56 protein-coding genes (2 of these 56 cut by a window edge) are annotated in these 55,019 nt (G+C 68.6%); 29 read left to right on the top strand and 27 right to left on the bottom strand.

Features of this window, described 5'->3' with window-relative positions; all coding sequences use genetic code 11:
* The 3 genes in view from NKJ07_RS10245 to NKJ07_RS10235 are tightly spaced (at most 45 nt apart) and all read right to left on the bottom strand, a layout consistent with a single transcriptional unit that may run on beyond the window.
* Positions 1-404 carry the 5' portion of a GtrA family protein gene (locus NKJ07_RS10245; RefSeq protein WP_318566730.1) on the bottom strand. 40 nt of this gene lie to the left of the window's left edge, so only the first 404 of its 444 coding nucleotides appear in the window; its start codon is at positions 402-404; its stop codon lies beyond the left edge, outside the window.
* A gap of 4 nt (positions 405-408) precedes the next feature.
* Positions 409-1,203 (bottom strand): glycosyltransferase, encoded by a 795-nt coding sequence (locus tag NKJ07_RS10240; protein ID WP_318566729.1) that lies wholly within the window; start codon positions 1,201-1,203, stop codon positions 409-411.
* Positions 1,204-1,248: 45 nt separating this feature from the next.
* The gene (locus NKJ07_RS10235) at positions 1,249-1,500 is read right to left on the bottom strand and encodes a hypothetical protein (protein WP_318566728.1); all 252 of its coding nucleotides are present in this window, start codon (positions 1,498-1,500) and stop codon (positions 1,249-1,251) included.
* A gap of 177 nt (positions 1,501-1,677) precedes the next feature.
* Here NKJ07_RS10235 and NKJ07_RS10230 point away from each other — a divergent pair, with 177 nt between their 5' ends.
* Positions 1,678-4,152, top strand: a complete 2,475-nt coding sequence (locus tag NKJ07_RS10230; protein WP_318566727.1) for a DUF2298 domain-containing protein — start codon at positions 1,678-1,680, stop codon at positions 4,150-4,152.
* Positions 4,153-4,199: 47 nt separating this feature from the next.
* On the opposite strand, the gene NKJ07_RS10225 is transcribed toward NKJ07_RS10230, so the two are convergent.
* Both NKJ07_RS10225 and NKJ07_RS10220 read right to left on the bottom strand, forming a co-directional pair.
* Entirely contained in the window at positions 4,200-4,457 is a 258-nt protein-coding gene (locus tag NKJ07_RS10225; protein WP_318566726.1) for an HAH_0734 family protein, read from the bottom strand.
* A 74-nt stretch (positions 4,458-4,531) separates the two neighbouring features.
* Entirely contained in the window at positions 4,532-4,792 is a 261-nt protein-coding gene (locus NKJ07_RS10220) for a hypothetical protein (RefSeq protein ID WP_318566725.1), read from the bottom strand.
* A 255-nt stretch (positions 4,793-5,047) separates the two neighbouring features.
* Between NKJ07_RS10220 and NKJ07_RS10215 the strand changes: the two genes are divergently transcribed.
* The 4 genes from NKJ07_RS10215 to NKJ07_RS10200 are packed head-to-tail and all read left to right on the top strand — an operon-like array spanning position 5,048 to position 6,509.
* Positions 5,048-5,329: a 50S ribosomal protein L44e gene (locus NKJ07_RS10215; protein WP_318566724.1), complete on the top strand. Its 282-nt coding sequence runs from the start codon at positions 5,048-5,050 to the stop codon at positions 5,327-5,329.
* Between the two features lie 2 nt (positions 5,330-5,331).
* On the top strand, positions 5,332-5,505 hold the full coding sequence (locus NKJ07_RS10210) for a 30S ribosomal protein S27e (protein WP_318566723.1): 174 nt from the start codon (positions 5,332-5,334) through the stop codon (positions 5,503-5,505).
* Positions 5,506-5,518: 13 nt separating this feature from the next.
* Positions 5,519-6,319, top strand: a complete 801-nt coding sequence (locus tag NKJ07_RS10205) for a translation initiation factor IF-2 subunit alpha (RefSeq protein ID WP_318566722.1) — start codon at positions 5,519-5,521, stop codon at positions 6,317-6,319.
* Positions 6,320-6,323: 4 nt separating this feature from the next.
* Positions 6,324-6,509 (top strand): RNA-protein complex protein Nop10, encoded by a 186-nt coding sequence (locus NKJ07_RS10200; RefSeq protein WP_318566721.1) that lies wholly within the window; start codon positions 6,324-6,326, stop codon positions 6,507-6,509.
* 27 nt (positions 6,510-6,536) lie between these two features.
* On the opposite strand, the gene NKJ07_RS10195 is transcribed toward NKJ07_RS10200, so the two are convergent.
* Positions 6,537-7,946, bottom strand: coding sequence for a PAS domain-containing sensor histidine kinase (locus NKJ07_RS10195; RefSeq protein WP_318566720.1), 1,410 nt, complete (start codon positions 7,944-7,946; stop codon positions 6,537-6,539).
* Between the two features lie 147 nt (positions 7,947-8,093).
* Between NKJ07_RS10195 and NKJ07_RS10190 the strand changes: the two genes are divergently transcribed.
* A complete protein-coding gene (locus NKJ07_RS10190) occupies positions 8,094-8,864 on the top strand; it encodes a proteasome assembly chaperone family protein (RefSeq protein WP_318566719.1) in 771 nt (256 codons plus the stop codon).
* Positions 8,865-8,882: 18 nt separating this feature from the next.
* Here the strand turns inward: NKJ07_RS10190 and NKJ07_RS10185 are convergent, their stop codons facing one another.
* The 3 genes from NKJ07_RS10185 to NKJ07_RS10175 all read right to left on the bottom strand — a co-directional run bounded on the left by NKJ07_RS10185 (position 8,883) and on the right by NKJ07_RS10175 (position 13,218).
* Entirely contained in the window at positions 8,883-11,837 is a 2,955-nt protein-coding gene (locus NKJ07_RS10185) for a PAS domain-containing protein (RefSeq protein WP_318566718.1), read from the bottom strand.
* 77 nt (positions 11,838-11,914) lie between these two features.
* Positions 11,915-12,874, bottom strand: a complete 960-nt coding sequence (locus NKJ07_RS10180) for a PhzF family phenazine biosynthesis protein (RefSeq protein WP_318566717.1) — start codon at positions 12,872-12,874, stop codon at positions 11,915-11,917.
* A 179-nt stretch (positions 12,875-13,053) separates the two neighbouring features.
* On the bottom strand, positions 13,054-13,218 hold the full coding sequence (locus NKJ07_RS10175) for a DUF7563 family protein (RefSeq protein ID WP_318566716.1): 165 nt from the start codon (positions 13,216-13,218) through the stop codon (positions 13,054-13,056).
* A gap of 125 nt (positions 13,219-13,343) precedes the next feature.
* On the opposite strand from NKJ07_RS10175, the gene NKJ07_RS10170 reads away from it, so the two are divergent.
* Positions 13,344-14,045: a phosphoribosyltransferase gene (locus NKJ07_RS10170; RefSeq protein ID WP_318566715.1), complete on the top strand. Its 702-nt coding sequence runs from the start codon at positions 13,344-13,346 to the stop codon at positions 14,043-14,045.
* Positions 14,042-14,752 carry an HD domain-containing protein gene (locus tag NKJ07_RS10165; protein WP_425504637.1) on the top strand — a complete coding sequence of 237 codons (711 nt, stop codon included), beginning with the start codon at positions 14,042-14,044 and terminating at the stop codon, positions 14,750-14,752. The genes NKJ07_RS10170 and NKJ07_RS10165 overlap by 4 nt, the downstream gene beginning before the upstream one ends.
* Before the next feature lie 3 nt (positions 14,753-14,755).
* Here NKJ07_RS10165 and NKJ07_RS10160 read toward each other — a convergent pair whose 3' ends face one another.
* Positions 14,756-15,298, bottom strand: coding sequence for an archaellin/type IV pilin N-terminal domain-containing protein (locus NKJ07_RS10160; RefSeq protein ID WP_318566714.1), 543 nt, complete (start codon positions 15,296-15,298; stop codon positions 14,756-14,758).
* A 112-nt stretch (positions 15,299-15,410) separates the two neighbouring features.
* Here NKJ07_RS10160 and NKJ07_RS10155 point away from each other — a divergent pair, with 112 nt between their 5' ends.
* From NKJ07_RS10155 to NKJ07_RS10145, 3 genes are all read left to right on the top strand, one after another.
* On the top strand, positions 15,411-16,364 hold the full coding sequence (locus NKJ07_RS10155) for an AEC family transporter (RefSeq protein WP_318566713.1): 954 nt from the start codon (positions 15,411-15,413) through the stop codon (positions 16,362-16,364).
* A gap of 150 nt (positions 16,365-16,514) precedes the next feature.
* Positions 16,515-17,366, top strand: a complete 852-nt coding sequence (gene mtnP, locus NKJ07_RS10150; protein ID WP_318566712.1) for an S-methyl-5'-thioadenosine phosphorylase — start codon at positions 16,515-16,517, stop codon at positions 17,364-17,366.
* 141 nt (positions 17,367-17,507) lie between these two features.
* Positions 17,508-17,786: a DUF7344 domain-containing protein gene (locus NKJ07_RS10145; RefSeq protein ID WP_318566711.1), complete on the top strand. Its 279-nt coding sequence runs from the start codon at positions 17,508-17,510 to the stop codon at positions 17,784-17,786.
* 9 nt (positions 17,787-17,795) lie between these two features.
* Here NKJ07_RS10145 and NKJ07_RS10140 read toward each other — a convergent pair whose 3' ends face one another.
* Genes NKJ07_RS10140 through NKJ07_RS10130 form a run of 3 tightly spaced genes read right to left on the bottom strand, consistent with a single transcriptional unit; the run spans position 17,796 to position 22,788 of the window.
* On the bottom strand, positions 17,796-18,773 hold the full coding sequence (locus NKJ07_RS10140) for a ScpA family protein (protein WP_318566710.1): 978 nt from the start codon (positions 18,771-18,773) through the stop codon (positions 17,796-17,798).
* On the bottom strand, positions 18,766-22,347 hold the full coding sequence (smc, locus tag NKJ07_RS10135) for a chromosome segregation protein SMC (RefSeq protein ID WP_318566709.1): 3,582 nt from the start codon (positions 22,345-22,347) through the stop codon (positions 18,766-18,768). The genes NKJ07_RS10140 and smc overlap by 8 nt, the downstream gene beginning before the upstream one ends.
* Before the next feature lie 27 nt (positions 22,348-22,374).
* The gene (locus NKJ07_RS10130) at positions 22,375-22,788 is read right to left on the bottom strand and encodes a DUF7518 family protein (protein WP_318566708.1); all 414 of its coding nucleotides are present in this window, start codon (positions 22,786-22,788) and stop codon (positions 22,375-22,377) included.
* 214 nt (positions 22,789-23,002) lie between these two features.
* On the opposite strand from NKJ07_RS10130, the gene gatB reads away from it, so the two are divergent.
* On the top strand, positions 23,003-24,523 hold the full coding sequence (gene gatB / locus NKJ07_RS10125) for an Asp-tRNA(Asn)/Glu-tRNA(Gln) amidotransferase subunit GatB (protein ID WP_318566707.1): 1,521 nt from the start codon (positions 23,003-23,005) through the stop codon (positions 24,521-24,523).
* A 212-nt stretch (positions 24,524-24,735) separates the two neighbouring features.
* A complete protein-coding gene (locus NKJ07_RS10120) occupies positions 24,736-25,221 on the top strand; it encodes a hypothetical protein (RefSeq protein ID WP_318566706.1) in 486 nt (161 codons plus the stop codon).
* Between the two features lie 111 nt (positions 25,222-25,332).
* Here NKJ07_RS10120 and NKJ07_RS10115 read toward each other — a convergent pair whose 3' ends face one another.
* Positions 25,333-25,497, bottom strand: coding sequence for a hypothetical protein (locus NKJ07_RS10115; RefSeq protein ID WP_318566705.1), 165 nt, complete (start codon positions 25,495-25,497; stop codon positions 25,333-25,335).
* 4 nt (positions 25,498-25,501) lie between these two features.
* Between NKJ07_RS10115 and NKJ07_RS10110 the strand changes: the two genes are divergently transcribed.
* Positions 25,502-30,409 (top strand): PKD domain-containing protein, encoded by a 4,908-nt coding sequence (locus NKJ07_RS10110; protein WP_318566704.1) that lies wholly within the window; start codon positions 25,502-25,504, stop codon positions 30,407-30,409.
* Positions 30,410-30,435: 26 nt separating this feature from the next.
* Here the strand turns inward: NKJ07_RS10110 and NKJ07_RS10105 are convergent, their stop codons facing one another.
* The gene (locus NKJ07_RS10105) at positions 30,436-30,630 is read right to left on the bottom strand and encodes a hypothetical protein (RefSeq protein WP_318566703.1); all 195 of its coding nucleotides are present in this window, start codon (positions 30,628-30,630) and stop codon (positions 30,436-30,438) included.
* A 91-nt stretch (positions 30,631-30,721) separates the two neighbouring features.
* Positions 30,722-31,471, bottom strand: a complete 750-nt coding sequence (locus NKJ07_RS10100) for a minichromosome maintenance protein MCM (protein ID WP_318566702.1) — start codon at positions 31,469-31,471, stop codon at positions 30,722-30,724.
* A 203-nt stretch (positions 31,472-31,674) separates the two neighbouring features.
* Between NKJ07_RS10100 and NKJ07_RS10095 the strand changes: the two genes are divergently transcribed.
* Positions 31,675-34,188 (top strand): DNA topoisomerase I, encoded by a 2,514-nt coding sequence (locus tag NKJ07_RS10095; protein ID WP_318566701.1) that lies wholly within the window; start codon positions 31,675-31,677, stop codon positions 34,186-34,188.
* A gap of 35 nt (positions 34,189-34,223) precedes the next feature.
* On the opposite strand, the gene NKJ07_RS10090 is transcribed toward NKJ07_RS10095, so the two are convergent.
* Positions 34,224-35,414, bottom strand: a complete 1,191-nt coding sequence (locus tag NKJ07_RS10090; RefSeq protein WP_318566700.1) for a PQQ-binding-like beta-propeller repeat protein — start codon at positions 35,412-35,414, stop codon at positions 34,224-34,226.
* 173 nt (positions 35,415-35,587) lie between these two features.
* On the opposite strand from NKJ07_RS10090, the gene NKJ07_RS10085 reads away from it, so the two are divergent.
* Together NKJ07_RS10085 and NKJ07_RS10080 are read left to right on the top strand one after the other, a co-directional pair.
* The gene (locus NKJ07_RS10085) at positions 35,588-36,313 is read left to right on the top strand and encodes a phosphoglycerol geranylgeranyltransferase (protein WP_318566699.1); all 726 of its coding nucleotides are present in this window, start codon (positions 35,588-35,590) and stop codon (positions 36,311-36,313) included.
* Between the two features lie 86 nt (positions 36,314-36,399).
* The gene (locus NKJ07_RS10080) at positions 36,400-36,885 is read left to right on the top strand and encodes a DUF7522 family protein (RefSeq protein WP_318566698.1); all 486 of its coding nucleotides are present in this window, start codon (positions 36,400-36,402) and stop codon (positions 36,883-36,885) included.
* A 9-nt stretch (positions 36,886-36,894) separates the two neighbouring features.
* Here NKJ07_RS10080 and NKJ07_RS10075 read toward each other — a convergent pair whose 3' ends face one another.
* Entirely contained in the window at positions 36,895-37,677 is a 783-nt protein-coding gene (locus NKJ07_RS10075) for a DUF4013 domain-containing protein (RefSeq protein ID WP_318566697.1), read from the bottom strand.
* A gap of 124 nt (positions 37,678-37,801) precedes the next feature.
* Here NKJ07_RS10075 and aspS point away from each other — a divergent pair, with 124 nt between their 5' ends.
* Positions 37,802-39,106 carry an aspartate--tRNA(Asn) ligase gene (gene aspS, locus NKJ07_RS10070; RefSeq protein WP_318566696.1) on the top strand — a complete coding sequence of 435 codons (1,305 nt, stop codon included), beginning with the start codon at positions 37,802-37,804 and terminating at the stop codon, positions 39,104-39,106.
* Positions 39,107-39,262: 156 nt separating this feature from the next.
* Here aspS and NKJ07_RS10065 read toward each other — a convergent pair whose 3' ends face one another.
* On the bottom strand, positions 39,263-39,724 hold the full coding sequence (locus NKJ07_RS10065) for a PIN domain-containing protein (protein WP_318566695.1): 462 nt from the start codon (positions 39,722-39,724) through the stop codon (positions 39,263-39,265).
* Positions 39,724-40,026, bottom strand: a complete 303-nt coding sequence (locus NKJ07_RS10060) for a UPF0175 family protein (RefSeq protein ID WP_318566694.1) — start codon at positions 40,024-40,026, stop codon at positions 39,724-39,726. The genes NKJ07_RS10065 and NKJ07_RS10060 overlap by 1 nt, the downstream gene beginning before the upstream one ends.
* 87 nt (positions 40,027-40,113) lie before the next feature.
* Between NKJ07_RS10060 and NKJ07_RS10055 the strand changes: the two genes are divergently transcribed.
* From NKJ07_RS10055 to NKJ07_RS10045, 3 genes are all read left to right on the top strand, one after another.
* Positions 40,114-41,106 (top strand): transposase, encoded by a 993-nt coding sequence (locus tag NKJ07_RS10055; RefSeq protein WP_318566693.1) that lies wholly within the window; start codon positions 40,114-40,116, stop codon positions 41,104-41,106.
* A gap of 316 nt (positions 41,107-41,422) precedes the next feature.
* On the top strand, positions 41,423-42,259 hold the full coding sequence (locus NKJ07_RS10050; protein WP_318566692.1) for a pantoate kinase: 837 nt from the start codon (positions 41,423-41,425) through the stop codon (positions 42,257-42,259).
* A gap of 45 nt (positions 42,260-42,304) precedes the next feature.
* Positions 42,305-43,090, top strand: coding sequence for a 4-phosphopantoate--beta-alanine ligase (locus tag NKJ07_RS10045; protein WP_318566691.1), 786 nt, complete (start codon positions 42,305-42,307; stop codon positions 43,088-43,090).
* Between the two features lie 37 nt (positions 43,091-43,127).
* Here the strand turns inward: NKJ07_RS10045 and NKJ07_RS10040 are convergent, their stop codons facing one another.
* Positions 43,128-44,192: a molybdopterin-dependent oxidoreductase gene (locus tag NKJ07_RS10040; protein WP_318566690.1), complete on the bottom strand. Its 1,065-nt coding sequence runs from the start codon at positions 44,190-44,192 to the stop codon at positions 43,128-43,130.
* A gap of 85 nt (positions 44,193-44,277) precedes the next feature.
* Between NKJ07_RS10040 and NKJ07_RS10035 the strand changes: the two genes are divergently transcribed.
* Positions 44,278-45,006 (top strand): SDR family NAD(P)-dependent oxidoreductase, encoded by a 729-nt coding sequence (locus NKJ07_RS10035; RefSeq protein ID WP_318566689.1) that lies wholly within the window; start codon positions 44,278-44,280, stop codon positions 45,004-45,006.
* Positions 45,007-45,042: 36 nt separating this feature from the next.
* Here the strand turns inward: NKJ07_RS10035 and NKJ07_RS10030 are convergent, their stop codons facing one another.
* Positions 45,043-46,197, bottom strand: coding sequence for a pyridoxal phosphate-dependent aminotransferase (locus NKJ07_RS10030; RefSeq protein WP_318566688.1), 1,155 nt, complete (start codon positions 46,195-46,197; stop codon positions 45,043-45,045).
* A 232-nt stretch (positions 46,198-46,429) separates the two neighbouring features.
* Here NKJ07_RS10030 and NKJ07_RS10025 point away from each other — a divergent pair, with 232 nt between their 5' ends.
* Positions 46,430-47,161, top strand: coding sequence for a DUF2103 domain-containing protein (locus NKJ07_RS10025; protein WP_318566687.1), 732 nt, complete (start codon positions 46,430-46,432; stop codon positions 47,159-47,161).
* On the opposite strand, the gene NKJ07_RS10020 is transcribed toward NKJ07_RS10025, so the two are convergent.
* Positions 47,158-48,108, bottom strand: a complete 951-nt coding sequence (locus NKJ07_RS10020; RefSeq protein WP_318566686.1) for an NAD-dependent epimerase/dehydratase family protein — start codon at positions 48,106-48,108, stop codon at positions 47,158-47,160. The two genes, NKJ07_RS10025 and NKJ07_RS10020, sit on opposite strands and share 4 nt — an antisense overlap.
* A 146-nt stretch (positions 48,109-48,254) precedes the next feature.
* On the opposite strand from NKJ07_RS10020, the gene NKJ07_RS10015 reads away from it, so the two are divergent.
* From NKJ07_RS10015 to NKJ07_RS09990, 6 genes are all read left to right on the top strand, one after another.
* On the top strand, positions 48,255-48,527 hold the full coding sequence (locus NKJ07_RS10015) for an eL43 family ribosomal protein (RefSeq protein ID WP_318566685.1): 273 nt from the start codon (positions 48,255-48,257) through the stop codon (positions 48,525-48,527).
* A gap of 1 nt (position 48,528) precedes the next feature.
* On the top strand, positions 48,529-48,663 hold the full coding sequence (locus NKJ07_RS10010; RefSeq protein ID WP_318566684.1) for a DNA-directed RNA polymerase subunit P: 135 nt from the start codon (positions 48,529-48,531) through the stop codon (positions 48,661-48,663).
* Positions 48,664-48,675: 12 nt separating this feature from the next.
* On the top strand, positions 48,676-48,939 hold the full coding sequence (locus NKJ07_RS10005) for a KEOPS complex subunit Pcc1 (protein WP_318566683.1): 264 nt from the start codon (positions 48,676-48,678) through the stop codon (positions 48,937-48,939).
* Between the two features lie 112 nt (positions 48,940-49,051).
* The gene (locus NKJ07_RS10000) at positions 49,052-49,441 is read left to right on the top strand and encodes a prefoldin subunit beta (protein WP_318566682.1); all 390 of its coding nucleotides are present in this window, start codon (positions 49,052-49,054) and stop codon (positions 49,439-49,441) included.
* Between the two features lie 6 nt (positions 49,442-49,447).
* Entirely contained in the window at positions 49,448-49,705 is a 258-nt protein-coding gene (locus NKJ07_RS09995) for a DUF3194 domain-containing protein (RefSeq protein ID WP_318566681.1), read from the top strand.
* A 71-nt stretch (positions 49,706-49,776) separates the two neighbouring features.
* Positions 49,777-49,980 carry an HVO_0649 family zinc finger protein gene (locus NKJ07_RS09990; RefSeq protein WP_425504636.1) on the top strand — a complete coding sequence of 68 codons (204 nt, stop codon included), beginning with the start codon at positions 49,777-49,779 and terminating at the stop codon, positions 49,978-49,980.
* A gap of 161 nt (positions 49,981-50,141) precedes the next feature.
* On the opposite strand, the gene NKJ07_RS09985 is transcribed toward NKJ07_RS09990, so the two are convergent.
* From NKJ07_RS09985 to NKJ07_RS09970, 4 genes are all read right to left on the bottom strand, one after another.
* A complete protein-coding gene (locus NKJ07_RS09985; RefSeq protein ID WP_318566680.1) occupies positions 50,142-52,043 on the bottom strand; it encodes a DUF2070 family protein in 1,902 nt (633 codons plus the stop codon).
* Positions 52,044-52,163: 120 nt separating this feature from the next.
* Positions 52,164-52,733 (bottom strand): GMP synthase subunit A, encoded by a 570-nt coding sequence (locus tag NKJ07_RS09980; RefSeq protein WP_318566679.1) that lies wholly within the window; start codon positions 52,731-52,733, stop codon positions 52,164-52,166.
* Between the two features lie 149 nt (positions 52,734-52,882).
* Entirely contained in the window at positions 52,883-54,718 is a 1,836-nt protein-coding gene (locus NKJ07_RS09975; protein WP_318566678.1) for a hybrid sensor histidine kinase/response regulator, read from the bottom strand.
* A 100-nt stretch (positions 54,719-54,818) separates the two neighbouring features.
* On the bottom strand, positions 54,819-55,019 hold the 3' portion of the coding sequence (locus tag NKJ07_RS09970; protein WP_318566677.1) for a DUF7097 family protein. 333 nt of this gene lie beyond the right edge of the window; 201 of the gene's 534 nt are visible here — the last part of the coding sequence; the start codon falls outside the window, past its right edge; it ends in the stop codon at positions 54,819-54,821.

Genomic DNA, 55,019 nt, shown 5'->3' with positions numbered 1-55,019 from the left:
ACGTAGTTGACGAGCATCCCGGTGCCGATGCCGGCGATCTTCGAGAAGACGAACCAGCCGTCGATACCGGCCACCGTCAGTTCGAGCGCGACGACGCGGTAGAACAGCCGGAACGTCGCGAGCTGGACGAGGATGCCGCCGGCCCGGACGAGGTTCGACCGCAGGAGCCGCCGGAGCGCCGCGCCGACGCCCGCGGCCCCCTGCTCGGCGAACGTCCAGTTGTCGTTGAGCAGGAACATGACGACGACGGCCACCTCGATCCCGACGAACACCGCGAGTTCGGGGTAGACGCCGAGTTCGCGGAGCACGGTCGCGGTGGTCACGTCGAAGACGGCACCGACGACGCCGACGGAGGCGAACTTGCCGAAGCGGGTACCCGACAGCAGGGCGTCGACGACCGACATGGACTCACTCGTCCACCGGGTCGGCACCGAGCCGCTCGATCAGCGACGGTCCCGACTCCCGTGAGCGGTCGATGAGCGCGTGGAGCCGGTCCTCCCGGAGCGACCGCGCGCGGTGGCGCGAGCGGACGAGCGCCCGCCCGAGGTCGAGGGTCGTCCCGAGCGTGGAGACGGTCGACTGTGGGTGATCCTCCCAGACGACCGGCACCTCGACCACGGTGCGGTCGAGCGCGTCGGCGACCGAGACGAGTTCGATGTCCCACGCGAAGCCGGGCTCGTAGAGGTGCTCGCGGACCGCCGCCCACGTCTCCGCCGAGAGCGCCTTCGCGCCGCACTGGTAGTCGTACAGCGCCACGTCGAGGAGCCGACGGGCGAGCCAGGCGAAGCCATCGCCGAGGCGGCGACGGGCGAGCGTCTGGTGGGAGACGATCTCCGCGTCGGGGTGCCGCCGAGAGCCGACGGCCAGATCCGCCCGCCCCGCGCTGACGGGTCGGACGACGTCGGCGAGCGAGTCGGCGGGGGTCGACCCGTCGGCGTCGGCGAAGGCGAGGACGTCGACGCGGGGGGCGAGCGCCTCGAAGCCGGCCGTGATGGCGGCGCCCTTCCCGCGGCGCGCGGCGACGGCGTTGACCTCGACGGGGAACGGGAGGTCGTGGAGGGCGTCGACCGTCCCGGGACGCGGGTCGTCGAGTTCGACGCGGACGACGGCCGGTGACAGGAGGTCGGCGACGGCGGAGAGGTACGCCGTGAACAGGTCCATGTCGGGGTGGTAGGCGGGGTAGACGACACCGACAGTGCTCATTGGGTGTGGGTTGCGGAGAGGAGATAAAAAACCGACCGAATAGCGTCAGCCGCGCACGACGGCGGAGACGAGCAGGACGAACCCGACGACGCCGACGAGGCCGAAGGCAGGAAGCGCCACGAGCACCCACTCGTCGGGGAGGACGGCCCCCTCGACGATCGCCTGCACGATCGTAAAGCCCAAGACGGCGACGAGCAGTGCGACGCCCCCGGCAACGGCGCGTCGCTGGTCGACGCCGCCGGTCGCCTCGCGCGGTCGGGGCTCGTTCCCAGCCGTCTCTCCCTGCTGTCTGTCCATCGCTCGTGGGAACGTCCGTGTGCTGTTCCCTTGACCTTTATCCCCGCCCTGGCGACGTGGCCTCGACGTTTACATCCGCCCCGGCGGCGCGGCGTGCTCTCGCGGACGCGGCGGCGGGGTCCCGAACCGGCCCGAGACGGAAAACGTATAGCCCACGGCGTGTTGTCGTTTCTACAGATGGAGTACGCCCTGGTCGTTCGCTGGCTCCTCCTGTTCGCGCTCGTCGCCGTGGCCGGGGTGCCGATCGCCGCCCGGCTCTTCCGTGTCCCCGGCCGTGGTGCGGGCTTCGCACTCCCGGTCGCGCTCGTGGTTCTCGCGCTCCCGGCGTACTGGGTCGGCCACTTCTCGCTCGCCGCGGGCCCCCTCGTCGGCGTCGTCGTCCTCTTCGTCGCCGCCGCCGTCGCGGGGCTGGACCTCGCGGCGCTCCGCGAGGGCGAACTCCGGGGCGCCCCCGACCTCACGATCGACCGGCGGGCGCTCGCCGACGTCGCCGCGGTGTTCGTCGTCGCCTTCTGTTTCCTCGTCGCCGTTCGCGCGGTCGACCCGGCGGTCCACGCGATCGGCGGCGAGAAGTTCCTCGACTTCGGCCTGCTGAAGTCGCTCGCCCGGGCCGAGGCGCTCCCCCCCGAGGACATGTGGTTCGCCGGCGAACCCATCCGCTACTACTACGGCGGTCACCTGATCGCCTCACTCCTCGCCCGCCTGTCGGCGACGCCCCCGCGCTTCGCGTACAACCTTGCGCTCGCGGGCTTTTACGCGATGCTCGTGACCGCGGCGTACGACCTCGCGGCGGCGATCTCGGCTTCGCGACGCGCGGAGCCGGCGTCGGCGCGGGACCGAGCCGACGCCCCGCGCGAGGGCTCCGCACGGCTCGCGGGACTCCTGAGCGCCTTCTTCGTCGGCTTCGCCGCCAACCTCCACACGGCCGCCGACGTCGCCCTGGGGGTCCTCCCCGGCGGCCTCAGAACCGTCGTAGCCGCCTGGATCGCCGCCGGCAACGACGCCGACCCCGCCGAGGTGCTCGCCGACGCGTCGGACTTCTTCTACTTCGATGCCTCGCGGGTTATCCCCGGGACGATCAACGAGTTCCCGCTGTTCGCGTGGCTCAACGGGGACCTCCACGCGCACATGATGGGGCTTCCGTTCCTCCTCCTCGTGGCGGGGCTCGCGTTCGCGTACTCCGAGACGCCCGCGGTCGACGTCCGGCGTCGGCGACTCCTGGTGTTCGGTGCCGTCCCCGTCGTCGCGGGGCTCCAGTCGGTCGTCGACACGTGGAGCTTTCCGACGGTGTTCGGGCTGTTGTTCCTCGGGCTGGCGTTCGCCCCGGCACACCCCCTGTCGCTCCTCCCCGGCGGATCGCGGTTCGCCGCGACCGCTGGCGACACGACCGACGGCGGCGCGGAGGGCAAGGGGGCCGATGACGGGGGGGCGCGTCTCGGTCGAGAGCTCGGACGGCTGGCCGGCGCGCTCGGGATCGCGGTGATCGCGGGGATCGTCGGCCTCGTGCTCTCCGCGCCGTTCGTCACCCTCGCGGCGGGCGGCGGGAGCAGTCGCTCGCTCGAACTCCTGGCCGCGGCCGATCGAAGCTCGCTCCAGGGGCTCCTCGTCGTCCACGGCGCGTTCGTCCTCGCGTTCGGCGCGTACCTGCTCTCGCGGGTCGGCCGCGCGACGCCCGTGCTCGTCGGCGTGGTGGCCGTCGCGGTTGCCGCGAGCGCCGTCGACCTGCCAGTGCTCGTCCTGACGGCCCCGCTCTTGGTGCTCGGCTTCGTCGCCCTCCGGTTCGACCGTCCGGTCGGGTTCGAGACGGTGCTCGTCGTCGGCGGAGCGGGGCTGGTGACGATGGTGGAGATCGTCTACCTCACCGAGCAGGCCGGCCCGCTCCGGATGAACACGGTGTTCAAGTTCTACATTCAGACGTGGGTGCTCTGGGGCGTCGCCGCCGGGGCCACGCTCGCCGGACTCCTCCGCCAGGGGACGGAGACGGCGACACGGGCGGCGGCGACGCGAGCGAGGGCCACGACCGACGGCGGAGGAGAGGACCAACTGGACGGGACCGACTTCCCGGTCCGCCGCGTGCTCGCTGCCTGTTTCGTCCTCCTGCTCGTGGTCTCGACGAGCACGTACGGCGCGTTCGCGCTCGGAAACCACTTCGGGAACGCCCCCGAACCGACGCTGGACGCGACCGCGTTCGTCGAGCGGGACCACCCCGAGGAGGCACCAGCGATCCGGTGGCTCGACCGCCGCGGGGGTCGGCCGACCCTGTTGTCGGCCCCGGGGACGACCTGGCATTCGAGAGGCGGCACCGACGAGCGCGAGCGCGGGATGTACGGGTGGAACTCGAACCCGGCAGCGAGCCTCACCGGCGTACCGACGGTCGCCGGCTGGCAGCACGAGGTCGGCTACCGCGGCCCCGACGCGTACTACTCGCGCGTGCGCGACGTCGACACCATGTTCCTCGGCGCTCCGCGAGAACAGGCGCGGCTCCTGCGACAGTACGACGTCGAGTACGTCTGGATCGGTCCGGCCGAACGACTCCGGTACGACGACGGCGCGATCACCGTGACCGAGTTGGAGGGCGTGTCGGTCGCCTACCGCGAGGGATCGGTGACGGTGTACCGGGTCGACAGCGAGGAACTCCCGGCCGCCGGCTGACTCCGCGCCGGTCGGCGACGACGGGCAGGAACGGGGGGGTTCGGGCGTTACGTGCCGCGCTTTTGGATCACGGTGAGCGCCTCGGCGTCGACGGAGTCGACGTCGAGGAAGTGCGGGACGTACTCGCGTTTCTCGAACGTCTCGCGCTCGTCTTCGGTGCCGATGGTACACCACAACTGCACCTCGTCGGGTCCGTGGTAGTCGCCTTGGCGGTCGATGGAGAAACAGATCTGCTCCTCGCCGTCCCACTCGATGACGGCGTCGCGCCGGATCCCGGGGTCGCCGCGGACGATGAGCTTCTTCATAACCCGGAATTCCGGCGACGCGGGCTTAATCCCTTCGGGATTCCACGACCGGTCCGCACCGCCGGGTCGACCGTCTACTGCAACAGTTTCACCGCGACGACGACGGTCGGAACGACGACGGGAATCGTCAGTATCGCGCCGGTGATCACGACGAACGGTGCGACGCCCCCGACGGGGTAGGTGAGCACGTCCACCGTCACCCAGTCGACGACGTTCACCATCACGGCGTACGCGACGGCCGCGAGAACCACGATTACGCTGAACAACCCGGTCACGACGCCGACGGCGCGACGGACGGACCCGCCGCCCGTCTCCGTCTGTGTTTCGACACCCATTGTATGCGACTCAGTATAGTCGTGTGTCGAACGCGAACAAATAAACCGCTTCGGATTCTCATTCGGATCGAAAAGAGGAGCCCTCAGTTTTAGATCGCTATCGGAAGTGTATAGTCTATACATCACTATCTCGGGTCGACCCCGTCGCCGTGACCATGTGTTGCCGCCCGCGTCGGGACCGGGCGGCGCGTCGTCGGCGACGGGAACCAAACGGGTTTTAACTGGCGACATCAAAAACCCGGCAAGGTAGATATCATGCAGATGCCTCGCCGATTCAATACGTACTGTCCGCACTGCAACGCCCACCACGAACACGAGGTGGAGAAGGTCCGTTCGGGCCGCCCCACCGGGATGAAGTGGGACGCACGCCGGACGCGTGCCGGTCGGTCGACTATCGGGAACGCCGGCAAGTTCTCGAAGGTGCCGGGCGGCGACAAGCCGACGAAGAAGACCCACCTGAAGTACCGCTGTTCGGACTGCGGCAAGGCCCACATGCGCGAGGGATGGCGCGCCGGCCGACTGGAGTTCCAGGAGTAACCATGGCTGGCTCGTACTTCCGCGTCAAGTGTAACGACTGCGAGAACGAACAGATCGTCTTCGGCAAGGCCTCTTCGACCGTGAACTGCGCCGTCTGCGGCACGACGCTGGCGACGCCGACGGGCGGCAAAGCGCGCATCGACCACGAGATCGTCGAGACCGTCGAGGCACGCTGACGGGGGACCAGAGATGAAGTACAGTGGCTGGCCCGACAAAGGCGAACTCGTGGTCGGAAAGGTCGACGATATCGCCGACTTCGGCGTCTTCATCGACCTCGAAGAGTACGAGGACAAGCGCGGTCTGGCGCACATCTCCGAGGTCGCCTCGGGCTGGATCAAGAACGTCCGCGACCACGTCCGTGAGGGCCAGACCGTCGTCGCGAAGGTGCTCGACGTCAACGAGTCCTCCCAGCAGATCGACCTCTCGATCAAGGACGTCAACGAGCACCAGCGCAAGGAGAAGATCCAGGAGTGGAAGAACGAACAGAAGGCCGACAAGTGGATGACGCTCGCGTTCGGGGAGGGCGTCTCCGACGAGCAGTATTCGGCGGTGGCGAACGCCCTCCTCACTGAGTTCGACACCCTCTACGACGGCTTCGAGCAGGCCGCCATTCACGGCGCCTCTGCCCTCGAAGACGTCGATCTCGACGACGACGAGGTCACCGAGATCGTCGACGTCGCCCGCGAGAACGTCTCCGTCCCGTACGTGAACGTGACGGGCTACGTCGACCTGCGCTGTCCGACCGGCGAGGGCGTCGACCACATCCGCCAGGCGCTGCAGGCCGCCGGCGGGAACGGCGACGTCCCCGAAGGAGTCGAACTCGAAGTCACCTACGTCGGCTCCCCGGAGTACCGGATCAAGGTCCGCGCACCGGACTACAAGACGGCCGAGTCGGAGCTCGAAACCGCCGCGGGGCGCGCCCGAGAGGCCATCGAGGGGTACGGCGGCACCGCGGAGTACCACCGCGAGCGCCACGAAGACGACGAGTAGATCGGTGAAGTCGGACATCCGCGTCTGTGCGGCCTGGCGCGACGAACACGACCGGCCGGTGTACACGCTCTTCGACCGCTGTCCCCGGTGCGGTGCCGACACAGTCAACAGCGCGCCCGCGCCGTTCGACCCCGGCGATCGGTACGGGGAGTACCGTCGCCGGCTGAAGCGCCGACGCGGCGACGAGTGACTGCCCGCTCCGGTCTCCGTCCCTATCTCACTCGCACCGGCCGTCGCGGAGTCGGTCGAGCGCGATCGTGACCCTGTTTCCCCGCTCGGAGGCGTCGAACGCGAGGTCGCCCTCGGAGCGATCGACGGCCCAATGGACGAGCCACAGCCCCAGCCCACTCCCGTGGTAGACCGACCGGACGTCGCGCTCGCCTCGGAGGACCCGAACCTCCTGGAGGGGGATCGGTGGACACTCGTCGACGACCGCGAGTTCGACCCGCTCGGCGTCGTAGTGTACCGAAACCGAGACCCGCGGTTCGTCGGTATCGGCGTGTTCGATCGCGTTGGTGAGGAGCTCGAAGACGGCGAGTGAGAGCTTCGGTACGGCGCGGACCGTCGCCCGTTCCGGGAGCGTCGTCTCGACGGCCGCCGCCGGGGTGGCGTCCTGCACGCGGTCGCAGACGTCCGCGACGACGGCGACCAGATCGATCGGCTCCGGCTCGGCGTTCTCGGTGAGGAGCGCGACGATCTCACGCTCCTTGTCGACCGTCCGCAACAGGTGTTCGCCCGTCTCGACGATCCGGTCGAGGTCGGCGTCGATCGCCGCTCCGCCTCGCTCGCGAGCCTGTTCCGCGTGACCCAGAATGAGGTTCATTTCGTTACGGAGGTTGTGCCGGAGCAGTCGGTCCATCACCAGGAGCTGGCGCTCGCGCTCGCGGCGGTCGGTCACGTCGCGGGCGAAGCCGACGACGCGCGTGACGGTGCCGTCGTGGTCGACGATGGGGTGGCCGCGCGCCCACACCCACGTTCGGTAGTCGGTGTCGGCGTTCACGCGGTACTCGATGTCGACCGACTCACCCGCGGAGAGCTGCCGCATCGCCGCCCGGATCCCGTCGCGGTCGGCGGGGTGGGAACCCTCGATGAAGTCACGCGAGTTCGCCGCCAGCGCCTCGATCGATCGGCCCCAGACCTCCTCGTACGCCGAGTTGACGAACAGCAGCTCCTCCCAGTCGGCCGAGAACATCCAGAGAACGTCGGTGGTGTGTTCGGCGATGTTGGAGAGCCGTTCGTGGGCGCGATGCTTCTCGGTCTCGGCCCGCCGTCGCTCCGTGATGTCCCGACAGCTGACGACGTAGCCGCCGAGACCGGCCGCGCGTTCGCTCGACATCCGGGCGGAGAGCCACACCCACGACCCGTCGACGTCGCGGAACCTGAACTCCGCATCGTCGTGAGTCCGGTCCGACGCGGTGACGAGGCCCACGAAGCGGTCGACGACAGCCTCGCGGTCGTCCGGGTGGATACACTCGAACGCGTTCCGCCCGAGCACGGCGGTGGGGTCGTATCCGAGTACCCGCTCGAGCGCCGCGTTCGCGTACTGGAACCGCCCCTCGTCGTCGAGCACCACGACGATGTCGAGCGTGTTGTCCAGCAGTACCAGTTCGGCCCCCGCGACGTCCATTGTGTGTTTTTGACCGGAGCCGCATCAATACCTACCGATCCAGCTATCACTCGTGATAGCCCATGTGACGGGGGAGGTAGCCGGGGTCGGCACCGCCGTAGCTCCCGACCAACGCGCTCTTAAGACGGGCCCACGCGACTAGGCGACATGGACGACATCGAGATCGAGGTGCTGGCCGAGCCGGAGCTGTCGGAGCCGATCCTCATCGAAGGGCTGCCCGGCGTGGGCCACGTCGGAAAACTGGCCGTCGAGCACCTCCTCGAGGAGTTCGACAGCGAGGTCGTACGCCGCGTGTACTCCACCGAGTTCCCCCCACAGGTAACGATCGAAGACGGCGTCGCTGATCTCGCGTCGGCGGAGATCCACGCCGTCGACATCCCGGGCGACGACGGCGACGGGGTCGACCTCCTGGTCCTGACCGGCGACCACCAGGCGCAGACGAACGCGGGTCACTACCGGCTCACGGACACGTTCCTCGACGTGGCCGCGGAGTTCGACGTCGAACAGGTGTTCGCGCTCGGGGGCGTCCCCACGGGCGAACTCGTCGACGAGCCGAGCGTCCTCGGCGCGGTGTCGGACGGGGATCGCGTCGAGGCGCTGGAGGACGCCGGCATCGAGTTCCGCGACGACGAACCCGCCGGCGGTGTCGTCGGCGTCTCCGGGCTCCTGCTCGGCCTCGGCGGCCGCCGCGGCTTCGACGTCGGCTGTCTGATGGGCGAGACGAGCGGCTATCTCGTCGACCCCAAGAGCGCACAGGCGGTCCTCGTCGCGCTCGAGGAACTCGTCGGCTTCGAGGTCGGCTTCGAGTCGCTCGAAGAGCGGGCCGAGGAGATGGAAGAGGTCGTCGGGAAGATCCAGGAGATGCAGAGCCAACAGGGGTCGGTCCCGACCGACGACGACCTGCGGTACATCGGCTGAGCGCGACCGACCCGCGGCTCACGCGTCGACGACGACCTCGAAGCGAGCGCCGCCGGCCGGGCTCTCGGTGGCCCGGACCTCCCATCCGTGGGCGTCGGTGATCCGCCTGACGATCGCGAGGCCGAAGCCGGTCCCGCCGTCCTCGGTCGAAAACCCCCGCTCGAAGACGTAGTCGCGGTCGGCGGGGTCGATCCCGGGACCGTCGTCTTCAACCGCGAAACCACGAGCACCGTTCGTGAGACCCGTGAGTCGGATCCGAACGCGGCGTTCCTGCCCGTCTTCCCTGTCTTTCGTGTGTGGCTCCGACCCGCCAGCCGAACCGTGTTCCACAGCGTCGTCGGCCGCTGGCCGACTGCCCGTGGAACCGTGTTCCACGGCGTTCCGAAACAGGTTCTCGAACAGCTGCTGGAGCCGGCTCCGGTCGCTCTCGACGGTCAGTTCGCCGTCGAGCACGACGTCGAGCGTCGCGTCGGCGGTCTCGACGGTCTGCCAGGCCTGGCGTGCGACCGCCGACACGCACGTCGGTTCGAGGGCGGAGACGGACTCGCCCTGTCGGGCCAGCGCCAGCAGGTCGTCGATGAGCGTCGAGATCCGGTCGAGCGAGTCACCGACCGCGTCGAGGTGGTCCCCGTCGCCCGTAGCGTCGTACAGTTCGAGTCGACCGCGGGCGACCTCCAGGGGACTCCGGAGGTCGTGAGAGACGACGCTGGCGAACTCCTCCAGGCGGTCGTGTTGTCGTTTCAGCTGGGCCGCCTGCTCGGTCCGCGTCGTCGTGTCGGCACCGACGGCCATCAGCGACACCACCTCGTCCGTGCCGCCGTCGGTCCCGCGCCCCTCTACGGCGTAGACGGGGTAGAGGGTCGCGCCTACGGTGCCCTGCCCGTCGCCGTGGAAGTAGTCGCACTCGAACCGGGCGACCCGTCCGCCGGCAGCCGTCTCGACCGCCTCTTTGACCGTCGCGACGGCGTCGTCGTCGGGGGCCCACCAGGGTGTCTCCCAGAACGGCCTGTCGAGGAGTTCGTCGGCGTCGGCGTCGGGGTCGCCGCCGAGGGTCGCACGCGCCGTGCCGTTCACCTCGCGGACCGTCCCGTCGGGGTCGAGGACGCCGACGAACGTCATCGGGTTGTCGAACAGCGACTGGAACCGCCGGTCGGCGACCCGGAGCTCGCGCTCCCGCTTGCGCCGTTCGAGCTCGTAGCTGACCCAGCGCGTGAGTAGTTCGACGAACGCCGCCTGCGCCCCGGTGAACGGCTCTTCGCGGGCTTCCGTGTCCGCGAAGCAGAGCGTGCCGTACAGGTCGCCGTCGACGGTGACTTCCCCGCCGAGGTAACACTCCAGCCCGAACCGCTCGTAGCCGGGGTCGTCGGCCCACCCCTCGTCGGTGGCAGCGTGGACGACGGCGAGCAGTCCGTCCTCCTCGAGCGTCCGTCGACAGTACGACTCCGACAGCGGGCACACCGCGCCATCGGTGAGCAGCGGGTGCTCGCCGACCGCGTGGACGACGGTCTGTGTCCCCTCGGCGATCCGCGTCAGGAAGCCCATCTCGACGCCGAGCCGCTCGCAGCCGACGGCGAGGGTCCGCTTGACCCGCTCTTCGAACGAGAGCGAGGAGTCGGTCGTCACCGTGTAGAGCCGCCGGAGCGACTGTTGGGCGGCTTCGAGTTCCACCTGGAGCCGCTTGCGCTCCGTGACGTCCCGCTGGAAGCCGATGTAGTGCGTCACCGTCCCCGCGGCGTCGCTGATCGGGGTGATCTCGACCTCGTTCCAGAACGGCGTACCGTCCTTGCGGTAGTTACGGAGGACGACCGACCTGGCGGTGCCGTTCTCGACGGCTTCCCGCATCGACGCCACCGGGCGGTCGTCGGTCTCAGCGCCCTGCAGGATCCGGCAGTTGCGGCCGACCATCTCCTCGGGGTCGTAGCCGGTGATGCGGCCGAACCCCTCGTTCGCGAACACCGTCGGCGTTCCCTCGGTGGCCTCGCAGATGATCACGCCGGCGTCGACGTCGTCGAGCGCGCGACGCTTCAGATCGGCCAACACTTCGGCGCTGGTGTCGAGCTTCGCCGGAGTCTCGCCGGCCGTCGCGACCGGGGGCGTCAGGGCGGACGTGGAGGCAGACACGGACGTGGACCCGGACGTCGGTGTCGCCTCCTCGACCGACGGCCGTTCGTCGCGGGTCCCGAGGGGCGTCCTCGGATCGACCTCCTGGACGGCACCGCGGTGCGTCGGGACGCTCCCGTCGACGACCGAGGGCTCACAGAGCAGTCTGACCCGTCCGGTCGACCCGTCGGGACGGACGATCCGGACGACGACGTCGTACGGTTCGGCGGCGTCGACGGCGCGGCGGTACACTCGTTTCAGTAGGGTTCGGTCGTCGGGGTGGTACAGCTCCGTGGCGGCTTCGACCGTCGGCTCGAAGTCGGGAGCGACCCCGTGAATCCGTGCGAGCTCCTCAGTCCACCAGAGCTCGCCCGTCTCCACGTCGAGTTCCCAGCCGCCGACGCTGGAGAGCCGCTGGACGAGGTCGAACAGCGAGTTGCTCCGTTCGAAGCCGCGTTCGGCCCGCCGCCGGGCGACCGCGTTCTCGATGCGGTTGGCTAACACCTCGTACTGCTCGGGGCCGCCCTTCTGCAGGTAGTCGGTGACGCCCGCGGAGACGGCCTCGCTCGCGATCTCCTCGCTTCCTTTTCCGGTGAAGAGGACAAACGGGATCGACGGTGCGCGCTCGCGAACCGCCCGCAGGAGGTCGAGGCCGTTCATCTCCGGCATGTCGTAGTCCGAGACGACGCAGTCCATCCACGAGAACGACGCCAGCGCGGCCTCGGGATCGGTCTCCGTGTGAACCACGATCCCGGGCGCGTGCCGGGTGAGCGACGCCTGTGCGAGGTCGGCGAACGCGGGATCGTCGTCGACGTGGAGCACGTGGATGACTCCCCCCGAGCCGTCGGACGGGGTGCGAGCCGGGGCTGTCATGGGACCGGATTGCGTGGGGAGGTATAAGACCGGTTCGGCGGGAATATCAGGGTCGAGAAGAGATCGCCCCGGGGGTGTCAGGCGACGAGGATCTCGTCGTCGTCGACGTCCGGAACCGAGAGGGTGCCGTCGAGCGCGACGGCCGCCGCCCCCCCGACGGCGACGGTTTCCTCCGAGAGCCGCGTGCGAACGTGTCCGGGTCGGTCGACGAAGTGTCCCTGTTCGAACCGGAGGTCGCCGTAGGCAGCGTCGTCGTCGAACGCTTCGACGCGACGGAGATACGCGGCGCAGGCCCCGGCGGCCGTCCCGGTGACGGGGTCCTCGGAGATACCGAGTCCCGGTGCGAACGCCCGGGCGTGGACCGTCGACTCGGCGGCGAGCGTGTCGAAGGTGAAGGCGTAGACGCCGGCCGCGTCGTGCTCGGCGGTCACGGCGGCGACGAGGTCGTCGTCCGGGGCGGCCCCACCCAGGTGTTCGAGGAAGTTCACGGGCAGACAGAGCCACGGCAAGCCGGTCGAGGCGATCGCGGGCGCGAGGTCCGCGCCGACGTCTTCGAGCGCCGCGGGGTCGATCCCGAGTGCGGCACCGACGCGCTCGTAGTCGAGGTCGACGAACTCGACGGTCGGCTCCTGCCCGGTGAGCCACACGGTGACGTCGCCGGCCGAGTCGGCCGCGGCGTCGCCGTCCCCGTCGCCCTCAGCCTCGACTTCGATCTCGACGTCGACCGTCCCGACGTTCGTCGCGACCTCGTGGCGGCCGGGCTCGACGCGTCCCTCGCGCGCCAACAACGAGAACGCCGCGACGGTGGCGTGTCCGCAGAGGTCGACCTCCTGCGTGGGCGAGAAGTACCGGACGCGGTGGAGCGCGTCGTCGGCGGGACGGACGAACGCCGTCTCGCTCGCGCCGAGTTCGCGGGCGACGGACTGCATCTGTGTCTCCGTGAGGTCGCCGGCGTCGGGCACTACCCCCGCGGGGTTGCCCGAGAGGGGGTCGTCAGTGAAGGCGTCGACGAGAAGCGTGCGACACGCAGTGGGCATGCCCGCGAGACGCCCGCGCCACCCAAGAAGCCACCGCCTTCGTGGCCTCGCCGTCGCCCCCGAGGACGACGATCACCGCCGTCTCAGCCCCGACATCGGGGGAGACTGTCGGTCGGCAGCGTCGACCCCGCACAGTCGAACGGGCGGCCGCCGCGAGCGGGACGGCGAGTCGAAACGTTTCAGGTTCGCGATGATTCCCCGTCCGGGACGCGCCCGCCGACCCCTTGCATGAGTTCGCGCATGTTCGCACAGTGAGGGCAGCCGAACACGCGGTGGTCCTCGGTCCCGAACACGCGGACGAAGTCGGACGTAACGTACGAGTCACAGTTTGTGCAGGTGTGCATGGTAGATCACGTGAGTCATGATACCATGAGCGAAACGTGATAAAGTTATGACGTGATTACCGGCCATCGCGAGTCGGATACGTTAACATCCCGCCGGCCAGTGTGGCAAACGGTGACCGAGAGACATGGGTGACCTCCCGGAGGAGTTCAGATGTACGATCACGAACTGGGACTACATTTACGGCCTCTGTCGGGACGTCTCCGAGGAGGTGAAGGCGTCGTCGTTCGAGCCGGACGTCATCGTCGCGCTCGCGCGTGGCGGCTGGTTCGCGGGCCGGTGTATCTGTGACTTCCTCGGGCTCGACGACCTGACGAGCCTGAAGATGGAACACTACGTCGGCACGGCGCAGAAGTCGGGCGAACCCGAAGTCCGGTACCCGATGCCCGAGGGGAGCGTCGCCGGCAAGGACGTCCTCGTCATCGACGACATCGCCGACACGGGCGGGTCGATCGAACGCGCCCACGAGTACGTCCACGAGCGCGAACCGGGCGAGGTCCGAACGGCCACGCTCCAGCTGCTCGGAACGAGCGAGTTCGAGCCCGACTACGTCGGCGAACGCCTCAACGAGTGGGCGTGGGTCGTCTACCCGTGGAACTTCATCGAGGACATGATCGACCTCGTCTCGGGCGTCATGCGGAAGGCCGACGAGGAGACGTTTGAGTCCGACGACATCCGCCACTACCTCGCCAGCTACCACGAGGTCGACCGCATCGGGATGGAGATCGCCCAGCCAGGGCGGCTCTCCGAGGTGATGACCGAGATGGAGCGCCGCGACGTCGTCGAGAGCGCGGGCGAGACCGCCTGGCGGCTCACCGACGGGGAGTGAGCGGGGCCGACGGCGAGGGTAGCGACGCTGGCGACGACGAGAAGGCGGATGCTACCGACGACGAGAAGGCGGATGCTACCGAGACGGAACCGGGCGTGGACGACGCGCTCGCCGCGCTCGAAGCGGGGTTCGGACTGAAGGACGAACGCCGGACGGGGTGGCAGCTCCGCGGCGTCGACGACCCCGAATCCGTCGCCGCGCACAGCTGGGGCGTGTGCCTGCTCTGTCTCGCGTTCGCCGACGACGCCGGCGTCGATCCCGACCGCGCCCTCCGACTCGCGGTCGTCCACGACCTCGCGGAGGCGGACACCGGCGACGTCCCGACCCGCGCGGACCCCGCGGACGAGCCGGTCTGCGCCGCCGAGAAGGAGCGGCGCGAACGGGCCGCGATGGCCGACCTCGGCGCGCCGTTCTCCGCTGTCGCCGAGGCCTGGGAGGCGTACGAACGCCGCGACACCGCCGTGGCGCGGTTCGTCAAAGATATGGATCTCGTCGATATGTGTCTGCAGGCGCTCGTCTACGAACGCGAGCGGCGGTACGATCCTGACGGAACATTCGACAGCGAGTACGACCGACTCGACGAGTTCTTCGCGACCGCCGAGCCGCGGCTGTCGACCGACGTGGGACGGAGACTCTACGATCGGATCCGCGCGACGTACGACGCGCTCGTCGACGAGCGGACCGACGGCGACGGCACGACCGACTGAGGCTCACTCCGGCGGCCAGCCGTCGCGACACTCGGCCAGCGACGAGGCCGGTGGGGCCCGATCGACGGTGATCCGATCGATGGTGAAGCTGTCGCCGTTGTCGGCCACCCAGACCAGGCGGTACGTCTCCCCTTTCGCGAGACAGTTCAGGCTCCCGTCGCTTCCCCCGTAGCCGTCGAGATGGACGTTCTCGCCGCCGCTCATGTACCGATCACCCCGGTAGATCTCTCGCCAGGTGATGCTGTTGCCGTCGCTGTCGTGGACGTGGATCGACTCGCTGTCGACGCGGTCGCCGACCTCGTGGACGAGCCGGAAGTACGCCACGCCGTGGTTGTCGGTCCCGTCGAAGTTCGGTTCGACGTCGATGTGCGGCACCGGGGCCGGCTCCGAGATCCCCTTCGTGACGTCCCCGCCGACGGTGAGCCCAGCCAGTCCGACCGACGCCGCCAGCACGAACACGACCACGACGGTCAGCAACACGCCGATGACCGACGTCGCCCCCCGGTCGTCCGCCGCCTTCTGGGGACTGTCCTGTTCGCGCCACATATTTTTCTCCTACAGACTATCTGTAAACGTTATATTATTTACGATCACGGTCGGGCCGGGATCCAACGAGGGAACCGACGGATTTGTAACCGCCGCCGCGACTCCACACCGTGTGTCGCTCGTCTCCATCTTCGCGACGGCGATCCTCCCGATCTTCGCCATCTCGGTCGTCGGGTTCGTCCTCGGGCGCGTCCGCGACGTCGACCCCGGGCCGCTGAACACGGTGACGGTGTACGTCCTGGCGCCGGCGCTCGTCTTTCACAGTTTGGCGACGACGACCCTGGCGGCCGGGACGCTCGTCGACGTGGCCCTGGCAGTCGTCGCCTACCACGCCGTGATGATCGTCGTCGCCGAGGGCGTCGGGCGCGTTCTCGGCGGCGCGACGACCGGCGTGAGCGCGATCGTGCTGGTGAGTGCGTTCCCGAACTCGGGCAACGTCGGCGTCCCGATCTCCGAGTTCGCCTTCGGCGACGCCGGCCGGGCGACGGCGGTGTTGTACCTGACGGTTCAGGCGGTGCTGATGTACACCGTCGGCGTCTACATCGCCGCCAGAGGCAACGACGACGGGGCGCTCACGGGCGTCCGGCGCGTCTTCACCGTCCCGCTCGTCTACGCCGTCGTCGCCGCTCTCGGGGTTCGCGCACTCGGCGTCGTCCCGCCGACGGGGACGACCGCGATGACGACGCTCAAACTCGTCGGCGACTCGGCGATCCCCGTCATGCTGCTCATCCTTGGGATCCAACTCGCCGAGACGGAGTACGGGGCGACGCTCCGACAGATCGGGACCGCGACGGTGCTCCGGATGGGTGTCGGACCCGTCGTCGCCGCCGCCGTCGCCCTCGCGATCGGTTTCGCCGACCCCACCGTCGGACGGGTGTTCGTCCTCGAAAGCACCATGCCCGCCGCGATCACGCCGCTCATCCTCCTCTCGGAGTTCGGCGAGGGCGAGGTCGGCGGGGTCCCCGTCGAATCGTTCGTCTCGACGGCGGTGCTCGTGACGACGCTGGTCTCCATCCCGGTGCTCACGGCCGTCATCGCCCTGCTCGATGCGGGCGTCCCCCTCTAGTTCGGTCGGCGTCGAATCGAGCGCGGACCGGCGGTAGGACCGGTTTACCGCCGCAGTAGCTGCCGAGTACCGACCGACATTGGGCGACGGTACTCTCCGACCTGGCCGCGTCACCCGCACGGTTTAGTAGCCGCTCGCCGGAGTCGGGGTATGATCGGCTTCATCGGTGGCAGCGGGATCTACGAGGCGCTCCCTCTGGCGAACACCCGCGAGGCGGACGTGACCACGCCGTTCGGCGATCCATCGGCGCCCCCCGTCGTCGGCGAGTTCGCCGACACCGGCCGCGAGGTCGCGTTCCTCCCGCGGCACGGTCGGCACCACCAGTACTCCCCGACGAATCTCCCCTACCGGGCGAACGTCTACGCGCTGAAGGAACTCGGCGTGACGCACGTCATCGCGTCGAACGCGGTCGGGAGTCTGCGCGAGGACCTGCCCCCGCGAACGCTCGTCGTCCCCGACCAGGCGTACGACCGGACGAAACACCGCCCGCTGACGTTCTACGACGACGGCATCGTCGTCCACCAGCCCTTCGCCGAGCCGTACTGTCGCGAACTCTCGGCACACCTAGTCGAGGCGGCCCGCGCGGTCGACGCCGACGTCGTCGACGGCGGGACGTACGTCTGCATCGAAGGCCCGCAGTTCTCGACCATCGCCGAGAGCGAGTTCTACCGCACACAGGGGTGGGACGTCGTCGGGATGACGACGATTCCCGAGGCGAAACTCGCCCGGGAGGCCGAACTGGCGTACGCGACGATCACCGGCGTCACCGACTACGACGTCTGGAAGGAGGGGTCACAGGTGACGCTCGAAGAGGTGTTGGCGAACGCGGCGGCGAACGAGGACGCGATCAAGCGGACGGTCGAGCGGGCCATCGAGACGCTCCCCGCCGACCACACCTGCGACTGCCACACCGCCCTCGCCGGGACCGTGAACACCCCGACGGAGGCCATCCCTGACGCGACCAGAGAGCGACTCGACCCGCTCGTCGGCGACTACCTCTGACTGTTCGCTCGGTGAGTCGTCCGTGACGTGTCGTTCAAACGGTGAGTAAACCTGACTACACTGTTCATCCAGCGAGTAATTTTTCTCTACCAGTAATTATTTGTAATTGAAACGTTCAGTAGTTACGGAGGAGCCATCGACGTGTCCGAACTCGACGACTACCTCCGACTGCTCGCCGACGAACGCAAGCGACGGCTCCTTCGGTCGCTCCTGGACGCCGACGGCGATCCAGTCGCGCTCTCGCCCGACGACCCGCACGAGCGCGCGCGGCTTCACCACATCCACCTCCCGAAACTGGCCGATGCGGGGTTGATCGACTGGGACCGGCGCGACCACCTCGTTGTCCGGGGCCCCGCGTTCGACGAGGTGGTGCCGTTGCTCGAAGCGATCGCCGACTACCGCGAGAACGGACGGCGCTGACGCGCCGACTCAGTCGGCGACGGCCTCGTCGCCGACGGTCGACGCCGCCGGGTTCTGCACCCAGAGGTCACCGAACAGTTCGTCCTGCTGGAGGTGGACGACCCCGCGGTGGGCGAGGAACAAGAGCGCGAGGAACGTCTGGACGGGACGACCGCCCAACCCGCTGATCTCCGCGAACAGCACCTCCTCGCGGCCCTTGTCGTAGTGGCCCCTGAGGGCGGTTTCGACGTCGGCGATGGTCGACTCGATGTCCTCCGTGTGGGCCGTTCCGGTGACGTCCGCCTCGCCGGGTTCGCCCTCGTCGCGGAAGTCGTCCGCAGCGCGGTAATCCAGCGTCTGGGTCCCCCGGCCGTAGCCGTGCGGGGAGTCACTCGTGTCGTACGTGCGTGCTTCCTTCCACCACGAGCCATGTTCGGCCTCGCGGAGTTCGCGGACGAGTTCGTCGAGCGTCTCCGGCGACCCGCGGGCGTGTTTCCGCTCGAGCCGGCGGTCCATCTCCGATTCGAGCGCGTCGATCGGGTCGTGGTCGAAGGCCTGGTCGTCCCTCGCGGCCTCCCAGGGCTCCTCTGGTTCGGGCTCGTCGGGCGCGAGGATCTCGTCGCTCTTCATCCGGAGGAGCACGCTCGCGTAAAACAGCGCCCGCCCCGACGTCCGGAGGTCGCTCTCGTCTAGACGCTCGAGGAAGGCGTCGGTGACGGCGACGATGTCGATGTCCCACGGTTCGATCTCGCCGTCTTCGGCGAGTTGCACCAGGAGTTCGACGGGTTCGACCTCGTCGTCGGCCCCCTCGCTGTCGACGTCGGCCGCGTCGGTCACGAGCGCGGCGTCGTCCGTCGGCGTCGACTCGCCGTTCGACAGTGGCTCCGCCTTCTCGTCCGAGCCACCCGTGCCGTCGCGCGGGCTGGTCAGATCGAGCGAGAACGCGGCGTCGTCGGCGTCGGCGTAAAAGTCGTCGTCGTTCGACGCCGATCCGTCGTCGTCAGTCATCCGCGGGGACCTCCTCGCCGTCGGCGTCGCCGAGCCTGATTCCCGTGACCGCGGAGACGTTGTCGCCCTGCATCGTGACGCCGATAGCCCGTTCGGACCGCTCTAAGAGCGCCGAGCGGTGCGAGACGACGACGAACTGCGCGTCGCCCGCGAGGTCGTCGACCATCTCGCCGACGCGCTCGGCGTTCGCGGCGTCGAGGAAGGCGTCGATCTCGTCGAGCGCGTAAAACGGCGCGGGGTTGTACCGCTGGATGGCGAAGATGAACGCCAGCGCGGTGAGCGACTTCTCGCCGCCGGACATCGCGTCCAACCGCTGAACCGGTTTGTCGCCCGGCTGGGCCTTCATCGTCAGCCCGGCCTCGAAGGGGTCGTCGGGGTTTTCGAGGTGGAGTTCGCCCGTCCCGTCGGAGAGGCGCTCGAAGATGTCGGTAAACTGTTCGTCGATCGCGTCGAACGCCTCCATGAACGTCTCCTTCTTCTGGGACTCGTAGCGCTCGATGCGTTCCCTGATGCCGTCGCGCTCCTCGACGAGCACGTCGCGTTTCTCCTGCATCTCCGACAGCTCCTCGGAGACGCGGTCGTACTCGTCGATGGCGAGCATGTTCACCGGTTCGAGTTCCGCCATCTCCGCTTGCAACCGTTGGATCTCGGACTCGACGGTGTCGTGATCCGGGATCTCGTCGGGGTCGTACTCGCCGACCTCGGCCTCGAGCTCGTCGATCTCCCACGACAGCCGTTCGGCCGACGACTCGAGCGACTCCAGTTTCGACTCGACCGTGCTCACCCGTTCTCGCTGTGCGTCTCGGGCGGCACGCGCCTCCTGCAGCTCGGACTGGAGCTCCCGGCGGTCGTCTTTCAGCTCCGCGAGCTCGTCTTCGAGATCCGCGACGGCCTCGCGTTTCTCCGCCAGGCGTTCCTCCTGATCGGCGATCGCCTCCTCCGTTGCCGCGATCGTCTCCGTCGCGTCTGCCTTGCGGTTCTGCGCCGACTCGATCGTCGCTTCGAGGTCGTCGATGGCCTCTTCGGCGTACTCTTTCTCCAGGGAGAGTTCGTTCAGCCGCGCGTCGAGGTCGTCCATCCGACTTTCGTACTCGTCGATCTCGGCGCGACGATCGTCGGCCTTCGCCGACAGCTCCGGCACCTTCGAGTCGGCGAGTTCGGTCTCGAGTTCCGCGATCGAGGCTTCGACCTCGTCGATCGCGTCGTCTTTCTCCCCGATGTCGGCGTCGAGTTCCCGCATCTCCGCGTCGACCGACTCACGTTCTTCGTCGAGTTCGGCGATGCGCGCTTCGAGCTCCCCGACGCGCGCCTCGGCCTCGGACAGTTCCTCCTCGGCGCGCTCGATGTCGGCCTCGACGGAGCGGACCTTCTCTCTGGCGTCCGACGCGCGACCGCGGGCGTCGTCCAGTTGGCTCTCGACCTCGTCGATCTCCGCCGAGAACGACCGGCGGGTCTCCTCCAACTCCGAGATCTCCTCGGCCAGCCGCTCCAGTTTCCCTTTGCCCGACTTCGAGAAGGAGTAGCGGGTGCCCGACCCCGACCCGCCGGTCATCGCACCCGACTTCTCGACCAGGTCGCCGTCGAGGGTGACCATTCTGTAGTCGCCCATCAGGTCCCGGGCCGTCTCCATGTCCTCGACGACCAGCGTCGACCCCAGGACGTACGAGAAGACGGGGTCGTATCTGGGCTCGAAGTCGACGAGGTTCCGCGCGAAGTCGACGACGCCCGGACGGGAAGGCGCACGGGGGAGCCCGCGGTCGTCCATCTTCGAGATCGGGAGGAACGTCGCCCGACCGGCGTTGCGCGATTTGAGGTAGTCGATACACGACGAGCCGACACCGTCGTCGTCGACGACGACGTGTGCCAGTCGGCCCCCCGCGGCGGTCTCACAGGCGGTGGCGTACTCGCCGGACACCGCGCCGAGCTGCCCGACGGTGCCGTGGACGCCCGAGATCCCCGCGTTGAGGATCGTCGTGACCGCCCGCGGATAGGAGTCGTCGCCGTCGCGCCCAGCGCGGGCTTCGAGTTCGGCGTACTCGTTTTGCTTCCCGCGGAGTTCGTCCTCGACATCCGCGAGCTCCCCCTTCAGCTCCTCTTTCTTCGCGCGGAGGTCGTCGACGATGCCGTCGATCTTCGCCTCGTTCTTCTCGGCCGTGTCAAGCTCGGAGTGGAGCTCCGAGAGCCGCTTTTTCTTCTCGGGGATTGCCTCCTTCGCCGCCGCGAGCTCGTCACGGGCCTCCGACAGCTCGTTCGACCGGCGACGCGCCCCGTCGAGCAGGCGGTCCTTCTCGCGCTGGAGGTCGTTCTTCTCCGACTTGAGCGTCTCTAACTCTTCTTTCCGCGTCGCGAGCTCGTCTTTGAGTTCGTCGAACGCCGTGTCGACGCTCTCGATCTCGGCTTCGATCTCGGCGAGATCGGCCTCCGTCGACTGGATCTCGGACTTCACCGAGGCTTTCTCGACTTTCGTCTCGCGGATCTCGGCGTCCAGCTCGTCGATGCGCTCGTTCTTGCGGTCGAGTTCGACGAACGCCTTGCGGCGTTCGGTCTCTGCGGCCTCCTTGCGCTCCTCGGCGGCCTCGATGTCGTTCTCCAGCGAACGGACCTCGCCTTTGATCTCCTCCATCTCGGCTTTGATCCGGAGCTGTTCGTCCTCGCCCTTCCGTTCGATCTCGCGGGTCAGCTCGTCGAGTTCGTCCTCCAACCGCGTGACCTTCCCCTGGCGTTCGTCGAGCGCCGACTGGACGTCCGCGAGCTCCTGTTCGGCGGCTTCGACCCGTTTCTCCGTGGCGGCGAGTTCGGACTGCTTCTCCTCGAGTTCGGCCGCCTTGAGGTAGCCCTCGTACTCGGTTTTCTCCTCGCGGAGTCCCTGGTACTGGAGGGCGGTCTCGCGTTCGTCTGCCAACTGGTCCAGCCGGTCTTCCTTCTCCTCGATGCGGAGATCGACCTCTTCGACCCGCTCTTTGACCGCTTCGAGCTCCTCGAAGGCGTCTTGCTTCTTCGCGTCGAACTCGGCGACGCCGGCGATCTCGTCGACGATCTCTCTTCTCCGATACGGCGTCGTGTTGATGATCTCGGTGACGTCGCCCTGCATGACCACGTTGTACCCCTCGGGCGTGATACCCGCCTGCGCGAGCAGGTCCCGAATGTCGGAGAGGTTCACCGAGCGCCCGTTGAGGTAGTAGTACGAGTAGTAGTTCTCCTCGGTCCGCTTGACGCGGCGCTTGACGGTGATCTCGTCGACGTCGCCGACATCGTCGGTCCCCGCGGCCGAGACGACCTGTGACCGCGAGAGGGTCGCGTCGGCGTTGTCGAGGATCACCTGGACGGACGCCTCCATCGGGCCGGCGACCTCGCCGTCGCCGTCGTGGCCGGGGTTGTAGATGAGGTCCGTGAGCTTCTCGGCGCGGATCCCGCGGGTCCGGGCGAGGCCGAGTGCGAACAGGACGCCGTCGATGATGTTGGACTTGCCCGAGCCGTTCGGGCCCGTCACGACGGTGAAATCCTCGTAGAAGGGGATTCGGGTCTTGCGGCCGAAACTCTTGAAATCGTCTAAGACGAGCTCTTTGATATGCATGGGGTGCTCGCGAGTGGAGTCGCGAGCTTACGCGACGATGATATCGTTGCCGTCGGGCTCGGACTCCGTTTCCTCCTCCTTTTCGTCCGTGGACTTAGCCTCTTCGTCCAGCTTCTCCCGCGCCTCGGCCTGCAGTTCCTGCTCGTGTTCCTCGGCGTCGACGAACCGCTGTTCCGACTCGTCGGCGGCCTCCCCGTCGGGGTCGGCAGTCGCCTCCGCCCCCGACTCCGTGGCCGCCGTGGACTCGGACTCCGGTTCGGGTTCGGGTTCAGGCTCCGACTTCCTCGTCGCCTTCGCCCGAACCGCCGGGTCGTCGACCTCCACGGTGTTTTCGAGTTGGCGAACGCGCTCTTTGGTCTCGACGAGTTCTTCGGTGAGACCGTTGACTGCCGCCTGGAGTTCCGACACTTTCGTTTCGAGTTCGTCCACCCGATTGCTCATGTCACCTAGGCCTCGTGGCGTTCGCATAAAACTGCGTCAGACAGGCGGATGACAACCCCCCGGCGAGAGGGGCTCGCTCTCGAAACTGATACCGACCGGGCCGTCGGTCGACGGGGTTCGGTCGGCTGCGACGCCCGTCACCGAGCGCGGGGAGGACCGCCGCGCACCCTGTCGTCCCGTTAGCCTTTAGCCCGCCCGCATCGAACCGCGCGTAATGACTGCCCAGGCGCTCGAACAGCGCGAACTCGCCGTCGTCATCGGGCTCGAAGTCCACGTCCAGCTCGAGACCGACACGAAGATTTTCTGCGGCTGTTCGACCGACTCTGTCGAAGGAGAGGAGCCGAACACGCGGACCTGCCCGGTCTGTCTCGGCCTGCCCGGGGCGCTCCCGGTGTTGAACGAGGCCGCCGTCGAATCGGCAGTAAAGGTCGGGAAGGCGCTCTCGGCCGAGGTCGTCGCCGAAACCACGTTCCACCGGAAGAACTACTACTACCCCGACCTGCCGAAGAACTTCCAGATCACGCAGTACGACGCGCCGATCTGCGCCGACGGCCACCTCGAAGTCACCGTCGAGGGCGACAGCAGGCAGATCGGCGTTGAGCGCGCTCACCTCGAAGAGGACCCCGGGAGCCTCCGCCACGTGCGGGACGGAACCCGGCCGGTCGAGACCCGGACCGTGAGCGTCGACCGCGCGGACTACACCCTCATCGACTACAACAGGGCCGGAACGCCGCTGATGGAGATCGTCACTAGACCCGACTTCCGCTCCCCGCAGGAGACCCGGGCGTTCCTCGCCAAACTGGAGGAGGTGCTCGAATACCTGGGCGTGTTCGACGCGAGTCGCGACGGCTCCCTGCGGGTGGACGCGAACATCTCGATGGTTCCCGCCGACGACGTGGCCGACGACGGGTCGATCCCGACGGAGACCCTCGAAGCCGCCAACCGGACCGAGGTGAAGAACATCTCCTCACACAAGGGCGCGGAGAAGGCGCTCGCGTACGAGGTCACCAGGCAGAAGAACGCCATCGAACGCGGCCGAAGCGTCGAACAGGAGACGCGCCACTGGGACGAATCACGGGGTATCACGGTGTCGATGCGCTCGAAGGAAGAGGAGAAGGACTACCGCTACTTCCGCGAGGCCGACCTGCCCGCGCTGCGCGTGGCGGGGTGGCGCGAGGAGATCTCGATCCCGGAACTCCCCGACGCCCGCCGCGACCGCTTCCAGTCCGAGTACGGTCTCGACGCGGAGTCGGCGTCGAAACTGACCTCGACCAAGCAGGTCGCCGACTTCTACGAGGATCTCGCCCACGCGTTCGACCCCGACCTCGTGGCGACGTGGGTCGCCGACACCCTGCTCGGGGAGTTGAACTACCGCGACATGCGGCTCACCGACGTCGCGGACCGGTTCGACGAGATCGAACGGCTCGTCGAACTCGTCGCACGCGACGAGATCACGGCGAAGAACGCCCGCGAGACGGTCCTGCGGACGATGCTCGACGAGGGGGAGACGCCCGACGAGGTCGTCGAGGCCGAGGACCTTGGCAAAACCGCCGACGACGAGGTGGCGACGTTCGTCGCGGCGGCCATCGAGGAACATCCCGACGCGGTCGCGGACTACGAACGCGGCGAGGACGGTGCGCTCAACTTCCTCGTCGGCCAGGTCATGCAGAAGTCACGTGGGAGCGCCGACCCCGGCACCGTGAACCAACTGCTGCGCGAGCGACTGGACGGGTAGCCCCTCGGGCGGTCGATCGACTCGTCACGGCCGTCTCACGGGCGACCGCTGTTCTCGACCGACCGTTACCAGATAGGTGCCAGTCAGCGGGCTGGAGTCTCGCGCCCGATAGCCACGGGGGAGGTATTAAGACCAAACCTGACGCGTGACGCACAACGGCCGTGTTACACCCGCGTCAGGCGTCGGCGACACGGTCGATCCAGTGAGAGCTCATGAAAGACGACCCGGACAAAAGAACTGGCTGGACGCGCCGAGCGACGTGTGCCGCGGTCGCCGCGCTCGTCGGTGCCGGCTGTCTCGGGCAGCCACGGAGCGAGGCCGGAAGCGACGACGGGACGACTGACTCGTCGACGGTCTCGACGGACACTCCGACGGCGACACCCCTGTCGACACCGACGCCACCGGTCGACAGTCCGAAAGTCGCCGACGTGCTCGTCGGACTGGTTCGCGCCGAGGACCGGGCGGCGTACGCCGCCGCCAACGACCTCGACTACCGCGACGGTCGCGTCCTCGTCGTCGTCGAACTCGTCCCCGACGGGGAGCTCCCGACCGACGTTCCGCTCGACATCGTCGCCCGCGGCGCGACCTCGGTCGAAGCGTACGTCGATCCCGCCGACGTTCCGCGGCTCGCGACCGACGAGGACGTCCGCGTCGTCAGACCCCCGCGCTCGACCGCCCCCCAGTCGACCACTGATTGATATGATCGCCCGGAACACGCTCGTCGTACTCGTTGGACTGCTCACCGTCACGGCCACCATCCCGGGGGGTGCGGTCGGAGCGCTGATCACCGACACGCCCGCTCCCGTCGCTCAGACCGACGGCGGCGGAACGGTGACGCCGACCGGTCCACCGACAGCCACGTCCACTGAAACCTCGACGCCGACCGAGACGCCGACGTCGACACCGACCGAGACGCCGACAGCGACGGAGACGGCCACGGAAACCCTAACACCCACTCCGACCGAGACGCCCACGTCGATGGCGACCCCGACACCCACGGCCCCCGAGACGCCCACGCCGACGTCGCCCGTGACGGAGGCCCGCGAGGGGAAACGCGAAACGCCCGATCCGCTGGCCGGGGTGGAGAAACCCCACCCGAAGCTCACTTCGTCCGTGATCCGGCTGACCGAGCGCGCCGGCGGCGGCACCGGTGACGGTTTCTCGACCCAGGCACAGTCGGCGGGCGGCGACGGCCCGTTCGTCACGGTCCGTATCGAAACCGTCCCCGGTCGGACGGCGGGCGTGATGAACGCCGTCGCGGCCCAGGGCGGAAGCGTCCAGACCCGCGTGGGCGACGTCGTGCTCGCGCGGATCCCGACCGGCGCGCTGTACGCGCTCTCCGACGCCCCCGGCGTGACCGTCATCCGGACGCCGATCCGGACGCGCACGTCCGGACACGTCCTCACGGAAGGGATCGAGACGATGGACGTCTCGGCGCTCCACGAACAGGGGATCAACGGGTCGGGGATCGACGTCGCGGTCGTCGACCACTCGTTCAACGCGTCGAACCCCGAGATCGCGGACCAGGTCGTCGAGACGCGAAACTTCACGGGAGCGTCGTTCGCGGAGGACCCGAGCGCCCACGGGACGGCCGTCGCCGAGATCGTCGCGGAGGTCGCACCGGAGGCGAACCTGCACCTGTACCAGGCGGTCACGACGACCGAGATCGAAGCCGCCGCCGCCCACGTCAACGCCACCGACGAGATCGACGTGGTCGTGATGTCGCTCGGCGTCGACGTCGGCCCCTTCGACGGGAGTTCGACGTTCGACGACTGGATCGGCCAGTCGGTCGACGACGGACAGAACTGGTTCGTCTCCGCCGGCAACTCGGGACAGACCCACTACGGGGGGGAGTGGACCGACCCCGACGGCGACGGCTACCACAACTTCTCGGCGACGGACTCGAACCTGAGCGTCAGCCCCTCCCAGTCGACCGTCGCGTTCACCGTCAACTGGGACGACTGGGGCGCGGGCGGCACCGGCGGCTCCGATCAGGACTACGACGTGGCCGTCGTCGACGACACCGGCACCCCCGTCGAGACCTCCGTCACGCGACAGGACGGCGAGGCGGGCGACTACCCCGTCGAGCAGATCACGGTGACCGGTGCCGAGCTGGACACCGAACTCCACCTGGTCATCAACCGGACGTCGGCCGCGGGCGACGCGTCGTTCGACGTCTTCGTCACCGGCGCGACCGTCGTCGACGGGCACCAGACGCCCCCGGGGAGTCTGACCCGGCCGGCGACCGAGGAGAAAGTCGACACGGTCGGCGCGGTGTACTGGGACGACGCAAGCCTGCGGGCGTACTCCTCGCGGGGGCCGACCGACAGCAGCGTCCGAAAGCCCGAGTTCGTCGCCCCCGACGGCACGTCGTCGACCGTCTACGGCGCGGCAGGCGGCGAGTCGGCCGGCTTCACAGGCACCTCCGCGGCCGCCCCTCACGCGGGCGGCGTCGCGGCGCTTCTGCTCGAAGCCGACGGCACGCTCACGCCGCCCGAGGTGACGACGAACCTCACGGCGACAGCGGACCCCGTTCAGGGGGACGAACCGAACAACCGGACCGGCTACGGCCTGATCAACGCGACCGCGGCGGTCGACGCGGTGCTCGCTCCCGACGACAGCGGCGACGCCACCGCGCCGTCGGTCTCGGGCGCGGGCGCGTTCGACCTCACCGACGGTGATGGGGAGGTCGCCGGCGGCGACAGCGTGAAGCTCAACGTCACGGTCACCGACGATACGGGTGTCCACACGGTCGAGGCGGACGCAGCCGCGTTCGGCGCGGGAACCGTGGTGCTCCAGGACGAAGACGCCGACACCGTCTACAACGGGACGTTCACCGTCGGGAGCGAGGGGGCGCTGGCGTCGGACGGCACGCAGTCGATCACGTTCGTCGCCAACGACTCGGCGGACAACCGGAACACGACGACTGCGAGCCTGGTGATCAACACCTCGGGTGCCGACGTGACGGCACCCACGCTCTCGGGTCCGGGCGCGTTCGACCTCACCGACGGTGACGGGGAGGTCGCCGGCGGCGACAGCGTGAAGCTCAACGTCACCGCGACCGACGACGTCGACGTCAGTGCGGTCGACGCCGACGCGACGGCGTTCGGCGCGGGGACCGTCACGCTCGCGGACGATGACGGGGACGACGTCTACAACGGGACGTTCACCGTCGGGAGCGGGGGGACGCTGGCGTCGGACGGCACGCAGTCGATCACGTTCACCGCGACGGACACGTCGTCGAACACCGACACGGCGACGGCGAGCCTCGTGGTCAACACCTCCGGGGGCGGCGGTGACACTACCCCGCCGACCGTCTCGAACTTCGGCGTCCAGATGAACCAGACGCAGCCGCTCGCCGTCCAGGTGCTGTTCGACACCGACGAGGAAGCCACCGACGTCGAGGTCGAGGTGAACGACAGCTCCGGAACGACGGTCACGACGCTCACGGAGTCCGAGTTGCCCGGCTTCAGCTTCGGCGGGGGGTACAGTTACTTCCACGAGTTCACGCTCCCCGACACCGGCGAGTACACGGTGACGCTCACGAAGGCCGCCGACGCGGCCGGCAACGACGGGGCCTCGGGCGAGACCGTCACCGTCCGGCGCGTCGTCGAGAGCTACCACGTCGAACACGTCGGCGGCACCGCACCGGAGATGGCGAACCTCACGCAGAACGTCTACCTGTCGCAGGGCGCTGGCGGCCTGCTCCAGGTACAACTCCGCGACGCCGCCGACTCGGGTGAGTCGGTCCAGAACCGGACCGAACTCTCCGACATTGGCTTCGCGAGCGACACGCGAGTGCGGATCAACGTGACCGTCGACGGCTACGCGCCGCGGCTCCTCCTCGGCACGGGCCGCAACGGGAGCTACACGGTCACCGACAACGGCGACGGCACGCGGAACCTCACCGTCGATATCGAGCCCGCCTCGATGCAGCTCATCTCCTCACGGCTCTCCGGCGGTGGTGGCCCGTGGCCGACCGGCTCGGCGGACACCGCCGACGAGGCCTACACGTCGAGCGTCGACCTCGCGGTCGACGAGATGACGCACGTGGGAACGCCGAACGACTACAACGGGACGATGATCCTGACGGACGCACAGGAACTCGGCACGCCGACGGCGACCACGACGGGGTCGGGCGACCCGACGCTGCGGCTGTTCGTCGCGGGGCCACACAACACCACGCAGGGGACGCTCAACACGGGCTTCTACGAGACGTTCCTGCCGAACGCCCTCCTGAGTTCGTGGGGCGTCACCGACTCCTCGCAACTGCAGGTCACCGCTATCGGGAGCGAGGCCTCGCCGACGAGGACCGAACTCAGTACGGGGATCGAACTCGACGTGCCGATCCACTACTCGTCGGGCAACGTGGACGTCTCGGGCTCTCCGTCCGACTCGACCCCGCCGTCGATCACGAACGCGGTCCTCGCCGACGCGGACGGGAACGGCTTCGTCGCCGACGGTGACTCCATACGGGTCGCGGCCGACGTCAGCGACCCGAATCTCGGGTCGGTGACCGTCGACGCCAGCGCGTTCGGCGGCGGGACGGCCACGCTCTCGGACGGCGACAGCGACGGGACGTACGACGCGACGATCACCGTCGACGACGCGACCGCGGGCGCTGACGGCGACCACACGCTGACGGTCACCGCGACCGACTCGGCGAGCAACACGAACACCGCGACCACGGGGCCGGTGACGCTCGACACGACCGCCCCGACCGCCGACGCCGGCGCGGATCGGACGGTCGACGTGGACGCGGCGGTCGCGTTCGACGCGTCGGCGTCGAGCGACGCGAACAGCCTGGCGAGCTACGCCTGGGCGTTCGGTGACGGCACCGCCGGCTCGGGGAGCGCACCGAGCCACACCTACACCGCGGCCGGCGACTACACCGTCACGTTGACCGTGACGGACGCCGCGGGCAACACGGCGACCGACACCGTCGTCGTCACGGTCGAGGCCGCCGCTGTCTCGTCGGGCGGCGGTGGTGGCGGTGGTGGCGGTGGTGGCGGTGGCGGCGGTGGCGGCGGTGGTGGCGGTGGCGCCGGTGGTGGCGCCGCACTCGCACCTGCGCCGACGACGCCGGCATCCACGCCGTCGACGGACGACACGACGCCCACGGTGGTGACCGCCGGTGACGCGGCGGCGACCGTCGAGCGAACGGACGGCGGCGTCGCCGTCACGGTCACCGGCGCGAGCGCGACCGACCGGGTCGACGTCTCGCTCCCACCCGCGGACGTCTCCGCGCGCCTGGCGGACGACAGGCTGTCGGTCGAGTGGATGTCGACGACGTTCGCGCGTGACACGACGTTCAGCGCGGAGGTGTCGAGTTCGGTCGATCCGCCCGCCGACGGCACGCCAGCGGTCGACCGCGCCGTCGGCTACGTCACCGTCGAGACGGGCGACGACTTCGCGGAGTCGGACGTCTCGGAAGTGACGTTCGGCTTCGCCGTTAGCGCCGCCCGTCTGTCCGATCGGCGCCTCGCTCCGGAGGACGTCGTCCTCTCCCGCTACCACGACGGCGAGTGGACGGCCCTGGAGACGCGCGTTGTCGGCACCGACGGCGAGACGGTGCGGTTCGAGGCGGTTTCGCCCGGGCTGTCGACGTTCGTCATCGGCAGTCGCGGTTCGCCCGCCGACTCGACGGACGGCGAGACTGAACGGGGCAGCTCCGACGGGTCGGACGCCGCCGCCGGCGAGGAGTCGGCCGCGGCGACCGAGGCGCCCACTGACAGCACCGCGACACCCGAGACGAGCGAGCCCGGTCTCAGCGTCGACGACGAGGCCGGACCCGCAACGACGTCGACCGAGGGACCGGGCTTCGGCGCGGTCGCCGCGCTCGTCGCACTCTCGGGGGCCGTGCTCGTGCTTCGGCGTCGCGGCTGAACCCCGTCGGTTCGTCGTCCCGCGCGTTACTCGGATTCGCCCCGGTTGAGCGCCCGTGGGATGTAGCTCTCTATCTGGACGAACTCGGGATCGCCACAGACGGCACAGCCGCTCGGTGGGTGGAAGTGGTGTTTCTCCTCCTCTCCGGTCACCGACGCGGCGTAGATCACCTGACAGTTCAGACAGACGTACTGTTCTGGCCGCTCGATCGCGTGTGCCATACGATCTATTATTGTCCTAATGACAAGTACGTTTCGACGGCTCCCGAGACGGGCGCGAGCCCGTGATCCCACCGCGGTCGTCGGGCACCGCTCAGAACGGGAGGTCCTCCTCGACTTCGACGTGGAGGACGTCGAAGTACGCCGAGCCGTGGGTCGAGTCCTCGCGGAAGTCCGCGCGTGGAATCCCGTTGACGACCGCCGTGTCGCCCTCGGTGATGGAGAGTCCCTTCCACCGACGCCCGCCGAGGATCGCCGTGATACGGTCGAATCCGGGGCCACTGACGGGAGCGCGCTGGATCTCCGCGAAGAGGCTCTCGCGTTCTTCCAGAAACACCGGGTCACCACAGTCGGGACAGTGATCGATATCGCGTCGGCGACGGCCGGGCTGGTGGACACGCGTGACGTGCCCGGTCGTGCAGACGAACGCCGCCTCCATCAGATCGGAGATGCGCTCCGTCGCCCCGTCGAACGTCACCTCGGCCTGGACGAGTTCGTTCAGGTGCGCCATCAGGTTCGTATCGAACATCTTGAACCCGCCGGGGAGGTCGTCGACGTGGAGGATCATCACGTCGAAGGAGCGCCGCCACACGTCGTCGAGATCGAGGTCCCGGACGAACGACCCGAACGTCTCGACTCCCATCCCGAGGGTCCGGTCGGGCCGTGTGCGGAGTTCGCGCTCGCTCACCCCGGCGTCGAGCAGCTCCGGGTACGACACCACGACGCCGCGCTTCACCGGGTAGTCTGTCGCGACCGCCCGAACCCGGCGGGCCTGTCGGCCGTCCTCGTAGTGGGCGTCCCAGTACGCCTCCCAGACCGCACGCAGTTCGGTTTCGGACTGCATGGTAGAGGCATGCGACGAGCTCACAAAGAACGCACACACGCTCGCCGTGACTGTCGTCGCGGCCTGAACGGCGGTCGTCCGCGTGGCCGACGATGGCGTTTTTCTCCCCGCCATCGTCGTTCACGCGCGCGCTTTGTCCCCGTGCTGTCTTGCGGTTCGATGCCACGAAACCTTTACCCCGCCGCTTCGCATACCGCCAGACAATGAGCAGCGGCCCGGAACTGATCATCACGGAGAAAGACAACGCCGCCCGTCGGATCGCGGACATTCTCAGCGGTGAGACCGCCGAGACCGAGCGGATGAACGGCGTCAACGTCTACACCTGGGGTGGGACGCGCGTCGTCGGGCTGTCGGGGCACGTCGTCGGCGTCGACTTCCCCCCCGAGTACGAGGACTGGCGGGACGTCGAGCCCGTCGAACTGATCGACGCCGAGGTGGAAAAGCGCCCCACGCAAGAGAACATCGTTCGGGCGCTCCGACGGCTGGCACGCAAGGCTGGCACGGTCGTGATCGCGACCGACTACGACCGCGAGGGGGAGCTCATCGGGAAAGAGGCGTACGAACTCGTCCGCGAGGTGAACGAGTCGGTCCCGGTCAACCGCGTTCGCTTCTCCTCGATCACGGACCGGGAGGTCACGGAGGCGTTCGCGAACCCGGACGACCTCGACTTCGACCTCGCGGCGGCGGGCGAGGCGCGGCAGATCGTCGACCTCGTGTGGGGCGCGGCGCTGACGCGGTTTCTCTCGCTGTCGGCCAGGCAGCTGGGGGAGGACTTCATCTCCGTCGGCCGGGTGCAGGGACCGACGCTGAAACTGATCGTCGACCGCGAGCGCGAGATCGACGCGTTCGACCCAGAGGACTACTGGGAGCTGTACGCCGACCTCACGACCGCGGGCAACGGCGACGCGGAGACCTTCGAGGCGCAGTACTTCTACATCGACGACGACGGCACCGAGGCCGAACGCGTCTGGGACCAGACCGCCGCGGAGACGGCGCACATGGCGCTGGCGTCCTCGCAGGTGGCCGTCGTCGAGGACGTCAGCCGGCGCACGCGCACGGACACGCCGCCGGCACCGTTCAACACGACGCAGTTCATCCGCGCCGCGGGAAGCGTCGGCTACTCCGCCCAGCGCGCGATGAGCATCGCAGAGGACCTCTATACTGCCGGGTACGTCACCTACCCGCGGACGGACAACACGGTCTACCCCGAAGACCTCGATCCGCGGGAGCTGCTGGAGGCGTTCTCGGCCTCGACGTTCGCCGACGACGCCGACTCGCTGCTCGAACAGTCGGAGATCGAGCCGACCGCCGGCGACGAGGAGACGACGGATCACCCCCCGATCCACCCCACGGGAGAGCTCCCCTCCGTGAGCGACCTCTCCGACGACGAGTGGGAGGTGTACGAACTGGTCGTCCGACGCTTCTTCGCGACGGTCGCGCCGCCGGCGGAGTGGGAGCACCTCCGCGTCGTCACCGAAGCCGGCGGTGAGTCGCTGAAGGCCAACGGCAAACGGCTCGTCGAACCGGGCTACCACGCCGTCTATCCGTACTACAACTCCTCGGAGAACATCGTGCCGAACGTCGAGGTGGGCCAGGAGCTCGCCGTCTCGGACCTCGAACTGGCGGCGAAACAGACCCAGCCCCCACGGCGATACGGCCAGTCGCGGCTCATCGAGACGATGGAGTCGATGGGGATCGGGACCAAAGCCACCAGACACGACGTCATCCAGAAGCTGTACGACCGCGGTTACATCGAGGGCGACCCGCCGCGGCCCACGCGGCTGGCGCGGGCGGTCGTCGAGGCGTCCGAGGAGTTCGCCGACCTGATCGTGAGCGAGGAGATGACCGCCCAACTCGAAGCGGACATGCGTGCGATCGCCCGGGGCGAGGCGACGCTCGACGACGTCACCGCCGAGTCTCGCGAGTACCTCCGGCACGTGTTCGAGGGGCTGATGGAGAACCGCGAGGCGCTGGGGGACCACCTCCAGAAGTCGATGAAGGCGGACAAGACGCTCGGGCCCTGCCCGGAGTGTGGCGACGACCTCCTCGTCCGAAAGTCCCGCCACGGCTCGTACTTCGTCGGCTGTAACGGCTACCCCGACTGCACGTACACGCTCCCGCTCCCCTCGACGGGGCGGCCGCTCATCCTCGAAGCGGAGTGTGCGGAGCACGGCCTCCACGAGGTGAAGATGCTCGCCGGGCGGAAGACGTTCGTCCACGGCTGTCCACAGTGCAAGGCCGACGCGGCCGACGAGGAAGAAGACCTCGTCATCGGGGTCTGCCCGCAGTGCGGCGAGGAGCACGACGGCGAGTTGGCGATCAAACGCCTCCGGTCGGGGTCGCGGCTCGTCGGGTGTACGCGCTATCCCGACTGCGACTACTCGCTGCCGCTGCCCCGCCGCGGCGACGTCGAGGTGACGGACGACCGTTGCGAGGAGCACGCGTTGCCCGAACTCACCATCCGGTACCCCGACAGCGACCGTGAGCCGTGGGAACTCGGCTGTCCGATCTGCAACTACCGGGAGTACCAGGCGCGACAGAACGGCTCCGAACTGGAGACCATCGAGGGGATCGGCGAGAAGACCGCCGAGAAGCTGAAGATGGCCGAGATCACCGACGTCGAGTCGTTGAAGCAGGCCGACCCCGACGAGATCGCCGCCCGGGTCGACGGCGTGGGTGCCGACCGGGTGCGCGACTGGCAGGCGAAGGCGGACTGAGCAGTTACCACTCCGGCGCCGCGCTCTCCGACGGCCTACGCCTCCGCCAGCGCGTACGCCATCGAGCGCTCGCCGTTCCCGCCCTCGGTGAGGACGAACACCGCGCCGTCGGCGACGACGAGCCCCTGCTCGGGGCGTCCCTCGACGGGATGGGACCACCGACGGGCCCCGGCGCGGAGCCCCCCGACGCCGACACCGCCACGGATCCCGTAGCCGGTGACGTGGCTCTCGGAGGCCGCGTAGACGGTGTCGGCCGCCGCCGCCGGCCCGCACTGCGTTGTCTCGCCGCCGGTCCACTGTTTGTCACCGCCGCGAACGTCGAGGTCGACGAGACGATGGCCCGTGGCGAAGAGGTTCCGGCCCGCGACGACGAAGGAGTCGGCGGCCCAGACGTCGGCCGACCACACGGGCGCGCCACCTCGTCCGGCGTCGAGTTCCATCGTCGGCCCGCCGAACGTGCTGACGAACGCGCCGCGGCCGTTGGGGGTGGCGAGCGCGCTGACCGGACCGGGGATGTCCTGTCGCCAGCGCCCCCGACCGTCGTCGTACGACAGTCCGTACACCTCTCCGGCCTCGGTTCCGACCACGAGTTCGGGGATTCCACCCGCCAGTGCCGACACCGCCCCGAACACCTCCGCCCGCCACCGACGCTCGCCGGTCGCGGGGTCGAGCGCATACACCGCGCCCTCGCCGTCGCCGGTGAACAGTGTCGGCCGGTCGGGGTCGACGAGCAGCGGGTACAGCCCGTGTCCCGCACCGGAGAACGTCCACTGGCTGTCACCGGTCGCGGGATCGAGTGCGAGCAGGTGTGGCTCGCGCACCTGTGTGACGTAGACGGTCTCGTCGTGGACGACGACCGACCGCGGCCACATCGGCGCGTCACCGCCGTCCGTGCGCCACAGTTCCTCGCCGGTCGCCGCGTCGACCGCGAGCAGGGCCGACGCCGTCGGCAGGTACGCGCGGCCGTCGACGACGACGGGCCGCGTGGACGGACCGGGGATCTCGATCGCCCAGCGTTCGGTGACGGCCTCGCGGGGCCCGACCGGACGGGGGTTGTAACACGAGCCGAGACGGTCGAACCCCGGCTGTGGCCACCACCGGGTGTCCGGTTCGTCCTGTCCGTCGTAGTATGGTTCGGAGCCGCCGAGGCCACCCTCGGCGGCCGCGACGCCGAGGGCGACGGCTCCGAGGCCGGCACCGGCAAGAACCTGTCGTCTGGAGGGCACGTCCGGACGATCCGGCCTTGACGGCAAATGTCTACTGTTCTCCAGTGACCGCATTCGGCCCGGAAGCGACCGTCCGGCGCGTCCGACCCTTCGTCGGAGCACCGCACTGCGGCGATCGGTCGGACTCCCGGAATCCACGCTCTTTTTAGTAGTGCACAATCGAAGACGGGGTAATGACCGGGCCGTGGGAATCGTGGGACCACATCCTGAAGGTGGACCCCGACAAGGAACTCGTCGGTGACGAGACGTTCGCGGACGTCTGTGAGACGGGGACGGACGCGATCGAGATCGGCGGGACGACGGGCATGACAAAGAACAACATGAGCGCCGTGATCGACGCGTGTTCGGAGTACGGCGTCCCGCTCTACCAGGAGCCGTCGAACCCGGGCGTCGTCATCGACTCGGACGCGCTCGACGGCTATCTCATCCCGACGGTGTTCAACGCGGGCGACGTCTTCTGGGTTACCGGCGCGCACAAGGAGTGGGTCCGCATCGCCGACGGCCTCGACTGGGAGCGTACCCACACCGAGGCGTACATCGTCCTCAACCCCGACTCGGCGGTGGCGGAGTACACTGACGCCGACTGCGATCAGTCGGCCGAAGACGTCGCCTCGTACGCCCGAATCGCCGAGAAGATGTTCGGCCAGGACATCGTCTACATCGAGTACTCGGGGACGTTCGGTGACACCGAGAAAGTCGCCGCCGCCCAGGAGATCCTCGAAGACGCGACCCTGTTCTACGGCGGCGGGATCCACGACTACGAATCCGCGTACGAGATGGGGCAGAACGCCGACACCGTCGTCGTCGGCGACCTACTCCACGACGAGGGCTGTGACGCCGTCCGCGAAACCGTCGAGGGCGTGAAGGACGCCCACGCAGAGGTCACCGAGGCAGACTGATCCCGAATCGGTATTCTGACTCCGATTTAATCACAGACCGGTAATTTAGTGGCAATATTTATCCCGTCACGAGACGTGATAGCGGTATGAGTCACCACACCGATACCCCGACACGGACCGGCCGCGACCCCCGTCGCGGCGCGAGCGAGCCGAACGGTGCGACGGCGGCCGCACCCATCGAGGAGTTGGTGAGCCTCTGCCGGACGGCCGTCGGTGACTCGCTCCGGAGCGTCATCCACTTCACGCGGGACGACGCCGAGTTGCTGTACCTCCGGGCGGATCTGTACGGGAACGACCGTCGGCGCGCGCTCGAAGCGAAGGCGTCGCTCATCGAGAACGAGCGCGTCAGCTTCGTCCCGTACGAGCGGTATGAACCGCACGCGGCCGGCGCGGGGAGCGACCCCGTCCACGGCGACTACGAGTTCACGATCCGAGTGTTCGCCGAAGGGTTCGTCTGCCGGATCCTCGTCGACGACCACGGGCTGTTGCTGACCGCCGACGACCTCGACGTCGACCGGATCGAGGAGGTCGCGATCGCGCTCCGGGGACTACTCTCGGCGGCGTACGAGTGAGCGGTCGGCTCACGCGGCCGCGTCGACCCCGCCCGTGGCGTCCGCTCCGCCCGCTTCGTGCGGTGGCGACGAGCGCTCTCCCCGGGTTACCCGCCCGTCGTACCCGTCCGCGACGAGTCGGAGCGCGCCGACGAGGACGAACAGTTCGACGAACGCCGCGGCGAACGGCCCGACGACGGGGACGACCGCGACGACCCAGGCGACGCCGGAGCCGACGAAGCCGGCGAGCAGCGCGAGGAGATATCCCCGCCGGAACGACGACGAGCGGACGCCCGCGCGGACGGTGTCGGTGTCGAACGCGGCCCCGAGTCGGTCCCTCGCGGCGTACACGACGAGCGCGACCGTCCCCGCGTAGCTCGTGAGACAGAACGCAACGGCCGCGAGAACGAACCCGACGGCCGTCACGACCGACACGCCGGGGTCGAGGACGTAGTAGCTGACGACGGCGGCCGGCTCGGAGGCCGACGGCGCGAACGGGTCCCCGCCGGGGAGCAGACCGGCACTGGACATCGACGCGAACGCGGCGGCGGTGACGAGCAGGGCCGGAAGCTGGTACGCGACGACGACGGTCGCCGCGGAGATCCCCGTCCGGGCGAGCGAGCGCACGTCGTCGAGCGGCGGTAGGTCGTCGTCGCCGACCAGTTCGGCCCGGAGGACGCGGACGGCGTAGCCGAGGAGGAGCACGCTCGCGGGGAGCCACGAGGCGACGGCGACGAGGAGAGCCACCGGGAACGCGGTGTCGAGGAGTTCGTGTGTCGGTTCGTCGTCCGGACGCGGATCGAGGCTGTCCATGGTCCGAGCGGGGGTGGCCTCGGCGTCGTACATAAATCCGGGGAGCCGTGGCGAGCGTACGAGGGCCGGGGCGGAACGAGACGGAATGACCGCGTTTAAGACCGGGCCACCGGAAGAACGGAGCATGCAGGACCGAACCTACACGGCCGACGCCGCGCCCGGCGACACGGTCACGGTCGCCGGCTGGGTCCACGAGATCCGGGATCTCGGCGGAATCGCCTTCCTCATCCTTCGGGACAAGACGGGGAAGATCCAGGTCAAGTTCGAGAAGGACGAGATGGACGACGCGCTCGTCGAGACGGGGCTGGGCGTCCACCGCGAGAGCGTCATCGTCGTCACCGGCGACGTCGAGGAGGAGCCGCGCGCGCCGACGGGCGTCGAGGTCACCCCCACCTCGGTCGAGGTGCTCGCGGAGGCCGACCCACAGCTCCCACTCGACCCGTCGGGGAAGGTCGACGCCGAGCTCTCGACCCGGCTGGACAACCGCACGCTCGACCTCCGCAAGGAGGAGGTGAAGGCGGTGTTCGAGATCCGCGCCGAGATCCTCCGCTCGGTTCGCGAGGCGTTCCGCTCGCTCGGGTGTACGGAGATCAACACGCCGAAGATCGTCGCCACCGGGACCGAGGGCGGCACGGAGCTGTTCCCCATCACGTACTTTGGCCGCGAGGCGTTCATGAACCAGTCGCCGCAGCTGTTCAAGCAGCTGATGGTCGGTTCCGGCCTCGAACGGGTGTTCGAGATCGGCCCGATCTTCCGCGCCGAAGAGCACAACACACCCCGGCATCTCAACGAGGCAACCTCGATCGACTTCGAGTCGGCGTTCGTCGACGCGAGCGAGGCGATGGACGCCTGTGAGACCGTCGTCAGGGCCGCCTACGAGGGCGTCGCCGAGAACTGCCAGGCGCAGTTAGAAGCGCTCGACCTCGCCGACTCCTTCGAGGTACCCGACGAGGCGTTCCCCCGGCTCACCTACGAGGAGGCCATCGAACGCATCAACGCGACGGGCGAACTCGACGAGCAGTTGGTGTGGGGCGACGACCTCCCGACGGAGGGCGAGAAGGCCCTCGGCGAGGACGTGGGCAGCCACTACTTCATCACCGACTGGCCCTCGGAGATCAAGCCGTTCTACATCAAGGACCACGACGACGACGAGCAGCTCTCGACCGGCTTCGACATGATGCACCCGCGGATGGAACTCGTCTCGGGCGGCCAGCGTGAACACCGCTACGACCACCTCGTCGCCGGCTTCGAACAGCAGGGGCTCGACCCCGAGGCGTTCGAGTACTACACCAAGATGTTCAAGTACGGGATGCCCCCGCACGCCGGCTGGGGCCTCGGCGGCGAGCGCCTCGTCATGACCATGCTCGGCCTGCCGAACATCCGTGAGGGCGTGTTGTTCCCACGGGACCGCCAACGGCTGAGTCCCTGACGAAGCCGTCAGGTCCCGTGGGAGCCCGTGGAATCTCTGATTCCACGCTGTTCCTGCGTGATAGACAGCGGGTGTCACCGTACAGCGACGTCGTCAGCCGACCTCTACGGCCGTCTCGTCGATTAAGTGCGTCCGCTTTTTCCCGAAGTTCGCCGGTCATGTGGAGGCCGTGGCTGTCGAGACGGCGGACGAGATCTTTGCTTCGTTGGTAGCGAGTTCGCGCTCGGCCACGTTGCGGACGACAACACCGATACCGGTGACGGTCGCACCGAGACCACGGGCGACTGTGCGGACGCGACGGTCATTAGAGACAACAGCGACTGGTTCATCGGATTCACTGTAAGAGAGGACGGCAGCAATAGTCCATATGTCACCCCTATCACCTGTCTCGTTCAGTATTGACCGAGCCCTGTCGACGTACTCTCCATGTATCCCGACGCCGATGAAATCATCGCTTTGGCGCACTCGGGATTTGACCTGAGACTCCGCCGGTTCGGTAGAGACCCCTCCTATGACGCCGGCCGGAACTATAACCGAACTGTCGAACACAGTCAATAGGTCCAACTCCCCGACCTGTCCCAGCGCGATGAGCGTCGTCGCGTCGACGTAGATGTGCATCAAAGGTCACGCGCTGCGTCGGCGTCCGACTCCAAGTCCTCGGGAGTCAGCTGCGACGCGAGATTCCGCTCACGGGCAAGCTCCAACCACTCACCGAGACTCACACCAGCGATACGCGCGGCCTGCTTCACCGATACCTCGCCGGACTGGTAGCGTTCGACGGCGACACGAACGCGGAGGTCGTGCAATCCTTCACGGATCGCCTTCCGAATCGTCGTGCTTCGGTCCTCACCGAGGAGTTCGGTGACTTCGTTGAGCGCCTCTCGCTCGTCGTCGGGGATGCGGGCGCTTATCGAGGGCATATATACGTGGTGATAAATCGAATACACTCACAAGAGGGTGTCATAGAACGATTAGCACACCAAAGAGCAGGGTGAACGCTGAGGTGGATGAGTTCAGCGACCCTGCAAGATGATCCTTCGGTAGACTCGTTCTTCAATGCCGTGGAGACAGAGACGCTAGCGCTGTTCGAGCACCTCTCTTTCGAGTTTCTCGAAGAGTTCGACGTGTTCGCCCCGGCGAAGACGGGGCGAACACGAGACCACGAACCACCAGAACTGATGCGTGGCTTTCTCCACTGCTACTACAAGGACATCTACGGCATTCGTCCCGTTGAACGAGAGCTTCGGAACACGGTCGTCTGGCTGAGCTGTGGATTCGATCGACCGCCGTCGAGAGACGCGGTCGATCGCTTTCTCACCGATCTTGAACACGTCGTTGACAAGGTGTTCGACCACCTCGTCGAGCAGGCCGCCCGGCGCGGCCTGCTCGACTTGACCTACTGTATCGATTCAACAGACGTGAGGGCGATGCCCGCCGATCCAGACGCCTCAAAGTGCTACGATCCAACCGACGACGAGTACTACTACGGCTACGGCTGTACGATCGTCTCGACCGGGCAAAAGATCCCGATCGGAGCGGAGTTCACCGAGAGTAAGCAAGCGCCAGAAGAGACGGCGATGCGCGTCACGCGTGACGCGCTCGCCGTCGCCACACCGATCTGGATGGTCGGTGACAGCGCCTACGACACGCTCGACTGGCACGACCACCTGCTGACCGCAGGGGTCGTGCCAGTCGCTCCATACAACGCCCGGAACGCTGATGACCCGAAAGACATTGAGTACAGGGTCGAAGACCGCATCACCGAACACGGCGAGGACGTTCAGTTGAAGCAGTCCACGTTGGATGAGACGTACAACCGCCGTAGTGGAGTCGAACGAACCAACGAATCAGTGAAGGACTGCGGCCTCGGGCGAACGCACGCCCGAGGCCGCGTCCACGCACGGGCGCAGGTATTTCTCGCCCTGTGCCTTCGCCTCGTCGTCGCAATCACCAACTACGAACGTGGAGACAATCCGGGAAGTACCGTGATCACGGTGTGAGAACTCTTCTATGACACCCTCTCACAAGTGTATCTCGGAGAAGACAGTGACGTCACGACTCACCGATCGAGTCTCGGAAAACGCGGGTAGGGGTATGGGGTGGTTGCTACCGGCTGGTCGTCCCATCCGCTGCGGGTCGACGACAGTTCTGACGAGACGTGACGCGTAGGTTAACTTGTCGCCTCGATCATCAGTTTCGATAGTTCAAACCGAACGGAACGTCAGAAAACGCCGAAGCCGGTGACCATCCGGGGAGCAGGTCGGGGGAGACGAAATCTGAAGCGTTATACAGGGTTCGCGGGGAAGGGAGAGGTAGATGACCGAGCAGTCGACGGCGACCGCGTTCGTTCCCGGGCACGTCACCGGCTTCTTCAGTGCCCACCGGACCGACGATCCGGTGACGACCGGCTCGCGGGGCGGGGGATTGACGCTCTCGGACGGTGTTCGCGTGACGGTCACCCCCGCCACGACGACGCGGGTCGACCTCGACGGCCTGCGCGTCGAGATGTCGCCGGTTGAGGGCGTCCTCGACGCGTTCGGGGCGACGGCGCGGGTCGCCATCGACAGCGAGCTTCCGGTCGGTGCGGGCTTCGGCGTCTCCGGGGCGGCCGCCCTCGGAACGGCGCTGGCGAGCAACACGGTGTTCGACGGCGACCAGTCGGAGAACGACCTCGTCGAACTCGCGCACGTGGCCGAGGTCGACGCCGGCACGGGCCTGGGTGACGTCGTCTCGCAGGCGCGCGGCGGGGTTCCGATCCGGATCGAGCCGGGCGCGCCCGGTCACGGCGTCCTCGATGGCGTCCCGACGAGCGCGCGGGTCGAGTACGTGACGTTCGGCGAACTGTCGACCGCCGACGTCATCGAGGGCGACACGACCCGGCTCACGCGGGCGGGCGAACGAGCGCTCGCGGCGCTGCGCGAGCGGCCGACGCTTCCACACCTCATCCAGCTCTCCCGACGGTTCGCGCGCGAGGCTGGCCTGCTCGTCCCCGAGGTCGAGGAGGCGATCGAGGCCGTGACCGACGCCGGCGGGGAGGCCGCGATGGCGATGCTCGGGCGCTCGGTGTTCGCTCTCGACGATGGGCTCTCCGACGCGGGGTACGACCCGAACGTCTGCGAGACGTACCCTTCGGGGGCACACCTCTATCGATAGAGACGAGACGGCCGATTTTTATCCACCCGGCGACCATCCGCGAGCATGACTGACGTGGAGGTACCGGAGTCGCATCCACGGTACGACTCACTGCGCACCCGGCACCGCATCGAGGCGGGCGTCGAGAACGGGATCACCTCGAAACAGGGACTCATCGCCGAAGGCCGCGGCGAGGCGTTCGACTACCTGCTCGGCGAGCGGACGCTGCCGTCGGCCGACGCCGCCGAGCGAGTCGCCGCCGCGCACCTCCTGCTCGCCCGCCACCCCGTCGTCTCCGTCAACGGCAACGTCGCCGCGCTGGTGCCCGACGAGGTCGTCGAACTCGCGACCGTCGTCGGTGCCGACCTCGAGGTCAACCTGTTCAACCGCACCGACGAGCGAATGCGCGCCATCGCCAACCACCTGCGTGACCACGGCGCCGAGGAGGTGAAAGGGCTCGCTGGCGACGCCCGGATTCCGGGGCTCGATCACGCCCGCGCGGCGGTCGACGCCGACGGCATCGCCGACGCCGATGTCGTCCTCGTCCCGCTCGAAGACGGCGACCGCGCGGAGGCGCTGTCGGCCCTGGGGAAGACCGAGATCGTCGTCGACCTCAACCCCCTGTCGCGGTCGGCAGAGACGGCCGCCGTACCGATCGTCGACAACATCGTCCGCGCCGTGCCGAACATCACCGCTCACGCCCGCGACCTCGCGGAGGCCTCGCCGGCGGAACTCGAAGCGATCGTCAATGGCTTCGATCCCGAGGCCGCGCTGCGGGCGGCCGAGATGGCGATCCGCGAGGGCCGGTCCGGACCGCGTGCCGCGACGGACGGTCACGCGAAACACGACTGAGCGGCCCGCGGGGACCGTCGGTGTGACACCGCCGGGTCTAGTCCAGACCGCTGACGAGCGTCGCGATGTACTGCGAGGCGTCGCGCCGCCGCCGGACCTCGATCTCGGTCACCCACTTGACCCACTGGAACCCACGCCTGTCGGGCGCGACCAGTCGGAGCGGAAAACCGTGGCCGTGCGTCAGTCGCTCGCCGCCGACGTGCGTGGCGAGGACGAACCCACGCGCCTCGTTGATCGGAAAGCTCCACCGGTAGCCCGTGACCGAGTGAACCGTCACCCAGCGGGCCGCCGGGTCGGCGTCGACCTCGTCCAAGAGCGCCCCGAGGCGAACCCCGCGCCAGTCTTCGACCGTGTACCAGCCGCTGGTACAGTCGAGGAGCGCACGCACGCCGTCGCCGGCTTCGAGTTCGTCGTAGGAGAGTTCGATATCCGAAGCCGATAGCCCGCCGACCCGAAGCCGCCACGCGTCCGTGCCGACCGGGTCTGGGTCGTCGGCGACCCACGAGGTGACGGGGAACCCCGGACCGTCGACCGGTTTCGACCCGGTGAACCGGCGCGTCGCACCCTCCGACTCCGTCAGTCCGTTCACGACTTCCTGCGCGCGGAGCGCGAGCGCCCCGCCCACCAGGAACGTGCCGTACTGGAGCGCGGTCCGTCGTTCCTCGAAGTCGGCGCGTTGAACCCACCGGAAGCGGGAGCGGAGATGGAGCAACACGAGCGGGACGACGAGCAGTCCGAGGCCGATGTGGAGGTTGAGGAGCGTCCAGAACCCGAGATCGACGTCGACGCCGAGCACCCACGCGGCCCCGCTCGCGAGTGCGGCGATCGCGACGACGGCGGTGAGAACCGACAGCGGCGTCGCACGGTCCCATCGACCCCGCGAGAGCCTCGGCTTCACTCTTCGAAGTTTGAAAAAAAGGAGGACGACGAGCGTCAGGCCGACGACGCGGTGGACCCAGAAGAGCGGCCACTGTTCGGCCACACCGGCACCGAGCGAGACGATCCCGGTGAGGGTCTCGAGGAGGACACAGGCGAGGATCGACCAGTCGACCAGACGGGGGCGAGGCTCGAGCGCGGAGCGCGACGGTGACGGCCCGTCCATACCGGAGGTTACGGCCGAACCCGAATGAACTCGTCGGCCGGGACGGGACCCTCAAGTGCGGCCGCACCGAGACCGGAGACACACCATGCCGACAGCGCTCGTCACCGGGTCGTCACGGGGGATCGGCCGGGCCATCGCCGTCCGTCTCGCACGGGACGGTTACGACGTGGCCGTGAACTACCACACCAGCGAGGCCGCCGCCGAAGCGGTCGCAGAGACCGTCCGCGACCACGGCCGGCGGGCGACGGTCGTCGGTGCGGACGTGAGCGACCCCGACGCGGCGGCGCGGCTCGTCGAGGCGACCGCGGAGACGCTCGGGGGCGTCGACCACGTCGTCAACAACGCCGGCATCGACCAGCACGTCTTCACCGACGACCTGTCGCCGGCGGACTTCGACCACGTGATGGACGTGAACGTCAACGGCGCGTTCAACGTGACCAAGGCGGCGCTGTCGTCTCTCCGGGAGTCCGACGACGACCCGTCGGTCACCAACGTCTCCTCGATCCTGGCGTACACCGGCGCACCCGTCGAGTGTCACTACGCCTCCTCGAAGGGGGCGCTGTTGTCGCTGACGAAGAGCCACGCGGCGGACTTCGCGCCCGACGTCCGAGTCAACGCCGTCGCGCCCGGTCACGTCGAGACGGACATGACCGCGGACCGCAGCGACGAGGAGAAACGGGAGGAGCGGGCTGGGATCCCGCTCGGCCGGTTCGGACGGCCGGCGGAGATCGCCGACGCCGTCGCGTACCTGCGTGATGCGACGTTCGTGACGGGAGAGACCCTGAACGTCAACGGCGGCGAACTGATGCGCTGACGCGCGGCGACCCGACGCGCCGTGCGACCGGCGGCGTCAGGCGTCGGCGAGCGCCCGCTCGATCCGGTCGAACCCCGTCTCAAGGCGGTCGAGGCTGTTCGCGAAGCTCAGCCGGAGCCACCCCTCGCCCGCGTCGCCGAAGCCGCCGCCAGGCGCGAGGACGACGCCGTACTCCGTCAGGAGGCGCTTCGCGACGTCGAGGCTCGTCCCGGGCAGGTCGAGGTCGAGGAACGCGTAAAACGCTCCCTCGGGGCGCGGGCAGTCGATTCCATCGGTTTCGGCCACCCGCTCGACCACGTAGTCGCGGCGCTGCTCGAACGCCTCGTACATCTCGTGAGCCGGCTCCTGGGGCCCCGTGAGGGCGGCGAGCGCGGCGTGCTGGGCGACGCTGGAGGCGCAGGCCGTCGTCGACTCCCGGATCTTCGTCGCCTCGTCGACGACCGGTGCAGTGCCGGCGAGCCAGCCGAGCCGCCAGCCGGTCATCGCGTGGCGCTTCGAGCAGGAGCCGACCGTGAGGACGTGGTCGGCGTCGTCGACGAGCGCCGCGACGCCCCGGGCGTCACCGTCGTACGTGAGCCCGAGATACACCTCGTCGGCGATGACGTAGGCGTCGTGGTCGGCGGCGGCCTCGGCGACGGCGCGTACCGCGTCGGCGTCGTAGACGCGGCCGGTGGGGTTCGAGGGGCGACAGAGGACGACGCCCGCGGTCGCCGGCCCCATCGCCTCGATCACCCGATCGGCGTCGAGGTCGAACCCGGTCTCGGGCGACATCGGCACTTCCCTCCCGCGCCCGTCGGCCAGTCGGGCCTGCGTCCAGTAGTTCGGCCACCCCGGAGACGGGATCAGGAGCTCCTCCTCGGGGCCCACGACCGAGAGGACGGCGAGGTGGAGCGCCTCCATGCCGCCGGTGGTCACGAGGACGCCGTCGGCGTCGACCCGGACCGAGTGCTCCCGACCGAGCGTCGCCGCGATCGCACGGCGCAGTTCGGGAATCCCCGCGTTCGAGGTGTAGTGTGTCTTCCCCTCGCGCGCGGCCGTCGCCGCCGCGTCGATCACATGGTCGGGGGTGTCGAAGTCCGGTTCGCCCACTTCGAGGCGGACGAGGTCCCGATCGGTGGCCTGGGCGAGGTCGAACATCACCCGGATGGAGGAGCGTTCGCAGTCGCGGACGCGGGCGGTGGGCGTTGGCATACTCCAGGGTGGTGGATCGGGGGCATAAGCGTCGGGGATGTCGCGGCGTCCGGCGTCGCCGGTCCGTTCGGGCCACGCCGCGCACCGGGTGGCGCTCGCGATCAACCGGCGGGGACGACGTGCCCGACCGACTTGACCCGTCGTTCGCGGCCGGGAGGAGTCGCGGCCGGCGGTCGGGGAACGAGTGGCCGGAAACGGACGGGCTTTTGTCACCGCCGCCGGAACCAGTGGCATGAACTGTCGGCGGTGTGAGTCCCCGCTCGAACGCCCGGGCGACTACTGTCTCACCTGTGACACCGCCAACTGCGACACGGTCGTCGTCAGCGTCGCCCGCGAGCGCGCCACGCTGACGATGCTCGCCGACGAGGACGTCGTCGGCGAGTTCACCGTCACGACGGTCCCCGAGGACGACGACGAGCGCGGCGTGGTCGAACTCCGGAACTTCGCCGGACTCGTCGCCGACGAGATCCACCGCAAGCGCCCCGACGAGGTGTTCGTCGCGGGCGAACACGCCGTGATCCGCGAGATCCGCGCGCAGGCCCACCACGACGTCTTCCGGGTGCGCGACGAGTCCGATCCCGTCGGCTCGGTCGTCGCCCGACGGGGCGAGCGGACGCTCGAAGTGGTCAAGACCGCACCCGCCGAGAAGCTCGGCGGGAGCCACACGACGCTCATCGGGGGCCGCGAGGGACGGAAAGCGATCGGCGTCGTCGCCGAGCACCCCCACGTGAAGAAGGTCGTTCCCGGCCCGATCGACGCCGGGGGGATGAGTTCGCGCAAGGGGTTGCGGGCGAAGGTCACGCGCGCGGACGGCAACGGCAACGTCCGACTGCTCCTGCGTGACGGCTCCAGCGTCCAGGAGAACAGGGTGGTGACGACGGCGATGGATCGCGAGACCGGCGAACGAGTCCGGGAGGACCTCAACGAGGCGCTCAGGGAAAGCGGGCTCCAGGACCGGGATTAGACGGTCGCGGTGACGTCTCGGCTCCGGTACCACGCGACGGTCTCGTCGATTGCCGCCCGGTGGGTGGTCGGCTCGACGTCGAACGTCGCGGCGAACTTCTCGTGGGAGACGACGAACGGCTCCTCGAACTCATAGCGCAGTTCGGCGAGTTCGCGCATCGTCGGCGAGACGACGCCGGCCAGTCGGAGCAGCCAGCCGGGTGCCACGCGCATCCGGGGCTCGACGCCGATCGCCTCGGCGACGAGTTCGACGAACTCCCGCGTCGAGAGCGTCGGTGGCGACGGCACGTGCCACACCTCGCCCCACGCCCGCTCGTCGCTCCCGAGCGTGACCAGCGCACGGCCGAAGTCCTCGACGTACGTGTAGGTGTGGGGCTTGTCGGGGTCGCCGAGCACCTCGGCTTTCCTCCCCTGGAGGAGGTTCCCGAAGACGCGCTCGCCGACGACGGAGTCGTGGACGCCGGGGCCGTAGAAGTCCGACGCGCGGCCGATTGCCGCGCGGACGACGCCGGCGTCGTGTGCGTCGAGGACGCGGCGGGCCATCTCCGCGCGGGTGCGCCCTTTCCGCGAGTCGGCGTCCCACGGCAGGTCCTCGGTGACGGGGCCGTCGACCGCGCCGTAACAGTAGACGTTGTCCGCGCAAACGAGCACCGCGTCGGCCGCCGCGGCCCCCGCGAGCACGCCCTCCCAGATCGGCGGGAACGCCGTCGGCCAGTCGGTGTAAGGCGCGTTCGTGCAGTTGTAGACGACGGCGGCACCGTCACAGGCGCGCCGGGCGGCGTCGTGGTCCGTGACGTCTGCCGCGACGACCTCGACGTCCGCGTGAACCTCGGCGACGCCGCGGCGGTTCACCACCCGGACCGCGTGCTCGCGTACCCGGAGTTCGCGGACGACGCTGAGACCGACCGGACCGGTACCGACGACGACGTGGAGCGGTCGTACTGTCATAGCGGAGAGACGAGCGGCATGGGCATAACCCTGTGTTCGCCCGCGCTCGCGAGGGCGGACCCGGTGGGGTCCGGGCGCACCCCTGTGGGGTGACCCCGCCGCGACTCGTAGGGTTTATGCCTCCGCTCGGGGTAATTCGGGGTACTATGGCCGACAAGAAGACGAGTAAGGTCGGGAGCGCCGGCCGGTTCGGGGCCCGGTACGGTCGCGTGGCCCGACGACGCGTCAAGGAGATCGAAGGCGAGATGCGGAGTTCGACAGTCGACGGCGACGACGTCACGCGCGTCGGCACGGGGATCTGGGAGAACGAGCGCACGGGCGAACTGTTCACCGGCGGCGCGTACCGCCCGCAGACGCCCGGTGGCAAACAGGTCAGCCGGTCGATCCGCGCGGCGCTCAGCACCGACGGCGAAGAGTAAGATGAGCTACAAGTGCTCCCGCTGCAAGCGTGACGTCGAACTCGACGAGTACGGCGGCGTCCGCTGTCCGTTCTGCGGACACCGCGTCCTCCTGAAGGAGCGCGCCCCGACAATCAAGGAAGTCCCCGTCGAGTGAGCGGCCGGGGCGGTGCACGCGACTCTCGAGTACGCACACGCTGTCTCTCTGTCGTTCGACTACGACGACGAGCGCCGCGCCCGGATCGTCGCCGACGCCGTGGCCGTCGAGGTCGGCGAGATCGACGACGACCGCTCGACTGCGACCGTCGACCGCGACGGGCGGGCCCTCCAGGTGGACGTGTTCGCCCACGACCTCGTCGCGTTGCGCGCGGGCGTGAATACGTGGATCCGGTTGGTCGAGACCGCCGAAGACACGTGCGCGCTGGCCGGATAACAGACACCGTCGCGGCCGGCGGGAAACCGCACGACTGAAACGAGTCGGGGAGCGAGGACGCCGACGAGCGCGAATACGGGGCTTTTTCAGGGTGGATACCTTCCCCCAGCGTATGCAGGGAAGCCTACCGCCGGAAGCGCAGGAGAAACTCGAAGAACTGCAGGACCTCCAGGAGACCGCCCAGCAGGTCGCCGCCCAGAAGCAGTCCGCCGAGTCGACGCTCAACGACTCGAAGACCGCCCTCGAGGCGCTCGACGAGATGGACGAGGAGACCGTCATGTACCGCGAGGTCGGCGAACTGCTCGTCGAGACGGAGTACGACGAGGCGTACGACGACCTCGAAGACCGCGTCGACTCCCTGGAGATCCGTGTCGAACAGCTGACCAAACAGGAAGAGCGCGTCCAGGAGCAGTTCGAGAGCCTCCAGCAGGAACTCCAGCAGATGCTCCAGGGCGGTGCCGGTGGCGGCCCGATGGGTCCCGGCGGCGCCGGCGGCGACTGATCGCGGATGCCGACCGACGAGGAGGTCGTTCAGACGGCCGCGGAGGCCGCCGAGGGCCTCATCTTCGACCGGTACAAGCAGAGCGCGGTGCGTGACGTCGACGTCACGGTCACCTTCGAGGAGGGCGTCCTCGACGTGGATATCTACCTGAACGCGCCCGACGACGAGAAGGCCCAGCGGGTCGCCGACGAGGCCGCGCGCGCGGCGCAGGACGCCGTCGACGACCTCTTCGCCGCCGAGGACGCGGCCGGGTCGGACCAGTAACCACCCGCTCTTTTCGACGTTCCCGAGCGCCCACCACAGGAGATATGACTGTCCGTGATGTATGGTAACACATGTCTCTACGGCGCGACTGGGGGACGACGCCGTTGGATCGGCTGAAAGCGCAGTACGATCGGGACCTTCGCTGTCGCGAGTGCGGCTTCGAGGACACGGTCGGTGCGTGGCAGGCCCGGACGACCGGCGACCGGGTCAGCTACCGTCACGTCTGTCCGAGTTGCGGCGCGATCGAGACCCGGACGCTCAGACTGACGGACTGATCGGGACTGTTGTGAGTCATCACCGGTGTCCCGCTGGACCGGGGTGACGAGGCACCGGTACACAGTCGCCACAGCCCCTGTGAGTTCCCGACCGCGGGACGAACGGCGACCGTCAAGCGGGATGGGGGAGGGCGCGCGGCTTTCACCGACGGAGCGGCGGCTCAGGCGAGGAAGAAGATGAGGACGCTGACGGCCATCGCCGCGAGGATGACCGCCGCGGCGAGCGCACCGCCCATCGAGACGACGGCGTTCGCGTGGCTGGCGAGCGTCTCCGTCCGGTCGTTCCCGAACACCGTCACCTCGGCGCGCTCCATCGCCATCCCCGCGGAGACGGGTTCGCGGTCCACGAGCGCCGCGTCGACGAGGTCGGCGACGAGCGCGACGAACTCGTCGTGGTCGATGGCCGCGCCGACCTGGTTGTCCGCCTCGACGGTGTTGACGATGTGGGTGTCGGTCGTCATCACCTCGCTCACGTCGACGACCCTGTCCAGGCGTTCGACGACGCGGTCGCGAAGTCCTGGCTCCATGTTGTTGCCGTCGACGAGGACGTAGGCGGTCGTCTGGTCGCTGACGGCCGTGACCGTGACGCGGACCCCGAGCGGGCCGATCCCATCCCGAGGCGTCCACGGCGTCGCGTCCCACGCGGTCCCGAGTTCCAGTTCGCCGCGCGGCGCAGTGACGAGGTGGGTCCCCGCGTCGCCCGCCGCGGCGATCATGTCGAACGAGCGTTTCGAGCCGGGGGTGACGTGACCGAGGTCGGCCCCGTCCAGTCCGTTGTTGGAGTTGTGCGCGTCGACGAGCAGGACGTCGTCGAGGCCCGCGGTCCGCGCTTCGGCCGCGGCGGAGAGCCCGACGGCGTACTCGACGTCGTCGGCGAAGCCGGGGGCGTACGTCGAGACGAGGAGCGCGTCGTCGTCGAACCCCTGTGCGAGCAGCTTCGCCTCCCCCGACTGGACGCGCACGCTCGGGGTCGCCTCGCGGCTGTAGGTGATCTTCCGGTAGGCGCGGTCGGCGGCGTCGAGGATGGTGTCTACCTCGCGCTCGGTGACGAGGTTGAAGTCGTGGCCGGCGGTCGCGTGCGGCGGGAACGCGAGCCCCTCCGTCCGAGAGGCGACGCGTTCGGGGAAGTTGCCGCCGCCGATCTCGCCCATCGGTCCCGGGTGGATCATCGGGAGGATCCAGCGCGCCTTCTCGGTGCCGTCGAACCGCTTGAACGAGAGGACGGTGACGGGGACGATCGCTTCCTGGCCCAGCTGTTCGAAGAAGTCCTCCAGCTCGCGGGAGCCCTCGGCGATGTGGCCGATGAAGCCGCGAAGGAAGTCAAGCATCGAGACGCCGAGCGAGCGCTCCCACGGCCGGTCGATGACGCGGACGAAGACGTAGACGGCGGTGGCGTAGATGAGCGAGGTGATCGCGAGGAGGGTGAAGTGGTTCGGGCCGACGACGAGCAGCTCCGGCGGCGCGCGGTCCGCGCGGGCGAGGTACGGCATCATGTACGCCTGCAGGAGCGGTCCACCGACCTCGAGAAAGCGAACGGTGCCGCTGTAGACGAACAACAGGACGGCGGAAGCGACGGTCTGGATGCTCGCGGGGACCGCCGCGACGGGGAGCGACGATCGCGAGACGGCCATCACCACGAGCAGCCGGAAGGCGAAGATCGACGAGAGCGCGACGACGAGCACGTCGAAGACGAACGTCTGCCCGAGCGGCGTGAGGACGCTGATGACCGCCGCGACGGTCAGGGCGACCACGACGATGACCTCACAGACCAGCGCCAGGAGCGACGAGCGGTTCGGCGTGAGCTTCCCGCCGAGGAAACGGTCGACGCCGGCGGTTCCCACGGACGCGATCACGGTTGGGATGCCGATGTAGAAGATGCCCTCCCACGCGTCCTGACCGAGGATGAACACCCGTCGCCACGACTCGGTCGCGGTTCCGGAGTCGAACGCCGCGATCCCGGCCATGGCGGCGAGGAGCAGGGCGAAGCCGAGACTGGTGTACCAGTTCGGCGCGCGGAAGATGAACCGCGACAGCCCGGCGAGGTCGCTCTGTGTCGCCGTCATCGTGCCTCCCTATCCCCCGGTGAGGGTAAAACCCCCTCGTTCGTCGTCAGACGGCTGGCGGACGCGCTCACGTCCGAGGTTCCCCGTGTCCGTGACCGCTCCGCGTGCCGAACGCCACCCTCAGCGGCGACACCGGGCGACGAAGTTCTCGAACACTTCCTCGCCGCGCTCGGTGTGGGCCACTTCGGGGTGCCACTGGACGCCGTAGAGGTCGCGGTCGGCGTCGCTCATCGCCTCGACGGCACAGACGTCGCTCTTCGCCGTGAGCGTAAAGCCCGGCGGGAGTTCCTTCACCTCGTCGGCGTGGCTCGCCCAGACCCGGGTCGTGGGCGCGAGCGAGCCGACGAGAGGGTCGGTGTCGTCGACGATGTCGACGTCGACGTCGGCGTAGCCGCCGTAGTCGCCACTCCCGATGGAGCCGCCGAGTTCGTCCGCGATGAGCTGCATGCCGAGACAGATCCCGAACACCGGGACGTCGAGGTCGAGGTCGGGGTCGAGGTAGTCGCGCGAGCGGCCGATTCGGTCGATCGAGGGGCCACCGGAGAGGACGACGCCGTCGGCGTCCGCGGCGACCTCCTCGGGTGGGGTGTCGTTGTCGACGAGATCGGCGTCCACCCCGAGGTCGCGGAGCGCGCGCTGCTCCAGGTGGGTGAACTGCCCGTGGTTGTCGATGACGACGATACGAGTCATTGCGAGAGGATAGTCGGGACGTTCCTAAAAGCGAATCGGAACGCACGGCTCTCTGCCGCTCGCCAGCCGCCGGTCGCTCCCACCCGGTCACACGGTCCGGCACGGCCCGGCTCCACCGGGTCTGCGGACGTGGCGACCCGCGGCAGTCATCACGAGCGGGGTCGAATTGGGTACTCGCGGTCCCGGATCTCGAACCGCGCTCCGCCGTCGCGACCCTCACACACCTTGATCCGCCAGCCGTGCGCCTCGACTATCTCCGCGACGATGGCCAGGCCGAACCCCGTCCCGTCGTCGGCCGTGGTGTAGCCGGACTCGAAGACGGCCGTGCGCTCGTCGGCGGGGATCCCGGGGCCGTCGTCCGCCACGTAGAACCCACGGGCTCCGCCGTCCGCGTCGAGGTCGCCGACGGTGACGGTCACGTCGCCGTCGGTGTGGTCGATACTGTTCCTGTAGAGGTTCTCGAAGACGGCCTTGATCCTGCCGGGGTCCGCGTCTATCTCCCCGTCCGCGGTCACCTCGAGCGTCGTCCCGGCCGTGGCGACGTTCCGCCACGTCGACTCTGCGACGCCCGGAAGGTCGACCGCCTCGCGGTCGCTGACGACCTCGCCCTGTTTGGCGAGCGTCAGCAGTTCGGCCAGCAACTCGTCCATTCTGTCGAGCGCGTCCGCGACCGTCGACAGCGCGTCGCCACTCGCGGCGTCGTCGCCGGTGCGGGCCAGTTCGACATGTCCCCGGGCGACACTCAGCGGGCCCCGGAGGTCGTGGCTAACGATGCTGGTGGACTCCTCGAGGCGGTCGCGCTCCCGGCGAAGTTGCCAGAGCCGTTCGTCGTCGTCGTTCACGTCGACGACGGTGCCGATCACCGCAGGTTCGTCGTCGAGGTCGATCCCCCGGGCGAGGAGTTCGACGTTGACCGTCTCCCCGCCGTGGCGGACCCCGATGTACGGTTCGCGGAGCGACTCGCCGTGGTCGGCCTCGACGCCAGTGAGGTTCTCTTCGAGTCGCTCGCGGTCGGCCGCCTCGACCAGCGGCAGGAACGACTCGCCCGCGAGCACGTTCGACTCGGCGGGGTAGCCGAACAGCTCCGCGAAGCGTTCGTTGTGGTAGACGAGTTCGGTCCCACGGGTGATGTAGAGGCCGATGAGGTTCTGTTCGACGAGGACGCGGTAGTGCTCCTTGGCCTCCGTGAGCGCGCGCTCGCGCGCCTTCCGTTCGGAGATGTCCCGCAGGACGCCGACCGAGCCCTGGAAATCCGTGCCCTCGTACGGGAGCACGCCCATGTGGTCCTCACAGGGGATCGGATCGCCGGACTTCGGCTGGATCTCCACCTCGAACGTGACGCTGTCGGGACCGTCGTCGGACAGGATGCGGGCGAGGTGCCGTTCGCCGGCGGCCCGCGCCTTCTCGTCCTTGATGACCGACGGGTCGCTCCCGAGCAGTTCGCCGCGGCCGTAGCCGACGAGCGCGGTGAGCGCGTCGTTGACGTAGGTGAACTGTCCCTCGTTGTCGAGGACGTACACGGGGTCGTCGAGCGCGTCGGCGAGGGTGAAAAAGCGGGCGCTGTTCTGCTCGGCGCGGGCGCGCTGGAGGTCTTCGTGAATGCGCGTGGCGACGTACTCGTAGGTGTCGGGACCGCCTTTTCGGACGTAGCTTGACGCGCCGGCGTTGAGCGCGTCGGCGGCGATCTCCTCCGATCCCCTGCCGGTCAGGAGGAGAAACGGTAACCACTGGTCGGGGAGTTGAGTCCGGATCGCCCGGAGGAGTTCGAGCCCGTCCATTCCCGGCATCTGGTAGTCGCTGACGACGCAGTCGATCTCCTCGCCCTCGTCGCGCAGACGGTCCAGCACCGCGGTCGCGCTGGTCTCCGTGAGGACCTCGAACCGGTCGTCCTCGTGGGTCAGGAACTCGGCCGTCAGCGCCACGAAATCCGGATCGTCGTCGACGTGGAGGATCCGGATGGTCGACCGGGCGTGGGGGTCCGCCATTCTTCATATCCATACTTATGGCCGGTATTAAATGTTGTGAAAAGTGATGCTACTCTCCCGGACCGCAGGCAGACTGACGTGCGACCATATATCAAACTGACTACGTTTCGTCGGCCGAACGCGACGAGGCGTCGTACCGCTCGCGGGCCGAGGAGAAGCCGAACTCCGCCTGTTCCTTGCTCCGTCGGTCCTCGCGCGCGGCGACCGCCTCCGGAACCGGGGCCGCATCGTCGTCGATCCGGGCGAAGGAGTTGTGCACCTTGGCGTGACACCACCGACAGAGCGTCACGGTGATCTCGTG

Origin of the sequence: Salinigranum marinum (assembly GCF_024228675.1) — an archaeon.
GTDB lineage: Archaea > Halobacteriota > Halobacteria > Halobacteriales > Haloferacaceae > Salinigranum > Salinigranum marinum.
This window is presented reverse-complemented; position numbering and strand designations above follow the sequence as displayed.

Excerpts from the sequence above, each read along its gene's own strand:
- NKJ07_RS10240 (WP_318566729.1), bottom strand. The coding sequence starts at position 1,203 with ATGAGCACTGTCGGTGTCGTCTACCCCGCCTACCACCCCGACATGGAC.
- NKJ07_RS10235 (WP_318566728.1), bottom strand. The coding sequence starts at position 1,500 with ATGGACAGACAGCAGGGAGAGACGGCTGGGAACGAGCCCCGACCGCGC.
- NKJ07_RS10230 (WP_318566727.1), top strand. The coding sequence starts at position 1,678 with ATGGAGTACGCCCTGGTCGTTCGCTGGCTCCTCCTGTTCGCGCTCGTC.
- NKJ07_RS10225 (WP_318566726.1), bottom strand. The coding sequence starts at position 4,457 with ATGAAGAAGCTCATCGTCCGCGGCGACCCCGGGATCCGGCGCGACGCC.
- NKJ07_RS10220 (WP_318566725.1), bottom strand. The coding sequence starts at position 4,792 with ATGGGTGTCGAAACACAGACGGAGACGGGCGGCGGGTCCGTCCGTCGC.
- NKJ07_RS10215 (WP_318566724.1), top strand. The coding sequence starts at position 5,048 with ATGCAGATGCCTCGCCGATTCAATACGTACTGTCCGCACTGCAACGCC.
- NKJ07_RS10210 (WP_318566723.1), top strand. The coding sequence starts at position 5,332 with ATGGCTGGCTCGTACTTCCGCGTCAAGTGTAACGACTGCGAGAACGAA.
- NKJ07_RS10205 (WP_318566722.1), top strand. The coding sequence starts at position 5,519 with ATGAAGTACAGTGGCTGGCCCGACAAAGGCGAACTCGTGGTCGGAAAG.
- NKJ07_RS10195 (WP_318566720.1), bottom strand. The coding sequence starts at position 7,946 with ATGGACGTCGCGGGGGCCGAACTGGTACTGCTGGACAACACGCTCGAC.
- NKJ07_RS10190 (WP_318566719.1), top strand. The coding sequence starts at position 8,094 with ATGGACGACATCGAGATCGAGGTGCTGGCCGAGCCGGAGCTGTCGGAG.
- NKJ07_RS10185 (WP_318566718.1), bottom strand. The coding sequence starts at position 11,837 with ATGACAGCCCCGGCTCGCACCCCGTCCGACGGCTCGGGGGGAGTCATC.
- NKJ07_RS10180 (WP_318566717.1), bottom strand. The coding sequence starts at position 12,874 with ATGCCCACTGCGTGTCGCACGCTTCTCGTCGACGCCTTCACTGACGAC.
- NKJ07_RS10175 (WP_318566716.1), bottom strand. The coding sequence starts at position 13,218 with ATGCACACCTGCACAAACTGTGACTCGTACGTTACGTCCGACTTCGTC.
- NKJ07_RS10170 (WP_318566715.1), top strand. The coding sequence starts at position 13,344 with ATGGGTGACCTCCCGGAGGAGTTCAGATGTACGATCACGAACTGGGAC.
- NKJ07_RS10160 (WP_318566714.1), bottom strand. The coding sequence starts at position 15,298 with ATGTGGCGCGAACAGGACAGTCCCCAGAAGGCGGCGGACGACCGGGGG.
- mtnP (WP_318566712.1), top strand. The coding sequence starts at position 16,515 with ATGATCGGCTTCATCGGTGGCAGCGGGATCTACGAGGCGCTCCCTCTG.
- NKJ07_RS10140 (WP_318566710.1), bottom strand. The coding sequence starts at position 18,773 with ATGACTGACGACGACGGATCGGCGTCGAACGACGACGACTTTTACGCC.
- smc (WP_318566709.1), bottom strand. The coding sequence starts at position 22,347 with ATGCATATCAAAGAGCTCGTCTTAGACGATTTCAAGAGTTTCGGCCGC.
- NKJ07_RS10130 (WP_318566708.1), bottom strand. The coding sequence starts at position 22,788 with ATGAGCAATCGGGTGGACGAACTCGAAACGAAAGTGTCGGAACTCCAG.
- gatB (WP_318566707.1), top strand. The coding sequence starts at position 23,003 with ATGACTGCCCAGGCGCTCGAACAGCGCGAACTCGCCGTCGTCATCGGG.
- NKJ07_RS10120 (WP_318566706.1), top strand. The coding sequence starts at position 24,736 with ATGAAAGACGACCCGGACAAAAGAACTGGCTGGACGCGCCGAGCGACG.
- NKJ07_RS10110 (WP_318566704.1), top strand. The coding sequence starts at position 25,502 with ATGGCGACCCCGACACCCACGGCCCCCGAGACGCCCACGCCGACGTCG.
- NKJ07_RS10105 (WP_318566703.1), bottom strand. The coding sequence starts at position 30,630 with ATGGCACACGCGATCGAGCGGCCAGAACAGTACGTCTGTCTGAACTGT.
- NKJ07_RS10100 (WP_318566702.1), bottom strand. The coding sequence starts at position 31,471 with ATGCAGTCCGAAACCGAACTGCGTGCGGTCTGGGAGGCGTACTGGGAC.
- NKJ07_RS10095 (WP_318566701.1), top strand. The coding sequence starts at position 31,675 with ATGAGCAGCGGCCCGGAACTGATCATCACGGAGAAAGACAACGCCGCC.
- NKJ07_RS10085 (WP_318566699.1), top strand. The coding sequence starts at position 35,588 with ATGACCGGGCCGTGGGAATCGTGGGACCACATCCTGAAGGTGGACCCC.
- NKJ07_RS10080 (WP_318566698.1), top strand. The coding sequence starts at position 36,400 with ATGAGTCACCACACCGATACCCCGACACGGACCGGCCGCGACCCCCGT.
- NKJ07_RS10075 (WP_318566697.1), bottom strand. The coding sequence starts at position 37,677 with ATGGACAGCCTCGATCCGCGTCCGGACGACGAACCGACACACGAACTC.
- aspS (WP_318566696.1), top strand. The coding sequence starts at position 37,802 with ATGCAGGACCGAACCTACACGGCCGACGCCGCGCCCGGCGACACGGTC.
- NKJ07_RS10065 (WP_318566695.1), bottom strand. The coding sequence starts at position 39,724 with ATGCACATCTACGTCGACGCGACGACGCTCATCGCGCTGGGACAGGTC.
- NKJ07_RS10060 (WP_318566694.1), bottom strand. The coding sequence starts at position 40,026 with ATGCCCTCGATAAGCGCCCGCATCCCCGACGACGAGCGAGAGGCGCTC.
- NKJ07_RS10055 (WP_318566693.1), top strand. The coding sequence starts at position 40,114 with ATGAGTTCAGCGACCCTGCAAGATGATCCTTCGGTAGACTCGTTCTTC.
- NKJ07_RS10050 (WP_318566692.1), top strand. The coding sequence starts at position 41,423 with ATGACCGAGCAGTCGACGGCGACCGCGTTCGTTCCCGGGCACGTCACC.
- NKJ07_RS10045 (WP_318566691.1), top strand. The coding sequence starts at position 42,305 with ATGACTGACGTGGAGGTACCGGAGTCGCATCCACGGTACGACTCACTG.
- NKJ07_RS10040 (WP_318566690.1), bottom strand. The coding sequence starts at position 44,192 with ATGGACGGGCCGTCACCGTCGCGCTCCGCGCTCGAGCCTCGCCCCCGT.
- NKJ07_RS10035 (WP_318566689.1), top strand. The coding sequence starts at position 44,278 with ATGCCGACAGCGCTCGTCACCGGGTCGTCACGGGGGATCGGCCGGGCC.
- NKJ07_RS10030 (WP_318566688.1), bottom strand. The coding sequence starts at position 46,197 with ATGCCAACGCCCACCGCCCGCGTCCGCGACTGCGAACGCTCCTCCATC.
- NKJ07_RS10025 (WP_318566687.1), top strand. The coding sequence starts at position 46,430 with ATGAACTGTCGGCGGTGTGAGTCCCCGCTCGAACGCCCGGGCGACTAC.
- NKJ07_RS10020 (WP_318566686.1), bottom strand. The coding sequence starts at position 48,108 with ATGACAGTACGACCGCTCCACGTCGTCGTCGGTACCGGTCCGGTCGGT.
- NKJ07_RS10015 (WP_318566685.1), top strand. The coding sequence starts at position 48,255 with ATGGCCGACAAGAAGACGAGTAAGGTCGGGAGCGCCGGCCGGTTCGGG.
- NKJ07_RS10010 (WP_318566684.1), top strand. The coding sequence starts at position 48,529 with ATGAGCTACAAGTGCTCCCGCTGCAAGCGTGACGTCGAACTCGACGAG.
- NKJ07_RS10000 (WP_318566682.1), top strand. The coding sequence starts at position 49,052 with ATGCAGGGAAGCCTACCGCCGGAAGCGCAGGAGAAACTCGAAGAACTG.
- NKJ07_RS09995 (WP_318566681.1), top strand. The coding sequence starts at position 49,448 with ATGCCGACCGACGAGGAGGTCGTTCAGACGGCCGCGGAGGCCGCCGAG.
- NKJ07_RS09990 (WP_425504636.1), top strand. The coding sequence starts at position 49,777 with ATGTCTCTACGGCGCGACTGGGGGACGACGCCGTTGGATCGGCTGAAA.
- NKJ07_RS09985 (WP_318566680.1), bottom strand. The coding sequence starts at position 52,043 with ATGACGGCGACACAGAGCGACCTCGCCGGGCTGTCGCGGTTCATCTTC.
- NKJ07_RS09980 (WP_318566679.1), bottom strand. The coding sequence starts at position 52,733 with ATGACTCGTATCGTCGTCATCGACAACCACGGGCAGTTCACCCACCTG.
- NKJ07_RS09975 (WP_318566678.1), bottom strand. The coding sequence starts at position 54,718 with ATGGCGGACCCCCACGCCCGGTCGACCATCCGGATCCTCCACGTCGAC.